45 protein-coding genes (2 of these 45 running past the window's edge) are annotated in these 57671 nt (G+C 43.7%); 37 read left to right on the forward strand and 8 right to left on the reverse strand.

What is annotated here, in order from left to right; genetic code table 11:
* Positions 1–1545, reverse strand: the 5' portion of a protein-coding gene (locus DWW90_RS03190) for a RagB/SusD family nutrient uptake outer membrane protein (RefSeq protein WP_122343958.1). 444 nt of this gene lie to the left of the window's left edge; only the first 1545 of its 1989 coding nucleotides appear in the window; its start codon is at positions 1543–1545; the stop codon falls past the left edge of the window.
* A gap of 13 nt (positions 1546–1558) precedes the next feature.
* Complete coding sequence (locus tag DWW90_RS03195; protein ID WP_122331568.1) at positions 1559–4795, reverse strand: TonB-dependent receptor; 3237 nt, start codon at positions 4793–4795, stop codon at positions 1559–1561.
* Between the two features lie 630 nt (positions 4796–5425).
* Between DWW90_RS03195 and DWW90_RS03200 the strand changes: the two genes are divergently transcribed.
* From DWW90_RS03200 to DWW90_RS03230, 7 genes are all read left to right on the forward strand, one after another.
* Positions 5426–8650: a TonB-dependent receptor gene (locus tag DWW90_RS03200; protein WP_115501018.1), complete on the forward strand. Its 3225-nt coding sequence runs from the start codon at positions 5426–5428 to the stop codon at positions 8648–8650.
* A 12-nt stretch (positions 8651–8662) separates the two neighbouring features.
* The gene (locus tag DWW90_RS03205; protein ID WP_122343959.1) at positions 8663–10684 is read left to right on the forward strand and encodes a RagB/SusD family nutrient uptake outer membrane protein; all 2022 of its coding nucleotides are present in this window, start codon (positions 8663–8665) and stop codon (positions 10682–10684) included.
* 317 nt (positions 10685–11001) lie between these two features.
* Positions 11002–14175 carry a SusC/RagA family TonB-linked outer membrane protein gene (locus DWW90_RS03210; RefSeq protein ID WP_122343960.1) on the forward strand — a complete coding sequence of 1058 codons (3174 nt, stop codon included), beginning with the start codon at positions 11002–11004 and terminating at the stop codon, positions 14173–14175.
* 119 nt (positions 14176–14294) lie between these two features.
* Positions 14295–16214 (forward strand): SusD/RagB family nutrient-binding outer membrane lipoprotein, encoded by a 1920-nt coding sequence (locus DWW90_RS03215; protein WP_122343961.1) that lies wholly within the window; start codon positions 14295–14297, stop codon positions 16212–16214.
* A gap of 126 nt (positions 16215–16340) precedes the next feature.
* The gene (locus tag DWW90_RS03220; RefSeq protein ID WP_122343962.1) at positions 16341–16616 is read left to right on the forward strand and encodes a hypothetical protein; all 276 of its coding nucleotides are present in this window, start codon (positions 16341–16343) and stop codon (positions 16614–16616) included.
* 11 nt (positions 16617–16627) lie between these two features.
* Positions 16628–17008 carry a type II toxin-antitoxin system RelE/ParE family toxin gene (locus tag DWW90_RS03225; RefSeq protein ID WP_122343963.1) on the forward strand — a complete coding sequence of 127 codons (381 nt, stop codon included), beginning with the start codon at positions 16628–16630 and terminating at the stop codon, positions 17006–17008.
* A 105-nt stretch (positions 17009–17113) separates the two neighbouring features.
* Positions 17114–18331, forward strand: coding sequence for a radical SAM protein (locus DWW90_RS03230; protein WP_122343964.1), 1218 nt, complete (start codon positions 17114–17116; stop codon positions 18329–18331).
* 108 nt (positions 18332–18439) lie between these two features.
* Here the strand turns inward: DWW90_RS03230 and fabD are convergent, their stop codons facing one another.
* The gene (gene fabD, locus DWW90_RS03235) at positions 18440–19321 is read right to left on the reverse strand and encodes an ACP S-malonyltransferase (RefSeq protein ID WP_115501011.1); all 882 of its coding nucleotides are present in this window, start codon (positions 19319–19321) and stop codon (positions 18440–18442) included.
* A 140-nt stretch (positions 19322–19461) separates the two neighbouring features.
* Here fabD and DWW90_RS03240 point away from each other — a divergent pair, with 140 nt between their 5' ends.
* The 4 genes from DWW90_RS03240 (at position 19462) to DWW90_RS03255 (ending at position 23877) form a co-directional block, all read left to right on the forward strand.
* Positions 19462–19656: a twin-arginine translocase TatA/TatE family subunit gene (locus tag DWW90_RS03240; RefSeq protein ID WP_075964325.1), complete on the forward strand. Its 195-nt coding sequence runs from the start codon at positions 19462–19464 to the stop codon at positions 19654–19656.
* Positions 19657–19659: 3 nt separating this feature from the next.
* The gene (gene tatC / locus DWW90_RS03245) at positions 19660–20538 is read left to right on the forward strand and encodes a twin-arginine translocase subunit TatC (RefSeq protein ID WP_122343965.1); all 879 of its coding nucleotides are present in this window, start codon (positions 19660–19662) and stop codon (positions 20536–20538) included.
* Between the two features lie 100 nt (positions 20539–20638).
* The gene (locus DWW90_RS03250; protein ID WP_122343966.1) at positions 20639–22855 is read left to right on the forward strand and encodes a GH92 family glycosyl hydrolase; all 2217 of its coding nucleotides are present in this window, start codon (positions 20639–20641) and stop codon (positions 22853–22855) included.
* A gap of 14 nt (positions 22856–22869) precedes the next feature.
* Positions 22870–23877 (forward strand): isoaspartyl peptidase/L-asparaginase family protein, encoded by a 1008-nt coding sequence (locus tag DWW90_RS03255; RefSeq protein ID WP_122331575.1) that lies wholly within the window; start codon positions 22870–22872, stop codon positions 23875–23877.
* A 15-nt stretch (positions 23878–23892) separates the two neighbouring features.
* On the opposite strand, the gene DWW90_RS03260 is transcribed toward DWW90_RS03255, so the two are convergent.
* The 3 genes from DWW90_RS03260 to DWW90_RS03275 all read right to left on the reverse strand — a co-directional run bounded on the left by DWW90_RS03260 (position 23893) and on the right by DWW90_RS03275 (position 27011).
* Entirely contained in the window at positions 23893–24708 is an 816-nt protein-coding gene (locus DWW90_RS03260; RefSeq protein WP_122343967.1) for an SDR family oxidoreductase, read from the reverse strand.
* Entirely contained in the window at positions 24701–26512 is a 1812-nt protein-coding gene (locus DWW90_RS03265; protein WP_122343968.1) for a helix-turn-helix domain-containing protein, read from the reverse strand. Before DWW90_RS03265 ends, DWW90_RS03260 begins: the two co-directional genes overlap by 8 nt.
* A gap of 274 nt (positions 26513–26786) precedes the next feature.
* The gene (locus DWW90_RS03275; protein ID WP_122331578.1) at positions 26787–27011 is read right to left on the reverse strand and encodes a hypothetical protein; all 225 of its coding nucleotides are present in this window, start codon (positions 27009–27011) and stop codon (positions 26787–26789) included.
* Between the two features lie 244 nt (positions 27012–27255).
* Between DWW90_RS03275 and DWW90_RS03280 the strand changes: the two genes are divergently transcribed.
* From DWW90_RS03280 to DWW90_RS03310, 7 genes are all read left to right on the forward strand, one after another.
* Positions 27256–27513: a hypothetical protein gene (locus DWW90_RS03280; RefSeq protein WP_115501003.1), complete on the forward strand. Its 258-nt coding sequence runs from the start codon at positions 27256–27258 to the stop codon at positions 27511–27513.
* Between the two features lie 147 nt (positions 27514–27660).
* Complete coding sequence (locus tag DWW90_RS03285) at positions 27661–28962, forward strand: phenylacetate--CoA ligase family protein (protein WP_122343969.1); 1302 nt, start codon at positions 27661–27663, stop codon at positions 28960–28962.
* A gap of 20 nt (positions 28963–28982) precedes the next feature.
* Positions 28983–29408 (forward strand): amino acid-binding protein, encoded by a 426-nt coding sequence (locus DWW90_RS03290; protein WP_115501001.1) that lies wholly within the window; start codon positions 28983–28985, stop codon positions 29406–29408.
* Positions 29409–29474: 66 nt separating this feature from the next.
* Positions 29475–30284: an outer membrane protein assembly factor BamD gene (locus DWW90_RS03295; protein ID WP_115501000.1), complete on the forward strand. Its 810-nt coding sequence runs from the start codon at positions 29475–29477 to the stop codon at positions 30282–30284.
* Between the two features lie 26 nt (positions 30285–30310).
* On the forward strand, positions 30311–30643 hold the full coding sequence (locus tag DWW90_RS03300) for a DNA-directed RNA polymerase subunit omega (protein WP_115500999.1): 333 nt from the start codon (positions 30311–30313) through the stop codon (positions 30641–30643).
* 166 nt (positions 30644–30809) lie between these two features.
* On the forward strand, positions 30810–31271 hold the full coding sequence (locus tag DWW90_RS03305; RefSeq protein WP_115500998.1) for a DUF4293 domain-containing protein: 462 nt from the start codon (positions 30810–30812) through the stop codon (positions 31269–31271).
* Between the two features lie 316 nt (positions 31272–31587).
* A complete protein-coding gene (locus DWW90_RS03310; protein ID WP_122343970.1) occupies positions 31588–34341 on the forward strand; it encodes a two-component regulator propeller domain-containing protein in 2754 nt (917 codons plus the stop codon).
* A gap of 7 nt (positions 34342–34348) precedes the next feature.
* On the opposite strand, the gene DWW90_RS03315 is transcribed toward DWW90_RS03310, so the two are convergent.
* Both DWW90_RS03315 and DWW90_RS03320 read right to left on the reverse strand, forming a co-directional pair.
* Positions 34349–35014, reverse strand: a complete 666-nt coding sequence (locus tag DWW90_RS03315; RefSeq protein WP_115501383.1) for a porin family protein — start codon at positions 35012–35014, stop codon at positions 34349–34351.
* Entirely contained in the window at positions 35011–36816 is a 1806-nt protein-coding gene (locus DWW90_RS03320) for a LysM peptidoglycan-binding domain-containing protein (RefSeq protein ID WP_122343971.1), read from the reverse strand. The genes DWW90_RS03315 and DWW90_RS03320 overlap by 4 nt, the downstream gene beginning before the upstream one ends.
* 712 nt (positions 36817–37528) lie before the next feature.
* Between DWW90_RS03320 and DWW90_RS03325 the strand changes: the two genes are divergently transcribed.
* From DWW90_RS03325 to DWW90_RS03420, 19 genes are all read left to right on the forward strand, one after another.
* Positions 37529–39415 (forward strand): lipopolysaccharide assembly protein LapB, encoded by a 1887-nt coding sequence (locus tag DWW90_RS03325; protein ID WP_122343972.1) that lies wholly within the window; start codon positions 37529–37531, stop codon positions 39413–39415.
* Between the two features lie 141 nt (positions 39416–39556).
* Positions 39557–39955 (forward strand): DUF3244 domain-containing protein, encoded by a 399-nt coding sequence (locus DWW90_RS03330; protein WP_122343973.1) that lies wholly within the window; start codon positions 39557–39559, stop codon positions 39953–39955.
* Positions 39956–40160: 205 nt separating this feature from the next.
* Complete coding sequence (locus DWW90_RS03340) at positions 40161–40511, forward strand: LytTR family DNA-binding domain-containing protein (protein ID WP_122343975.1); 351 nt, start codon at positions 40161–40163, stop codon at positions 40509–40511.
* Between the two features lie 140 nt (positions 40512–40651).
* Positions 40652–40825: a TIGR04149 family rSAM-modified RiPP gene (locus DWW90_RS03345; protein WP_122343976.1), complete on the forward strand. Its 174-nt coding sequence runs from the start codon at positions 40652–40654 to the stop codon at positions 40823–40825.
* A gap of 85 nt (positions 40826–40910) precedes the next feature.
* Complete coding sequence (locus tag DWW90_RS03350) at positions 40911–42356, forward strand: radical SAM peptide maturase (protein ID WP_122343977.1); 1446 nt, start codon at positions 40911–40913, stop codon at positions 42354–42356.
* Positions 42357–42367: 11 nt separating this feature from the next.
* Positions 42368–43516, forward strand: a complete 1149-nt coding sequence (locus tag DWW90_RS03355; RefSeq protein ID WP_233547637.1) for a TIGR04150 pseudo-rSAM protein — start codon at positions 42368–42370, stop codon at positions 43514–43516.
* Positions 43517–43525: 9 nt separating this feature from the next.
* Positions 43526–44686 carry a 6-bladed beta-propeller gene (locus DWW90_RS03360; RefSeq protein ID WP_122343979.1) on the forward strand — a complete coding sequence of 387 codons (1161 nt, stop codon included), beginning with the start codon at positions 43526–43528 and terminating at the stop codon, positions 44684–44686.
* 17 nt (positions 44687–44703) lie between these two features.
* Positions 44704–45576 (forward strand): hypothetical protein, encoded by an 873-nt coding sequence (locus DWW90_RS03365; protein ID WP_122343980.1) that lies wholly within the window; start codon positions 44704–44706, stop codon positions 45574–45576.
* Positions 45577–45588: 12 nt separating this feature from the next.
* A complete protein-coding gene (locus DWW90_RS03370; protein ID WP_122344027.1) occupies positions 45589–46818 on the forward strand; it encodes a TIGR04157 family glycosyltransferase in 1230 nt (409 codons plus the stop codon).
* A 1-nt stretch (position 46819) separates the two neighbouring features.
* Entirely contained in the window at positions 46820–48892 is a 2073-nt protein-coding gene (locus DWW90_RS03375; protein ID WP_158582808.1) for a TIGR04157 family glycosyltransferase, read from the forward strand.
* An 11-nt stretch (positions 48893–48903) separates the two neighbouring features.
* A complete protein-coding gene (locus DWW90_RS03380) occupies positions 48904–50331 on the forward strand; it encodes a Gfo/Idh/MocA family protein (RefSeq protein ID WP_122343982.1) in 1428 nt (475 codons plus the stop codon).
* A 26-nt stretch (positions 50332–50357) separates the two neighbouring features.
* Positions 50358–51614, forward strand: a complete 1257-nt coding sequence (locus tag DWW90_RS03385; RefSeq protein ID WP_122343983.1) for a glycosyltransferase — start codon at positions 50358–50360, stop codon at positions 51612–51614.
* Entirely contained in the window at positions 51601–52893 is a 1293-nt protein-coding gene (locus DWW90_RS03390) for a glycosyltransferase family 2 protein (protein ID WP_122343984.1), read from the forward strand. Before DWW90_RS03385 ends, DWW90_RS03390 begins: the two co-directional genes overlap by 14 nt.
* A 24-nt stretch (positions 52894–52917) precedes the next feature.
* Positions 52918–55113 (forward strand): peptidase domain-containing ABC transporter, encoded by a 2196-nt coding sequence (locus DWW90_RS03395; RefSeq protein ID WP_122344028.1) that lies wholly within the window; start codon positions 52918–52920, stop codon positions 55111–55113.
* A gap of 37 nt (positions 55114–55150) precedes the next feature.
* Positions 55151–56095 (forward strand): HlyD family secretion protein, encoded by a 945-nt coding sequence (locus tag DWW90_RS03400; RefSeq protein WP_122333614.1) that lies wholly within the window; start codon positions 55151–55153, stop codon positions 56093–56095.
* Positions 56096–56175: 80 nt separating this feature from the next.
* Complete coding sequence (locus DWW90_RS03405; protein ID WP_122343985.1) at positions 56176–56640, forward strand: hypothetical protein; 465 nt, start codon at positions 56176–56178, stop codon at positions 56638–56640.
* Positions 56641–56906: 266 nt separating this feature from the next.
* A complete protein-coding gene (locus DWW90_RS03410) occupies positions 56907–57353 on the forward strand; it encodes an HU family DNA-binding protein (RefSeq protein ID WP_122343986.1) in 447 nt (148 codons plus the stop codon).
* A 63-nt stretch (positions 57354–57416) separates the two neighbouring features.
* Positions 57417–57614: a hypothetical protein gene (locus DWW90_RS03415; protein ID WP_122333617.1), complete on the forward strand. Its 198-nt coding sequence runs from the start codon at positions 57417–57419 to the stop codon at positions 57612–57614.
* A gap of 27 nt (positions 57615–57641) precedes the next feature.
* On the forward strand, positions 57642–57671 hold the start of the coding sequence (locus DWW90_RS03420) for a D-Ala-D-Ala carboxypeptidase family metallohydrolase (protein WP_122343987.1). It continues 807 nt past the right edge of the window; the window shows 30 of its 837 coding nt (coding positions 1–30); it begins with the start codon at positions 57642–57644; its stop codon lies beyond the right edge, outside the window.

Genomic DNA, 57671 nt, shown 5'->3' on the forward strand with positions numbered 1-57671 from the left:
GTGTGAATACGCGCCCCAGTCGCCTTTTGCCTCTTCCGACATGATTGTGGCTGCAATTGTTTTGTTGAAGTCTTCGTCCACTTTGGCACGGCGGCGTAAGGCTTTCCAATAACTGCTGGCTGTTGCGTCGACCACATGGTTCTTTTCGTAGCTTGCTTCCATGTAGATCAGCATGGCTTCCGTGCCGCGGAAGACGATACCGCCTGATGTAGACGCATTATGGTCGTTTGCCATATGGCTGGAATAATGCTTTCCTTTTTTGATGATGAAACCTGTTGTTGCCAAGCTTCCGGCATCCCCGTAGATAAAGCTGATCTGACAAAGTGCAGGTGTTCCATCCGGCTGATAGAAGTTTACATCACCTGGTTTCTTTGTAAAGATCACGATACGGGAGTCACGGTTTTGAAGAGTCGCGTTTACGCCTTCTTTTTCCCATTCTTTATCATAACCGGAACCGTTTGCATAAATAGGCAGACCGTTGCGCATCAGGAATGAATTGACCATTCCGCGTGTCCATCCCGAACCACCGCCGTTACGTTCCAATTCCATCTGCAAGTTGGCTGTGACGCCTAATGATTCGTCAAACTTCTTCCACATCAGGATTTCATCGTATCCTTCCATGTTTTCGTCGCAGAACATGGTGTAATAAGGATTCAAGGAATTCAGGTTTGCATCCATGCCTTCTGCTGCATCCGTGTTATTAGCCAGATTGCCAACAAGCTGGTCTCCGATAACTTTAGAAGCTGCGATTGCTTCGTCCAGGAAATAATTGATTTCGGCATCAGCGTTATAGCCTTGTGCGTCTTTACCCGGCCAGCCTTTTCCTCCCGGGACGAAAGCTGTTCCTTGATGATATTTTTCCCAAGTCGCTTCAAAAAGGGCAACACGTGCGTGCAACAGGTAAGCAACGTTTTTGCTGATACGGTTTTTTCCGCCGGGAGCCGTTGTCAACAGCATGTCTTCCGCCTTTTTCAAATCTTCGATGATAAAGCGTGCCACTTTATTACGCGGTTGGCGTTCGGATGCTTTCATCAGCTCATCTTCGATATCGGGGAGGGCTGTTGTGACAATGGGTAAATCTCCGTATTTCACCAACATCTGGTAATAAGAATAAGCACGGTTTACATACATTTCACCGACATAATGTTTCACATTCTCCTGATTCCCGCTGATTTCTCCGGCTTCATACTTGGGAAGTACGTTGTCGAAGAAATAGTTGCAGGAACGTATGTTTTCCCACTTGTATCCGTCGTCACCAACAGAAGATGCCACTTGTTTCAATCCGGGAAGCCAGAATTTCGGATCGCCGGTTCCGGCCTGGTTGTCGGTATCGTTGTCTTTACCGAACAGGTTGATGCCGTAGCTGTCGGTGACTGTCTCAAACTTATAGTTGTTGATGGCATAAGCCGCCAAATCACTCTCTGCATTAAAGAACTTTTCAGGGATTACTTTGTCCAACGGTTCCCTGTCAAGAAAATCGTTGCAACTGCTAAAGCCGCCCATTATTAATGCACTTATTGTTAATACTTTAATATATGTCTTCATAATCTTCTGTTAATTAAAATGTTGCACTTAAACCAAATGAGAAGGTTTTAGACAGAGGATAAGTACATCCGTCCCAGTCACCTACACCAATTGTTTCAGGATCAAACGTATCACGCAAGCTGGTGATTGTGAATAAGTTTTCTGCAGAGACAAACAAACGCAAATTATTCACGAAGAATTTGTTTGTCAATTGCATCGGCAATGTATAACCCAATGTAACGTTCTTCAGGCGGCAATATGCTGCATTTTGCATATACCGGCTTTGTGCTTTACGGTTTTTGTTATCCTGTACCGGGCGTGGGAAGTAACCGTTGACATTGGCTCCTAACGGGCTGTCGGTTCCTTCCGGACGGAAATAATCCAGGTGGCTTTCGAAGAAGTTTGTCTGCCAGTAGCCAACGGAACCCCAGAACATCATAGCGCCGTCAGACGGCATGTAGTCGCGTTTCAGTGTACCTTGGAAGAATACTTTCAGGTCGAAACCTTTCCATGCAGCATCCAGATTCAAACCGAAGTTATAGCGTGGAGTGCTGTTTCCCAATAAAACTTTATCACCATGGTCATTCAGAGTATTATCTCCATCATTGATAACGCCATCGTTGTTGATATCGGCATACATGACATCGCCTGCTCCCCAGTTACTTCCTTGAGTGGACTGGTTTACTTTGCTCAGATGATCCTGCATTTCCTGATCCGTTTTGGCAATTCCGACAGTCTGGTATCCCCAGATATCCCCTAAATGAGAACCATCGTAATACTTTTGGCCTAAGTCTTTTGACGGGTTCGGGAATTTATCGACGACAACTTGGTTGTCTGATAATGACAATGTCGCTCCATATCTGAAGTCTTGAATCTGGTCACGCCATGTAACCATCAATTCCCAACCTTTGGAGGTCATATCCAGATTGTTTACATTCGGAACTTTTATACCTAATATATTAGGCAATTCCGGTGCCGGACCAACTATGTCTTTGGATTTGCGCTGGAAATAGTCCAGGTTTACATTCAAACGGTTGTTAAGCATGGCTACGTCCAAACCGATATCCAGTGTCTGTGTCTTTTCCCATCCCAATAAAGCGGAAACCAGTTTGGATTCTGCTGCGGTATTGGGTTTAACCCCATTAACCAACCATTTACCGTCATTCTGTTTGAAATCGATTATGCGATAGAACGGATACCAGTTTTCTGTGTTCTGGTTACCTAATTCACCCCATGAACCACGAAGTTTCAATGTGCTGATCAGGTCTGTCATGTTCTCGAAAAATGCTTCACGTGCAATGTTCCATCCCAAAGAGAAAGAGGGGAACCAGTTCCAACGCTGGTCGGCCAGGAAGCGTGAAGTACCGTCGTAGCGCATATTTACTTCAGCCAGGTAGCGTCCTTTGTAGTCATAATTGATACGGCCGAAGAAACCGGCTGTTGCCCATTCTGCATAACCACCGCTATTGCGCGCATTGGTCGATGTCGTATTCAATGTCGGGATACCTGCCATGATACCGTCCTGGCTGGCCGTGATGTCCCGTTGTTTGAAGAGTTCACTCTGGAAACCGATCATTACTTTATAGTTGTGTCCGCTTTCAAGCTGCTGGCTGTATTCTGTAAAGATATTCGGGTTAAAGAAGTTGCTCTTATAACCATATTCCTTTACTCCGGAAGTCGTATTGGCGATGGCATACGGGTTTTTGTTTACATCATAAGCATAAACGGTCTGGTAATCCGTATGATCGAAGTTATAATTCGAACGATAGTTCAGTTCGACAGTCGTTTTCCAGTTTTTAATCGGTTCGATCAGGAATTGGAGCTGCTGTGCCAGAACGTCGCTTTGGGTTTTATAACGTCCACCGGTTTCCAACTGATAGATTTTTGATTCTGCTGTGTAATAACCGTTCGGGTCGACAAGCGGAATTACCGGCCAATAACGGCAAACGTCAAAATAGAATACATTTGAATGTACATCACCTACACCATTGTTGGCAAATGAGGGCGAGTCGAAATCAGAACGATTGAAACGGATGCTGTAGCCCACTTTTAACCATTTAGCCAAATCGGCATTAATCTTTGCTGTTAATGAATAGCGCTTTTTACCGTCGTCTCCGTATTTCAGCAAACCACCCTGATCCAAATAGTTGGCCGACAGGTAGTATTGCATCGCTTCGGAACCGCCATTCACGCTGAGCGAATGTTCGTGTGTGAAACTGCTTCCGAACAGTTCGTGCAACCAGTCCGTATTGGCTGCAGGCATAATATCCATACGGTTCGGGTCGTCGAATGAATTCCAGCGTCCGTTAAGTTCCCACATGTATTGGCCGCCTTTGCCTTGTTGATAGTCTAAAATCTGTTGCAGCTTTTTTGCGCTATACATCGGCGCTCCAGCATTTGCGGTATTTGCAATCTGATCATTGATGGCAAGAGCAAAGCTGTAAGAGTCAGCCATATGCGGCATATTCAACGGTGAGTTGAAACGGAAGTTGTTGTTGTAGTTGATGTTCGGCTTACCGGCTTTACCTCTTTTTGTTGTTACCAAAATAACACCGCCCGGAGCACGTGAACCGTAAATGGATGAAGCGGCAGCATCTTTCAGTACAGAGATGTTTTCGATATCCTGCGGGTTGATTGCGTTGATGTCTCCTTCCATGCCGTCGATCAAAACAAGAGGAGTTAAAGCGGAACCATAATCCCCGATTTTACCTGTACCACGAATGTTGAACGATTTATCGGCATTCAGAGAACCACCGGCGTTGCTTGTCGAGATATTCATACCCGGCACAACACCCTGTAAGGCGTCGATAGTAGAGTTTACCGGACGGGCTGAGAGTTCTTTCGCCCCAACAGATGAAACGGCTCCGGTTACATTCACTTTCTTTTGCGTACCGAAAGCAACAACAACGACTTCATCGAGCTTCTGAGTATCTTCGGAAAGTTTTACTTGAAGAGAAGGTTGGCCGTTATACGTTATTTCCTGAGTTGTGTAACCGATGAAGGAAATCTGGATGATGTCCCCCTTATTTACACCTTCCAATACGAAATTACCGTCCATGTCGGTCATAATCCCATTGGTTGTCCCTTTCACTACGACAGATGCACCGGCTACAGGACCGAGGTCATCTTCAACAGTACCTGTGACTTTCCCGCTCTGCTGGGAAATACTCACGCTTTGCTTGGAGGGCATTGTTTCTGCAAAAATGCTTGCGGGGAAACAAGTGGCTCCTGCCAGCAAGATTAAGCTGATAGGTTTAAAATTTTTCAACATAATTTGTGTCTTAATATTTAATTGAAAGAATGTTCTTTTAATTAAAATGGCGGCGCTTACAATCGCTATTCTACTTTCATGTACAAAATGTTGGAGTTTTTTTAGTTTTTGCGTTTAGTCTTTATCTTCTTTTGTCATTAGTTCTAAAAGAACTCTGGTGTTTTAGTAATCGATTTTACTTTCATAGCTCTCTTTATCTATCTGATTATCTATGTATTATAAATAATGAGGATTTTTTATGTCATAATTATTTAAGAAATTTAGTTTACTGATGTTTGCTCATCTTAACGGATTTGCCACAAGCAGTTAATACGATACTTAATATCCTTATTCAATAAAGTATCCTATTTTCAAAGCATACATTATTTTGATCCACAATTATTTATGCAAAATCGTAAAAAAGTACAATGTGTTAAAAAAGGAGTCTCTACGTATTTTTTTTAGAAAAATAACACTACAATGCAGAAATTTCATATCTTTGACACCGATATGAAATGTGCAGAGTTCTTTTAGAACTAATATCATGTTAATCACAAAAACGCGAAAACGTGCAGAACCTGCCTGTTTTATTTCGTTAAAAGGTTATTACAGATATCAGAAGGATTTTTTCAATTTAATAAAACACAAATTATGTTTAAAAGAATCAGACCTATCAGCTTAATCTTACTGGCTGGAGCGTTTTCTTTCCCAAAAGACGCTTGCGCTGAACCGACTACAGTCGGTGAGAGTCTGAACATTTCCCAACAAAGTGGAAAATGTTCAGGTGTTGTAGAAGATGAATTTGGCCCAGTTGCCGGAGCATCAGTAATCGTAAAAGGAACCACTAACGGTATTATGACCGATATGGATGGTAACTTTACTTTGGAAGGGGTGAAAAAGGGTGATATTATCGTGATCTCTTTTATTGGTTACACCACTCAGGAAATTCCATATACCGGGCAGACATCCCTTCAAATCAAATTGGCGGAAGATACCCAGAAATTGGACGAAGTTGTTGTTGTCGGTTTCGGTACGCAGAAGAAAGTGAACTTGACAGGTTCTGTCGGTACTGTTAATTCGGAGGCGCTGGAATCACGTCCTGTGGTGAGCGCAACGCAGGCTTTGCAAGGTATGGTGCCGGGTTTGCAGATTTCGTCGTCCAGTGGTAGTTTGGATAAAACAGCAGATATCCAGGTTCGTGGTACGGCAACTATCGGCGAGGGATCAAAAGGTAGCCCGCTGGTATTGATCGATGGCATGGAAGGAGATATTAACTCTATCAACCCGCAGGATATCGAAAACATTTCCGTACTGAAAGATGCCGCCGCTTCTTCTATCTACGGTTCACGTGCTCCTTTCGGGGTAATCCTTATTACGACAAAAAGCGGTAGAACAGGTAAGCCGGTTGTAAACTATAACAATAGCTTCCGTTGGAACGATCCGGTAAAGACTCCGAATCAGATGGATTCTTACACTTTTGCAACGTTCTATAATGATGCTGCTATCAACGCCGGCCAGACTCCGCATTTTACAACTGAGCATTTGCAGCGAATCAAAGATTTCCAGAATGGGACATTGACGGATCCTATCACAGCGAATGGCCAATATTGGGCGGATGGCTATGCTGCCGGTAATGCAAACACAAACTGGTATGATGCTTTGTATCGTAATTGGGCATTTTCTCAGGAACATAACTTGAGCGTTAATGGCGGTACTGAAAAAATCAATTATTATCTGTCAATGAACTTCCTGGATCAAAATGGTTTGATGGTGTTCAATCAGGATAAGTACAAACGTTATACTACGACTGCCAAAATAAACGTGACCTTGACGGAGTGGGCTAAGTTTAATTACAGCAACCGTTTTACTCGTGAAGATTACGGACGTCCTTCGGATTTGACGGATGACTTGTATTACAACCTTGCCCGCCAGGGATGGCCTACTTTGCCATTGTACGACAGTAACGGATATTTATATTCTTCTCCTTCTCCGGCTCTGGGCCTGAGAGATGGTGGTCGCGACAAAACGCAGACTGACAACTTATATCAGCAGGCTTCCTTGATCCTGGAACCGATTAAGAACTGGGTTACACATGTCGATTTCAACTATCGCATCAAATCAGCTAACCGTCATTGGGACAAGCAGCTGACTTATAACCATGATGTGGATGGCAATCCTTATGTTTATAACCAGAGTACGAATGTACATGAAGATTATCTGAAAGAAAACTATATGAATATTAATGCTTATACAGAGTATTCACATAGTTTGGAATCAGGCCATAATTTCAAAGCGATGGTCGGTTTCCAGTGCGAAAGATTAAGCCAGACTAAGTTCGGTTTGCAGAGAAACGGTATTATTGTACCGGGATTGCCGGAAATCGATATTACGACGGGTTTGGACTATCAGGGCAATCCGGTAACTCCTTCCACTAACGGTTCACGCGCACGTTGGAGCACAGCCGGTTTCTTCGGCCGTCTGAATTATGATTATCAGGGTAAATATCTGGCAGAAATAAACTTGCGTTATGATGGTACTTCCCGTTTCCGTGAAGACCAGCGCTGGAACTGGTTCCCTTCTTTCTCTGTCGGTTGGAATGTGGCTCGAGAAGAGTTCTGGGGTGATCTGGCGGACTATGTCGGAACATTCAAATTCCGTGGTTCTTATGGTGAATTGGGTAACCAGAATACAACAGAATGGTATCCGACTTATCAATCATTGTCTGTTAAGGCAAGTGATGGTAAATGGTTACAGGGCGGTATTTTGCCGAATGCGGCTTATGTTCCGGCGTTGATCAGTTCTTCTTTAGGCTGGGAACGGGTTCGTAACTGGAATGTCGGCTTGGACTTTGGCGCTCTGAACAACCGTTTGACAGGTTCGTTTGATTACTACCAGCGTAAAACATTGGATATGATCGGCCCGGCTCCTGAACTTCCTGCTATTTTAGGTCTGGACGTTCCGAAGACAAACAATACCGACTTGAAAACTTATGGTTTTGATTTGAATATCAGCTGGCAAGACCGCTTGAAAAACGGATTGGGCTATGGAGTGACATTTATCCTTTCTGATGCGCAGACTGAAATCACTCGTTATCCGAACCCGACCGGAACATTGGATAAATACAATGCCGGACGCAAGATGGGTGAAATCTGGGGATATGAAACGATCGGCATTGCAAAGTCACAGAGTGAAATGGACGAACATTTGGCTTCTTTGCCTAATGGCGGACAGAATGCGCTGGGAACGAATTGGGCTGCCGGCGATATCATGTATGCCGACCTGAATGGTGACGGAAAGATTGATAACGGCGGTAATAAACTGGATGATCATGGCGACTTGAAGGTTGTCGGTAACGATACTCCTCGCTTCCAGTTCGGTTTGGATCTGAATGCTGACTGGAAAGGCTTCGACTTCCGTGCATTCTTCCAAGGCGTAATGAAACGTGATTACTGGCAGGGCAGTGCTTATTTCTGGGGTGTTGGTAACAGTGGAATCTGGCACTCGACCGGTTTTGTGGAACATGCCGATTATTTCCGTGCAGAACAATCCAACGACCTGGCTGCAAACCTGAACGCTTATTATCCTCGTCCGATCTTTGACTCTGACAAGAACAACAAGAAACAGACGCGCTATTTGCAGAATGCCGCTTATATCCGTTTGAAAAACATTCAGTTGGGTTATACATTGCCGTCTGCTATGACAAATAAGTTCTTTATAAACAAACTGCGTGTGTTCGTTTCAGGTGAAAACTTGTGGACCGGTACATCTTTGGCTAATATGTTTGACCCGGAAACAGTTAGTGGTGGTAAAGATAACAATGGTAATGCTTATCCGTTGTCAAAAACTATTTCTTTTGGTGTAAGTGTAACTTTATAATAACAGGAAACAATGAAACAAATCAATATATTAAAACATGTTGCAGGAGTAGCCCTGCTGGGACTGTTGTGTTCCTGCAATGACTTTTTGGATGAAACTCCCATGTCGACTATCTCTCCCGAAAACTATTTGACGGAAGAATCTCAGTTGGCTTCTTATGCAAATGGCTTGTATGCCGATATTCTGCCTTCTCATGGAAACTGGAATTATGGTACGTTCGGTACGGATCAGCACACGGACAACCAGGCTTATATGAATTATGATAATAAGTATATTCCCGGTCAGTGGAAGACTATACAGTCACAAAAGGCTGACGACGATCCATATCGTTTCAAATTCATTTATAGCTGTAACTATTTCCTTGAAAATGTGATGCCGCGTTATAGCCAAAAGCAGATAAGCGGTTCGGATGCCAACATCCGCCATTATATCGGCGAAATATATTTCCTGCGTGCTTACGAGTATTTCAAACGCTATCAGATGTTTGGAGATTTCCCGATTGTCCGGAATACATTGCCGGACCAGATGGAACCGCTGACGGCGGCCAGCAAGCGTTCGCCGCGTAACGAAGTGGCTCGTTTCATCATCTCGGATCTGGACTCTGCGATTGTATTGATGGAATCGAATCCGGATAAGGCTAAAACACGTATTAATAAGGAATCTGCTTTGCTGTTGAAGTCTCGCGTTGCTTTGTTTGAAGGAACCTGGTTGAAGTATTTCAAGAATACGGCATTCGTTCCGAATGGTCCGGGATGGCCGGGAAAAGAAAAAGATTACAATGCCAATTACCAGTACCCGACTGGAGATATTGACAGTGAAATCAATTATTTCCTCACGCTGGCAATGGAGGCTTCTCAGCCTGTGGCAGATGCAACCGTACTGGTCGAAAATACCGGGTTGGTACAACAGGCCGCTACAGAACCGGCCAATCCGTACATGGATATGTTCTCGGCTGTAGATATGTCATCTTATAGTGAAGTGTTGATGTGGCGTCCGTATAGTAAAGGTCTCGGACAGGTGCACTGCGTGGTTGTTGGAGCACAGTTTGGAGACTACGGTGTCGGCGTGACTCGTGGTATGGTCGATGGCTTCCTGATGGCTAACGGTTTGCCTATCTATGCGGCCGGTAGTGGTTATAAAGGTGATGAAACAATTGCCGATGTCCGCAAGGAACGCGACTCCCGTCTGACAATCTTCTTGAAAGAACCGGGGCAGAAGAATATCCTGATCGAAGCAGTGGAAGGTGACCATGCTGTTCCGGTGGAACCTGTTCCCAATATCCTGACGGGTGATGCTGCAAAAGGTTATGCAACAGGTTATGCTTTGCGTAAAGGCGGTAGCTTCGACCAGGCACAATGTGTGAATGGTGAAAACTATACAGGTTCGATCACGTTCCGTGCATCTGAAGCTTTGCTGAATTATATGGAAGCATGTTATGAAAAGAACGGTAATCTGGATGCTAAGGCACAGGGTTATTGGAGAGCTTTGCGTGAGCGTGCTCATGTAGATCCGGATTACAATAAGACAATTGCCGCCACTGTCATGAGCGAAGAGGCTAAAAACGATTGGGGTGCCTATTCTGCCGGTCAATTGATCGATCCGACATTATACAATATCCGTCGTGAACGTCGTTGCGAATTGATGGCCGAGGCTTTGCGTTATATGGACTTGTGCCGTTGGAGATCTATGGATCAGATGATCGCTACTCCGTATCATATCGAGGGTATCAAAATCTGGGGCGAAATGCAGAATTGGTATAAAGATGAAACAACAGGTGCAAGTCTGTTGGTTTACGGCATGGACAATCCTAAAGCGAACATTTCATCTCCGGATCTCAGTAAATACTATCGTCCGTATGAAAAGACATCGAACTCGATTGCTAAAGATGGTTACAGATGGGCAATGGCACATTATCTGAAACCGCTGAATATCCAGCATTTCGATATCACAACTTCTGGCGGGGACGTTTCGGCTTCTCCTATTTACCAGAATCCGTACTGGCCGACGGTAGCTAACCAGGGAGCTTTACAATAAGTATTTATTAATAGTTATAAGTCTTTAAGGGCCGCCAACTGTCTCCGTCAAGGAGCCGGTTGGCGGCTATTTAATTTTTTGTAGCCAAATCAAAAAAAAGCTTTTTCGCTTTTTTAGCCTGCTTTTTCGCTTTGTTTGTTCTGACCCTTATAAAACAAATCCGGTCATTGTCCCGGTATTCCTTTCCCGGCATAGCGATCCTTCCTCTGTAAAGTTAAAGACAAAACAACTTCTCTTTTTTTGTGTTAGATATATCAAAAAAGACGTTGGTTTCAGCCAAGACATGTATCAAATAAATTAAACAAAAAACATTAGTTATGTTGAAAAGAATGAAGCCTGTCAGCATGGTTTTGCTTGCGAGTACGTTGTGTTTCTCCGGAAACATATATGCAGCCTCGGGTACAGGCAATCCGATCACTGGCATTTCCCAGCAAAATGGAAAAGTAACGGGAGTCGTTGAGGATGCTTTAGGGCCGGTCGCCGGTGCGTCTGTGATTATAAGAGGAACTACTCACGGGACGATGACCGATATGGATGGTAATTTCACACTGGACGGATTGAAGAACGGAGATGTAATCCAGATATCTTTTATCGGTTACATCACGCAGGATATTCCTTATACCGGACAAGCCTCCCTGACTGTACATCTGGAAGAAGACACGCAGAAATTGGACGAAGTGGTAGTGACCGCTTTAGGTATGAAGCGTGATAAGAAAGCATTGGGCTACGCGATGCAGGAGTTGAAAGGAGACGACCTGTTGGCTTCCCGCGAACCGAACCTTGCCAATTCACTCTCCGGTAAAGTCTCCGGTTTGCAGATCGTCCGTTCCAGTAATGGAGTGGGAGGATCGTCGAAGATCGTGCTCCGCGGTAACAGTTCGTTGACCGGTAGCAATCAGCCGCTGATCGTGGTGGACGGTACGCCGATGGATAACTTCACCGGCGGTGTGGATGATGTCTGGGGTAACTCCGGTGCCGATATGGGTAACGGACTTTCCGATATCAACCCTGAAGACATCGAGTCGATGACTGTCCTGAAAGGTGCTTCGGCTGCCGCTCTCTACGGGTCGAGAGCCGGAAACGGCGTGATCTTGATCACGACTAAATCGGGACGGAAGAATGAGGGGTTAGGCATTACGGTGAACGCCGGAATCACGGCCGAATCTATTTTCCTGAAGCCGGACATGCAGAACAGTTTCGGACAGGGTTCAGTCGGCGTCTACGACAACCAATCCCGTATGAGTTGGGGACCGAAAGCCGAAGGGCAGACGGTGACAGACTGGCGCGGGCTTCAGGTGCCTCTCCGCACGTATGACAATATTGATGCTTTCTTCCGCACCGGAACATCTTTTAATGAAGGCGTCAGCTTCCAGCAGAATATCAACGGGACATCCGTTTTCACGTCTATCAACCGCTCGGACGATGCCGGGATCACACCGGAATCCAAGCTGAACAAGACGAATATCACTTTGCGTGCAACCACTTTCCTCGACAAAGCCGAAAAATGGAAGGTCGACGCCAAAGTGAACTATATCAATATGAATGCCCATAACCGCCCGATCCAGGGTGTGAACCCGTCGAATGCGTTCAGCACGATTTACAACCTGCCGCGCTCCTTGAATGTGGCCGAGTTTAAAGATTGTGTGGACGAAGCGGGTAATATGATTTGGTGGGACGCCTCCCGCAACCCGCAGGAAAACCCGTACTGGGTCACTAAATACCGCCAGAACAACGATACCCGTAACCGCCTGCTGGGCAATGTCTCGTTGAAGTATGCACCGACCAATTGGTTTGATATCGAGCTGCGTGGCGGTACGGATTATTATACGACAACCAAGAACGAGAAAGTCTATGCCGGTGGCAATACGACGCCCCGCGGACTGTATAACGAAGGTTCCGAAACATTTTATGAAAACAATTATAGTTTCCTGGCAACCGCCCGCAAGGATAACCTGCTCAGTCGCTTGGGCGGCTTCGTGACATTCGGTGGCAACCTGATGATGCAGGAGAGGACCAAGATGAATGCGTCGGCAGGCGAATTGCTGGTCCCGAACCTTTTCTCCCTGAACAACGGTATCAATAAACCGACTGTGACATCCGAACTGATCCGCCGGAAGATGAACTCCCTGTACGGCTCGTTGCAGCTGAACTGGGACGGCTATCTGTTCCTCGACGTGACGGCGCGCAACGACTGGTCGTCTACGATGTCGAAGGCCAACCGTTCTTATTTCTATCCTTCGGTCAGCCTGTCGGGCGTGATCTCGGATATGTTGCCGAAGATCGGCGGAAGTATGCCGGAGTGGTTCACCTTTGCCAAGGTGAGAGCCTCTTATGCGGAGGTCGGTAACGATTTGGACCCTTATCAACTGTACAATAATTACACGGTCGGAAAAGACGACAATGGCAATACGACGGCTTCTCCCGGTCAGGTCCTGTTCAACTCCGACGTGCGAAGCGAGCTGATCAAGTCGTGGGAAGCCGGTTTCGATGTCCGGTTTTTCCAGAATCGGTTGGGGTTGGACTTCGCCTGGTATAAGACGAATGCGACCCGCCAGTTACTGAACCTGCCGCTCGACCCGTTCGCCGGCTACAGTTCCCGCAAGGTCAACGCCGGTAACATCCAGAACGAAGGGTTGGAAATATCCCTGAATGGAGACATCTTCCGGAGCGTCAATCCGCAAGGTTTCAGCTGGAGCGCTACGGCGCAGTTCTCGCTGAACCGCAACAAGATCATCGACCTCTATCCGGGCGTGACGCTCTATGACATTAAGACGCTGGATGCGATCCAGATTGTAGCTGTGCAGGGTGGTTATTACGGTGATATTTATGGCCAGACATTCATGCGTGTGACGGACAAGAACGATCCGCACTACGGACAGGTGATCGTCGGGGAAGACGGCTTGCCCCTGATCTCGACAGAGAAGAGCAAAGTCGGTAACCAGAATCCGGACTGGATGCTCGGCTTGACGAACAATTTCTCTTATAAAGGATTCAATCTGAGCTTCCTGGTCGACTTCCGTATCGGCGGCGATCTGTATTCGGCAACCGCTTCCAACCTTTATCTCCGCGGTAATGCGGCCGGCACGGTGGTGAACGGTGACCGGCAGAACTTCATCGTGCCCAACACGGTTGTTCAGAAAGACGGCAAATATGTGGAAAACACCGTCCCAGTGACTCACCAGAATTATTGGGAACGCATCGGGTCGACCGGTAATTACGGTTTGCCGGAAGTCTTTACTTACGACGCGACTAACATCCGCCTGCGTAACGTCACGCTCGGCTACGATTTCAACCGCGCCATGCTGAAGAAGACTCCGTTCCAACGTCTGCGCCTGTCCGCCACCTGTAACAATGTGTGGATGATCCATTACAAACTGCCGGGCATCGATCCCGAATCCGTTTCGGCAACCAATACGAATGCAACTGGGTTCGAGAATGGGGCGGCCCCGACAAGCCGTTCGTTCACGTTCAACGTGACAGTCGGCTTTTAAACTAACTTTAGAGGTCGTCGGAAACTCCGGAAACTTTCCCGCAACGTGTTTGGAGCTTTCCGGAACTCCGGACGGTTGTTTTTGATAGATTTAGTAAATGATAAAAGAAAAAATAGAATATGAATATGAAAAATAAAATATTGGCAGGCATGTTCTCGATGGCGGCCTTGTTTTCTTCCTGTAGCGATTTCCAGGAAATAAATGAAGACCCGAACCAGGTGGGAGAGGAAAAGGTGAAGCCTGAATGGTTCCTGAACGCCTCGATCATCGGCGACCAGATGAATCCGGAGATCGCCGAGCGTATTTTTATCCTGACCTGGAACCGGGCGGCCCGTTTCAACCGGGGAAGCGGTTTCACGATCGGTACGGATAATAATGACTATATCACGCTTTACCTGAGTAATGACTACGCCGTGAAGTGGCTGAACCAGGCGACCAAAGCGATCCAGTTAGGCGAGAAGAAAGTGGCCGACGGTGAGGCGGATCTCTATCCCTATTATAAGAATGTGATCCAGATGGCGCGCATCTGGCGGGCTTATCTGAACTCGGAAGTGGCGGATGGTTTCGGTCCGATTCCGGCACTGGATGCCTTCTCCGGCGTTCCGGCCGAATACGACAGTGTGGAAACCATTTACGGCTTTATCCTGAAGGAACTGAAAGAGGCCGAAGCGGCGCTCGATCCTTCGATCAATATGTCTCCGATGGCAGCCGAAGATGCCTTCTATGCCGGAGATGTGACGATGTGGAAGAAATATGCCAACTCCCTGCGTATGCGTCTGGCCATGCGTATCGTTAATGCCGATCCGCAGCTGGCCCGGAGTGAGTTTGAAGATGCCGCTTCGAAGGGTTATATCTCTTCCGTCGCAGAACTGGCCGGTGTGCAGGAGAAGGATGGTTGGAGCGATCTGACGAGTGTCATGTCGCGCACGTGGAATGCACAGGCCATGTCCGTCACCTTTAAAAACCTGGTTGTCGGTCTGGGAGACATCGAATTTCCGCTGCCCGATTCGTTGAAGGCGCATCTGAAAGACCCGCACAGTTATTTGGGCTTGTATTTAGATAAACATTTCCCGTTGACAACGAACGACCCGTGTGCCGGATTCTATTTCGACGGCATTCCGCAGTATGTCGACCCGCGTGCGCCGAAACTGTTCAGTGTTGTCGGCTGGAACGACGGCGTGGTCTATTCCGACTATATAGGAGCAGCCAGCGAGGTGAAGCCAGTCTCCCTCTTTGACCCGAACGACAACACGAAACCGATGCTGACGATCGACCCGCGATACACCTGGGGCACTTGGGTGGCCGGCGAGTGGGATGTGAAAGGCGGTTTGTCTACCGAACTGACCGGAAAGAACTACAACTATCCGTCCTTGTCCAAACAATACCGCATGAGCACCAAGAAACGCGTCTATTTCGGACCTTGGGAGAGTTATTTCCTGTTGGCCGAAGCTGCCGTGCGCGGTTGGAATGTTCCGGGTTCCGCCAAATCGAACTACGAGAACGGCGTGACTTCCAGTTTCGAATACCAGGGCTTGCAGAGTGAAGCCGGGGCTTATTTAGCTTCGACCGCCTATAACCGGATCGGGACTTCCGTCAGCTTCGACCATACGACGGAAGCCGTTCCGTACACCGTCAATTATGTCGATCCTTATACAAAGGAAAACAAGACGATGACTTACCGCTATCCGAAGAATTCCATCTATCGCGGCGGCGCCTACAACAACGACGCGATGACAAAGATCTTCACCCAGAAATACATTGCACAGATGCCCTGGCTGCCGGAAGAGGTCTGGAGCGACCACCGTCGTATCGGATTGCCATTCTTCGAGAACCAGGCTGTCGAAAAGGATTACAATCCGCTGAACCAGGTTCCGCTCACTGTCGCAACCTCAAAAGAATGCCGTCTGGAATTTTATCCGAAGCGCTATCGCTACCCGGCCAATATCCAGACAAACAATTTGGCGGGCTATAACAAGGCGCTTGAACTGCTGGGCGGCCCCGATGTCGTCGGAACTGCTTTGTGGTGGAGCCAGAAGTAAGAAGCACACACGCTCCATATATATATAATGTTGTCAGCGTCACACGTTTTCGGATGTGTGGCGCTGTTTTTCTTATTATAATTGTCTATATTTGCCTCATCATCAAAAAACGAAAGGAATAAAACAATGTCCGAACAATCATTAAACCGCCGCCGAGAAGATCTGATCAAGCGAATCCGTGAGATCGACGATGAGGATCTGTTGATATCTTTGGAAGATAAAATCTATGATTATCAGGAAGGAAACTCTGCCATGTCGATTCCTGACATCCTTCGTGAGCCCGACACGGTGGAAGGACTTCGCAGCCTGATCGACCAGGTTTTGGAAGAAGACCGGAAAGGTGGAATGCAAGATACTGAAGAGATGTTTGCAGAGTTGGATAAGGAATTTGGATTAGTCTAATCAATCAAGGCATGAGATCAAGAACATCACCACTTGCTAAATCCCAGATAAGGGATTTGCGTAACTATTATCAAATAACATTTGGTACTCAACGTGGTCTTCAGATATATGCCGAAGTAAAAAGTACAATTCGGTTAATAGCTGATTTCCCCGGCTTAGGCCATGTCGAACCTTCCTTAACCGACTATCCCCAATGTTTCCGAACCTTTGTCCAGCATGCCAACCTTAAAATCCTTTATTGGGTAGAAGACCACATTGTTAAAATCGCCTTGATTTTCGATACCCGCCAGTCTCCGGACAAGTTACGATATATTATAGAACATCACTCCAGTTGGGTTTGTGAAGATGTAGCGGTACCTTACGAGAAGAAGAAAACCTCTTCCCGGAAATAGTAATAATAGAGTATTTTATCTTAAAGATAGAACTTGTTTCATCTGTTATAATGACAGACCTTTGCGTAGTCACTGTAAATACAATTACATCATATACATAAAGAAATGACTACAAAACGAACAAAAAGTTCTTTCCGGACGATGAGTTCCAAAAGGAAGCTCGAATCCATATTCCTGTTTGTGACAGGGCGGTGCAATGCTAAATGTGCCATGTGTTTTTATGCAGAGGAAATGGATAAAAAGGAGCCGGACTTGACTTTTGATGAGATTAAAAAAATCTCGGAGACAGCTGGCGAGATTAACCGCTTGTGGATTTCCGGCGGTGAGCCGACCTTGCGTGAAGACCTGCCGGAGATAATCGAGATGTTTTACAAGAACAACCAGGTGAAAGACGTCAACATTCCGACCAACGGACTGAAACCGGAACGGATCGTCGAGTGGGTGACCCGCCTGCGCAAGAGCTGCCCCGAAACCAATTTCAACGTCAGCCTTTCGCTCGACGGCTTTGGAAAGACGCATGATATCCAGCGTGGCGTTCCGGGCAATTTCTATAAAGCGCTCTACACCTTGAAGCTGGTGGATGAACATTTCCGCGATGACGGCAAAGTGCTGAAGAATATTGCGACTGTGATCACCAAGTACAACATCGAGGAGATACAAGACTTCATGCTCTGGGTCTTTGCCCGCTTCCACACTTCGACGCATACGATCGAAGCCGCTCGCGGTATGACGCGTGACGACGGGGTGAAGATCCTGACCGAATCATCCCTGAGAAAGATTCAGGACGACGTTGCACACATCTATTCCGGCTATGCCGACCGTATGGTGCAGGAGACAAGTGGTTTCAGAAAGCCGATTACCCGTTTCTTCTATCTCGGTTTTATCCGTACGTTATATAATGTCCGTGCCAGCAACATCGATGAACCGACGCCTTGGGGAATGGACTGTACGGCCGGCGAGACAACTTTGGTGATCGACTACGACGGCCGTTTCCGTGCCTGCGAGTTGCGCGAGCCGCTCGGGAATCTAAAAGATTATGGCTGCGACGTCAGCAAAGTGATGCAAAGCGATGCCATGAAACAAGAGATAGAGGCGATCGGACATGGGGCAAAGGCGAATTGCTGGTGTACGCACGGTTGCTGGATCACTTCATCTATCGTTTTCAATCCGAGTAAGATGTTGGGAATGGTCTACAAAGGCTACCGCGAAATGAAGAAACTGAACCGCCCGATTGTCTTTGATGAGGAAATGCTTCGCGGTATGGAAGATAAATATGGCCTTGACCGCGAAAAGCTGGATGAACTGCATATTGGCAAGAGTTAAGTGAAAAAGTTTCACTTGTTTTGTTAGGGTGAAACAAAAGTTTCATGCCGATGAAACTTTATTTTCATGGGCAAGAAACTTTAGTTTCCTCGGCATGGAACTAATTGCTTATTGCATGCCTTCTGTTGTCATTTCCTTGTTGATCTTCTTGACCAATCCCTGCAATACTGCGCCCGGACCCAGTTCGATGAAATGGTCGGCACCGTCGGCAATCATGTTCTGCACACTCTGTGTCCAGCGAACCGGAGCGGTCAGCTGTGCGATCAGGTTTGCCTTGATTGTTTCAGGGTTAGTTTCGCCTTTTGTACTTACATTCTGGTAAACAGGGCATGACGGTTCGTGAATCGGAGTCGCTTCGATAGCGGCAGCCAGTTCGGCACGGGCCGGTTCCATCAGCGGAGAGTGGAAAGCACCGCCCACTTTCAGTTTCAGTGCGCGCTTTGCACCGGCAGCCAGCATCTTTTCACAAGCAGCTTCGATTCCGGGTATTGAACCGGAGATAACAAGCTGGCCCGGACAGTTGTAGTTTGCACATACAACCACTTCGCCTTCAATGCTTGCACAAATTTCTTCTACTTTTTCATCCGGCAATGCCAGTACGGCTGCCATTGTCGAGGGAGTGGCTTCGCAGGCTTTCTGCATTGCCATAGCACGTTTGGACACCAGCACGAGGCCGTCTTCGAAAGACAGGGCACCGGCTGCAACAAGTGCAGAGAACTCTCCTAAGGAGTGTCCGGCCGTCATATCCGGTTTGAACTGGTCACCTAATGTTTTAGCAAGAATGACTGAGTGTAAGAAAATGGCAGGTTGTGTCACTTTTGTCTGACGCAGATCTTCGTCTGTTCCGGCGAACATCAGGTCAGTGATACGGAAACCAAGGATTTCATTAGCTTTCTCAAACATCTCTTTTGCAAGAGGATTGTTATCGTAAAGGTCTTTTCCCATTCCGACAAACTGTGCACCCTGACCGGGAAATACATACGCTTTCATTTTTTCTAATCTTTTTCTAATTTCAGTTTTTTAAGATGGCGCAAAGGTAATAAATTTAGAATAATTGGGGTACTATTCATTACAAATTGTATCTTTGCCCATCGATAAGAAGAATATTAACGACTAATTTATATAATATCATGGATCAATTATTATTTCTTGGAAATTTAGGAACAGGCGAAATTGTTATCATCGCCATTGTTGTGTTGTTGCTTTTCGGTGGAAAGAAAATACCTGAACTGATGAAAGGTATCGGTAAAGGTGTGAAGAACTTTAAAGACGGTGTAAAAGGATTAGAAGACGACATTAAGCTGGACGATACAGATAAGAAGTAAAAGATGGCAGAATTAGAACAAGAAGAAATGTCCTTCTGGGACCACCTGGAGGCACTTCGTTGGACTTTGTTCCGTTCTTTTTTAGCGCTCTTTGTTTTTGCCATAGTAACCTTTGCCTTTATGCGCGGTCCGGATGGAATATTCCACCGTGTAATAGAAGCTCCTTGCTATTCCGACTTTATCTTTTACAGATGGTTGTGCGACTTGAACCAGTGGTTGGTTAATGTAAGTCCCTGGTTTGACGTATTGCCCGATTTCTGTAACGATAGTTTTCATGTGGATATTTTTAATATCAAGCTGGCTTCTCAGTTTTTCACTCACATGACAACCTCGTTCTGGCTGGCGCTTGTGCTTACTTTCCCTTATCTGATGTGGGAGATATGGAAGTTCATCAGCCCGGCATTGTATGAGAATGAGAAAAAGAATGTCAGATGGGTATTTCTCTTGGGAACGATCATGTTCTTTGTCGGATGTGCGGTCGGATATTTTATGGTATTCCCGATGACATTGCGCTTTTTGGCAACCTACGAGTTGAGTGCAAATATAAAAGAACAGGTATCGCTGGATTCGTATATGGATAATTTCCTGATGCTTATCTTTGTGATGGGAATTGTTTTTGAAATGCCGTTGGTTTCGTGGCTGTTGTCGAAGATCGGTTTGCTGAAGCGGTCGTTCTTCCATAAGTATAGACGGCATGCTATTGTTGGCTTGCTTGTTGCAGCTGCCTTTATTACGCCGAGTAGCGATCCGTTCACGTTGAGCATCGTATTCTTCCCGTTGTATGGGCTGTTCGAACTGAGTGCCCTCTTTGTGAAGAAAGATCCTCCTGAGGAGGAAGATGACGACGAGGATGAAGAATGTACGGAAATTGCACCGGCTTAAAAAACTACAGACATTGTAAAATAGTTATAGAAGAGACGCACCGTTTAAAGGTTGCGTCTCTTTTTTTGTATCTTTGTGAAGACTAAAACAAGAATTAAACATGAGGCACATATCCTTATTGGCGGTCTCCTTGCTGGCTCTGGCAGCCTGCACGCCGGAAAAACAACAGGAGGCGGAAGATTATACGCAATATGTAAACCCTTTGATCGGGACGGATTTTACCGGTAATACTTATCCTGGGGCGCAAGTCCCTTTCGGGATGGTCCAGCTAAGTCCGGACAATGGTTTGCCCGGCTGGGATCGTATTTCGGGGTATTTCTATCCCGATACGACAATTGCCGGTTTCAGCCATACACATCTCTCCGGAACGGGTGCAGGCGACTTGTATGATATCTCTTTCATGCCGGTGACACGTCCGTATAAAGAAGCTCCCGCACCGTTAGGAATCTATTCGACCTTTTCCCATAATGACGAAGCCGCTTCGGCCGGCTATTACCGTGTCTTGCTGAAAGACTATAATATCAATGTCGAACTGACGGCTACCGAACGTTGCGGTATCCAGCGTTACACATTCCCGAAAGCGGAGGCTTCCGTCTTTCTGAACCTGAAAAAGGCGATGAACTGGGACTTTACGCTGGATTCGCGTATCGAGGTGGTCGACTCGATGACGGTTCGCGGCTATCGCTTCTCGCAAGGCTGGTCTCCGCTACAGCATGTTTATTTCGAGACTCGCTTCTCCAAACCTTTCACGGCCTGCCATATCGATACAACTTCCATTGCGACGAAAGACCGGGGTTGGATCGGCACAGCTTATATCGCCCGCTTCGACTTTAATACGGAGAAAGATGAAGAAATCCTCGTTACGACAGGAATATCCGGCGTCAGCATGGAAGGAGCAGGCAAGAACCTGCGTGCAGAAGCTTCGAAAGACGATTTCGACTACTATCAGGCAAAGGCGGCCGGTGAATGGAACAAGCAACTGGCCAAAATAGAGGTAAAGAGTTCTAATACGGACGATATGGTGAAGTTCTACACCGCACTCTATCATTCCATGATCGCCCCGACAATCTATAGCGACGTGGACGGTTCCTACTATGGCCCGGATCAGCAGATCCACAAGGCGGACGGATGGACGAACTATTCGACCTTCTCGCTGTGGGACACTTATCGCGCCGCTCATCCGCTCTTCACCTACACCGAACCCGAACGGGCAAACGATATGGTCAAAGGTTTCCTGAAATTCTATGAACAGGGCGGAGCGTTGCCGCTGTGGAACCTGTATGGCTGGGAGACTAATATGATGATTGGTTATCACGCCGTTCCCGTCATAGTGGATGCTTACCTGAAAGGCATCGGAAACTTTGACCCCGAAAAGGCGCTCGAAGCCTGTATCGCGACGGCTAACCGGGACGATTACCGGGGAATCGGCGAGTATAAGAAGTTGGGATATGTCCCGGCTTACAGCGATCCGAAGAAATGGGAAAGTTGGTCCCTGTCCAAGACGCTGGAATACGCCTATGATGATTATTGTATCGCCATGATGGCCGAGAAGATGGGTAAGACGGAGATTGCCGACGAGTTTTATAAACGTGCCCAGAACTACCGGAATGTCTATAATCCGGCAACTTCCTTTATGCAGCCGCGTGACGAGAAAGGCAATTTCGCTGCCAACTTCAATCCCGACGATTATACGGAAGATATCTGTGAAAGCAACGGCTGGCAATATTTCTGGTCTGTTCCCCAAGACCTGGACGGCCTGATCGGCCTTGTCGGAAGCAAGGAACGCTTTGCGGAAAAGCTGGACAGTATGTTCACCTATGTCCCTAAATCAAACGAAGACCTGCCGATCTTCAGTACCGGCATGATCGGGCAATATGCGCACGGCAACGAACCGAGCCATCATGTGATTTATTTATACAATAAGGTCGGACAGCCCTGGAAGACCCAGAAATATGTGGCGGAAGTACTGCACGATCTGTATCGGAATGCTCCCGACGGCATCTGCGGTAACGAAGATTGCGGGCAGATGTCGGCCTGGTTCGTGTTCAGCGCCATGGGTTTCTATCCGGTCGATCCGATAAGCGGCAAATATGAGATCGGAACTCCGTTGTTCCCGGAAGTGAAGATGCATCTGGCAAACGGAAAAGCCTTTACGATCCTGGCACCGGCAGTAAGTCCCGAGAATATTTATATCCAATCTGTTAAACTGAACGGCCAGCCGTACGACAAGAGCTACATCACCCATGAACAGATCATGAACGGCGACACGTTAGAGTTTGAGATGGGTAATCAGCCGGGACCGGTTTGGTACAAGTAATATCCGTAATTGCCATGAAAAAGAAACTAATCTTATTTTGTCTTGTATGCTCCTGTGTCGCACTCTCTGCTTTTGCACAGGAGCGCGAATATGTGATTGTCGTACATGGAGGCGCCGGGAATATGGGTGACCTTCAGGACGATCCTGAAAGGTCTGTTCAGTATTACGCCGCTTTGGATTCGGCCCTGATGATCGGCGACCGTATTTTAGCCTCCGGTGGCGAAGGCCCGCAGGCGGTGATGGCTGTGATTAACTATTTTGAAGGCAATCCCTTGTTCAATGCAGGAAAAGGGGCGACGTGTACCGCCGACGGGACGTTCGAACTGGATGCATCCATTATGGAAGGCAAAGATCTTTCCGCCGGTGCTGTCGCCGGTGTGAAAACAGTCAAGCACCCCATTAATGCAGCCTACGCCGTAAAGACAAAGACTGACCATGTGATGCTGAGCGGGAGCGGGGCTGACGCTTTCGCTAAAGAGCAAGGGCTGGAACTGGTTGACAATATGTATTTCGCCACTCCCAAGACATTGGGCTGGATTGAAAAGCTGAAACAGGAAAGCAAAAAGAACGGCACTGTCGGTTGCGTCGTCCTGGATAAGAACGGTAATCTGACAGCCGGAACCAGTACAGGCGGCATGTTTAAGAAGAAATGGGGACGTATCGGCGATTCTCCGGTGATCGGCGCCGGCACGTATGCGGACAACAATAGCTGTGCTGTTTCCTGCACCGGGCATGGCGAGTACTTTATCCGGCATGCAGTCGCGTTTAATGTCTGTGCCCGTTATAAGTATTTGCAGGAACCGGTGGAAAAGGCTGCCGGCTATATTATCAATACCGAACTGAATACGAATGAAGGCAACGGCGGTCTGATCGCAGTCGATAAGGATGGCAATATAGCCATGCCGTTCAACAGTACGGGAATGTTTCGCGGCTATTTATACAAACTGAAAGGGACGGATAAAGTCGAAAAGGAAGTCGGAATAGGAGATAAGATGGTTCGCTATGGCCCAGTAAAGCCATAGCGATCAGTCGCTTTCTCACTTGATCTTATAAAAGAACCGGATAACGGCATGCACCAGCTTATCCGGTAAAAATCCTTTCACTCTGGCAAATAACACCTGATCGAACGGACCGACCTTTGTCCGGAATGCCGGACGTTTGGCCTTTACCAACTTGCAAATGACATGTCCCAGCTTTTCCGGATGGGAGCCGTTGTTCTCCGCATCCTCTATGATCCCTGTCGAACGGGCAAATGTCTCTTTATAATCCGGATGTTCCTGCGTGGCCGAAGATATATTCCGGTTGGCAGTGAAATTGGTATTGAAATCACCCGGTTCGACGAGGCATACCTGAATGCCGAACGGATGGACTTCTACGGCTAATGCTTCGCTATATCCTTCGACTGCGAATTTCGAGGCGGAATAAAATCCCTGGAAAGGAACAGCGATAACGCCTCCAATGGAACTGATGTTGATGATTTTCCCTTTTCCCGCTTTGCGCATATAAGGCAATACGGCACTGCAAACCCGTGTTACTCCGGTAAAGTTCGTATTCATCTGCCAGGCTATTTCTTCGTCCGTCGCCAGTTCTATGGCTCCGCTTATCCCGACTCCGGCATTGTTGACCACCACGTCGATGCGTCCTTGTTCGGAAATGATCCGTGCGATTGCTTCATGTATGGAAGCAGTGTCGATAACATCCATTTTGATCATCCGGACTCCTTCAGGTGTGCCGGTCGTTTCTTTCCGGCTTGTCCCGTACACGATATGCCCTTGTTGCGCCAATAGGGAAGCCGTTATTTTACCAAAACCGGAGGATGCGCCGGTAACTAATATGATTTGTTTGTCAGTCATTCGTTTCCGTATTATCCAATACAATCTGGCGGTATTCAGTCGGTGTCATTCCGTATCTTTCGCGGAAAAGACGGTAGAATGTCCGGACATTGTTGAAGCCCGAGTCGGCTGCTACTGCCGGAATTGTATAGTTCGTATAATCCTTAAGCAATAGGATGGAGTATTCCAGTCGCATATTGTTGATATAACCGTTGAAGTTCGCTCCCGTAAACGTCTGGATCAGAGATGCGATCCTGTTCTTGTTAATGTGCGTACGTTTGATAAGCGAATCCCTTGACAATTCCGGGTCCAGGAATAGACGCTCTTTTGTCAGGATACGATCCAGCTCTTCAAACATTGCTTTATCTTCTGCAGTATAGGTCACCGGCACATTGTTTTCCGGGATATCTCCGGAAGTTTCAGCTTCTTCTTTTGGGGATTCCGTCTCGATGGGCTGTGTGAGCTTGCGTATTTCTTCTTTTGCAAGATTTAATTCGTCTTTGTAGGAGAGAAGCGAGTCTATCTGCGTGACCATAAGGCGGTTTTTGCGGCGAGCCATTTTCAGGTTCCGCCAGATCAGCCAGAGGATGACTCCCAATAACAAGATCGTTCCTCCTGCTGTAGCCGAAAGTATCCGGTGAGCATGAAGTTTTGCATCCTGTTTCTGTATCTCTTTTTCTTTTTCCTGCGTGTCGTAGATGGTAGCCATTTCAAGCGCATTGCTTCTTTGCTTCCGCAGGTTCAGGCTGTCGGTTTGCTCCAACGCCTTTTCTGTATAGAAAAGCGCCTTTTCCGGTTGCTTTAATTGCTTATAGGCTTCTGCCAGGTTCAGGAAAGCCGATAGCCGGACCGAATTGATGCTGTCGCCATCCTTTAGAAAGCTGGCATAAGGGGTCGCCTGCTCGATCACCTTCTGATAATTCTTTTTGATTTGGTAATACCTGATCTTTAACCCCTGGGCAATAAAAGCATCGTGTGCCGGGTTGTCCAATAGTTTGTCAAACCATTGCTGCCCGTTGGCCGTATCACCGGACTCCGCATAGAGGCAGGCAATATTACCGTATGCCATGCAATACTCTCTATTCAGCGCATTTAAAGGAATCTTCCAGGGATATGGCCCGTCTTTTATGGGTTCCAGCTTTGTTATGGTCTCATATTGCTTCAATGCCGACCGGATAGCGGCGTCAAGATTGCCGTCTTCAGCCTGCCAGTGGGAAAGATCGCTGTAATATTTGGCTTGCGTCTGAAAACTGATCGCTGTAACTTGTTTCTCAGTTTGCAGCGAATCGATTCTTTGCTGGATCAGTTCGATTGCCTTGTTTAATAAGGTGTAGGCTTCCCCTTTGTCACCCGTAGCCCTGTATATTCTTGCCATAACCCAAAAAGGCTGATGCTTATTGCTGCTACTGGCTCCTTTTTTCTCGATTTGCTGTACCATCTCCTCTGCGTAATGCATCGCCTGTTCATAATCCTCCAAATAGATCATGCTTTCGATCATGTTTACACACATATTGAAGTAGAACTGCGGGTTGTTGCGGACAGAGTCGTTTGCCAATGTCCGTTTAGCCATCTCGATGGCCATCCGGTCCTGTCCTTTTTTCCCATAAATCTGAGTGATAACCCAATCGATCTGGTATTCCGGCGCTTTCTTCTGTTGCCGGACGAGTTCGACGATCCTCAATGCTTTGTCGGGATCGGTTTCTGCGGTATAGCGAGCTAGTTTGATATCGATAAGGCTGTCAGGAATTGATTCTTGTGCCGATAAACCGGAGAAACTCCGGATAATTCCAAACAGTATACAGGTTATAATCTTTAAATACTTCATGATAGAACTTTATACTGCTTACAAATATATGGCAAAATTATTATATAGTAGGGTCCGTGTCTTCCTTTTTTATTGCCTTATCGATATATTCAACTAGTTTTCTGTTTTTAAATCCGATTGTATATTTATATTTCATCACCAATAAAAATATGATATCGATCAATATAAGGATAATGATAACGGTGAAAAGTATCACGCCGGGACTGACGCCGATTACTTTCATGCCATTTATATCCGTATATATATGCAAAAAAGATATCATATTGTTTATTTCTTAATTCGTATTGTGCTTTATATTGCTTGGACGAGGAAATTGTATAATCTTCACATCCTTCTTTCCTTTGTATGAAACTGACTTTTTTAAATCCGGTGATTGCTGGTATTGTTTCTGCATATTTTCCATTAAAATTATTTCGCATGCATCCAATACTTTTTTAATGGTCTCTGTTTCCAAAAATGTTTTGTCAGCAATAGCCTGGATCATCTGTTTTTTATTCATGTTGTAAATTCTTAGAGGTTTCAAACGATATGCAAAGAAATAGAGGTTCCTGTTGAGATGCAAGTGTTTTTGGCCACTACTTGTCTCATTTTGTCACGAAGTTGTGACAAATTGTCCCGGCAGGTCTGTTTGATTGTTTTTTTATGCATTTCGGGACTATTTGTCATAGGTGAAAAACTTTTTGTCACACTATTTTGTTCTAAAAACGTTTCATTTGTATTGCATATAAAAAAATGAGAATTTTATGAATACACATTATTCGTCATCGGGACAGATACTGATGTCACCCGAATCATATTTGACTGTTCCTGCGAAAACAGGAGTCGATGTTGAAATTTGGGTGTATAGCCAAACCGGGCGTTTGATTTCTCATGTAATGGGAAAAAGCTTGTCAGAAAAGTATGTCTGCCTGTGTAAAAATAAAAGCAGGACGGATGTAGCATCGATTGCTGTCGTCAACATAGAAGATGTAAGCTATGTTTATAAAATTAAAAGAGCCTGAGTTATTCAGGCTCTTTTTCGTTGAAAAGGCAGTCCCACGGATAAGATGTGCATAAAAGGAAGGGCAAAACGAGGTTTCTTTCCAAAAAAGTTATTACTTTGCAACTGATTTAGACTACTAACAATTAAAAGATAACAAACTAATACCATGATTTGGAACGAAACGATCGAGTGTATGGACCGCGAAGAAATGCGGAAACTACAAAGTATCCGCTTGCGGCGGGTTGTTGAACATGCATACCACAATTCCCCTTTTTATCGTAAGAAAATGCAAGAAATGGGGATTACTCCGGATGATATCCATTCTATAGATGATATAGTGAAGCTTCCGTTTACTGTTAAACAGGACTTGCGGGACAACTATCCTTTCGGACTGATGGCCGTGCCGATGTCCGAGATCGTACGTTTACACGCCTCTTCCGGCACGACCGGCAAACCGATCGTTGTGGGATATACCCGGAAAGACTTGTCTATCTGGTCCGAGGCCGTAGCACGTTGTCTGACCGCGTACGGTCTGACAAAGAATGATTCCGTTCAGGTTTCGTACGGTTACGGCTTGTTTACCGGAGGTTTAGGTGCGCATGCCGGTGTGGAAAATATCGGAGGAACTGTGATTCCGATGAGTAGCGGTAATACACAGAAACAGATTCAACTGATGCACGACTTCGGGGCGAAAGGATTGGCTTGTACGCCTTCTTACGCCTTGTATCTGGCTGAAACGATCCATTCATCGGGTATTCCGTTGGAAGAATTTAAATTGCGCGTCGGAGCTTTCGGAGCCGAACCCTGGACGGAAAATATGCGGAAGGAATTGGAAGAAAAGCTGAATATTAAAGCCTATGATATTTATGGCTTGACCGAAATCTGTGGCCCGGGCGTAGGAGGTGAGTGCGAATGCCAGAACGGTACGCACCTGTGGGAAGACCATTTCTTCCCGGAAATCGTAGATCCGGTCACGCTGCAACCTGTTGAACCGGGAGAGCAGGGGGAATTGGTGTTCACGACGTTGACAAAAGAAGGTATGCCGATGATCCGCTATCGTACGCGTGACCTGACGCATCTGATCTATGAAAAGTGCGAATGCGGCCGTACGGCAGTGCGTATGGGACGTATCCTCGGACGTAGCGATGATATGCTGATTATCCGTGGTGTGAACGTATTCCCGTCGCAGGTCGAATCCGTGATCCTTGAAATGCCGGAGTTCGAACCGCATTACCTGATCGTGGTGGACCGCGTGAACAATACGGATACATTCCAGATACAGGTGGAAGTACGCCAGGAATATTATTCGGACGAGATGAACAAGATGATCGCCTTGAAGAAGAAAATCGCGAACCGCATGCAAAGTGTGATCGGTTTGCAACCCGATATAAAAATTGTCGAGCCGCGCAGTATCGAGCGTAGCATGGGCAAAGCCAAACACGTGGTCGATAATCGTAAATTAGTATAAACCTATAAAGATTAAATGCTATGTTAATTAAACAGTTATCTATCTTTTTGGAGAATAAGAAAGGCCGTTTTACGGAAGTGGCAAAGATATTAGGCGAAGCCGGTGTGAACATGTCAGCCTTCACGGTTGCCGAAAATTCGGATTTCGGCATTCTGCGTTTGATCGTGTCGGATACGGATACGGCTATCAAGGTTTTGCGTGAACGTTTGTATGCGGTAAGCATAGCGGATGTTGTCTGCCTGCATTGCCCCAACCAGCCGGGCGCATTGGCTAAAGCAATGGATATCATTACTTCAGCCGGTATTTTCATCGAATATATGTATGCTTTTTCACAAGGGGAAGCGGCCAATGTGATCATTCGTCCGGACAATGTGGAGAAGTGCGCAGAGATTCTGAAAGCCAATAAACTGGAGCTGATTGCAGCCAGTGACTTATATAAGTTGTAAATATTAACGTTAAGCGCTTCGTTTATTTGTCAGAAAACTTTAACTTTGCGCGCTAAAAGTATGTGAATGAAAAAGGTTGTATTTTTATTGATGATGATTACAGTATTCTTATCTTCCTGCGGGGAGTATAATAAGATACTGAAAAGTACAGACTACGAACTGAAATATTCGTATGCAAAGAAGTACTTCAATGCAAAACAATATTCGAAGTCTGCCACTTTACTGGATGAATTGGTCCCCATATTCAAGGGTACAGCTAATGCCGAAGAATCGTTGTATTTGCTGGCACAAAGCTATTACGGCCAAAAGGACTATCAGACCGCTTCGCAGTACTTTAATACCTATTATACGACTTATCCGAAAGGCGAGTACACAGAGCTGTCGCGCTACTACTCCGGATATGGATTGTATCTGGATTCGCCGGACCCTCGTCTGGACCAGACACAGACGTATGAAGCTATTAATCAGTTGCAGTTGTATTTGGAGTATTATCCGCAAAGCGAACGGGCCAAGGAAGCCCAGAACATTATGTTCGAATTGCAGGAAAAACTCGCATACAAGGAATTATTGGCAGTCCGGTTGTATTTCAACCTGGGAACCTACATGGGAAACAACTATCTTTCATGTGTGATCACTGCGCAGAACGCACTAAAGAACTATCCCTATTCAAAATACAGGGAAGAGTTCATGTTCTATACCATTCGTTCCAAATACGAATTGGCCATAGTGAGTGTGGAAGAAAAGTTGCAGGGCCGTTACCGTGAAGTTGTGGATGAATACTACAACTACATGAACGAATATCCCGAAGGCAAGTACGTAAAACAGGTTCAGAAGTTCTACGACTATGCCAGCAAACGAATAACAGAAACGTATTAACGAAACAACTAATCAATAAAGTAAGTATGGATTACAGAAAGACTAACGCTCCGTCGAATACAGTTACCCGCGACATGATGAAGCTGTCGGCAGACACGGGCAATGTGTATGAAACCGTTGCAATCATTGGTAAACGTGCTAATCAGATTGCTGTTGAAATGAAACAGGATCTGGAAAAGAAACTTCAGGAGTTTGCATCTTATAATGATAACCTCGAAGAAGTTTTTGAAAACAGAGAGCAGATTGAGATTTCACGTTACTATGAAAAGCTCCCGAAACCAAATCTGATCGCAGCTAAGGAGTATGAAGACGGGAAAGTGTATTACAAGAACCCGGCGAAAGAAAAGAACAACCTTTAATAATTGAAAATTGAAAATTGAGAATTGACAATTAGATGTTTTGGTTTTCTTTTTTCAGGTATAAGGAGCAATTGTGTATAACAAACGGGGTTTAGCCGGTTTGGTTTTTGCAATTGCTCTTTTTAATTCTCAGTTTTCAGTTTGCAATTCTCAATTTATATAAATTATGCTACAGCGAATACAAACCGTATATTTACTCATAATAGTGGCACTGACGGTTGCCATTTTGTTTTTGCCTCTTGCTGTCCTGCAAGCGGGCGACCAGTTTTTTACTTTTGATGCGACAGGTATCAGTACGATGGCTGCCCAGCCGGAACTCGTGTATCCGACATGGGGCTTGTTTGCGCTGGTTGTCGTGATCTCTTTGCTGGCGCTTTTGACAATCTTCCTGTTTAAGAAAAGACTCCTTCAGATACGTCTTTGCATATTTAATGCGATTTTGATGTTGGGCTTTTATGGTCTGTTTGCATTCTTTTGTTGGAATCTGAAAGGCCAGACTGAGATTTTCTCATTGAGCTTGAAGATTGCACTCTCTTTCCCGCTGATCAGCCTGATTCTGGATTATTTAGCTATCCGCAATATCGGGGCGGACGAAGCTCTGGTTCGTTCCCTGGATCGTTTGAGATAATAAATATCTGATATTATATAGGAAGAAGAGGATGTTTCATCACTGAGACATCCTCTTTTTTTGGCCTAAATCTGATAGCCTAAAGACTATATTTACCTCTATTAGCATTTTGATAAATCTTAGCATACCTGTCGTCAAGTCCTTTGCAGGACAGGATTCCGGGTTTTATGGGAGAAAGGCGGCGTTCTTGTTTTGGGAGGAGCCTGCTACCCATTATTAGCTTGTCTTCAATGCAAAGATACTCGGACACCTTGATTTTTATGTTTGATATCGTCTAAGATTGTTCAAAAATCATATTTTTTATTATATTTGCTACATGAAAAAGCTGCTTGCCATATTATTAGGTCTCATCTTATGTATATTTTCTACACAAGCAGTTTCTCCAAGCTATTATTTTAAACAGATATCCTTGAAAGACGGTCTCTCGCAATCGACGGTCAATTGCGTCTTGACAGACCATCAGGGAGTGATCTGGATCGGGACGAATTTCGGGTTGAACCGTTTCGACCGGGAGCGGATCGTGTCTTATTTCTATGATAAAGATAATCCCTGCTCTATTCCCGGTAATGATATTCTTTTTCTGACGGAAGACCGCCATTCCAATATCTGGATTGGTACGGATAAAGGGTTGGTCCGGTATGACCGCCGTGAAGACAAGTTTATCCGCATCGTTTTTGCCGGCTTGCCTTTGCATGTGTTCAGTTCTGTCGTGACTGACGATGAAGTGTTGTTCTTCGGCGCAGGAACGGCTTTCCGGTATGCCTATGCCGGTAACCGGATCACTGTTTTGCCGGTGGATATTCCCGGGCGGATGACTTCGGCCTTTACCCATGCCTGCATGTATGACGAGAAAAAGCAAATCGTACTGCTTGCCTGCCGCCGTAACGGGATGTGGTGGTATTACCCTGCAAGCGGCAAACTGGAGCAGGTCTCCTTTATGCCCGGAAAAGAGATAACGAGTGTCTGCCTCGCCTCTTCGGGAGATATATGGCTGTCGGTATATGCGGATGGCGTATATTGCTATACGCGCGAAGGGAGGGAGCGTTGCCACCTGCATGCGGGAAACCTGCTGAATAACGATGTCGTTTTGGATATTAAGGAGAAAGACGGCGAACTGTGGTTTGCCACGGATGGCGGCGGCATTTATATTTATAATGCGGAAAAACATAGCATCCGGTCGATCGTGCATATGCCGGGTGATGACAATTCTTTGCCGGTCAATTCTTTTGGTTGCCTGTACAGTGACCAGGAGAATAATATGTGGGCCGGAAGTATCCGGGGAGGACTGATCGGCATGAAGGAAACCTATCTGCATACATATGGCGACGTGCCGCTAAACTCGACCGGCGGACTGAGCTATAAGACCGTGACCGGCATGTATGAAGACCGCGACCATATTCTGTGGTTTGGAACTGACGGAGACGGCATTAACCGTTTTGATCCGCAAACCGGCGTATTCCGCCATTATCCGGAGACATTTGACAGAAAGGTAGTCTCCGTGATTGATTATGGAGAAAAAGAGCTCCTTCTTTCCGTCTTCAGCCAGGGAATCTATCGTTTCGACAAATCTTCCGGCCGCTTGCGTGAATATACTGTTGCAGATTCCGAAAGATCCCGCCGGATCTTCCGTGCCGGTTTGTCCGTCCATTTAAGCCGCCAGGATAAAGACCGTTTTTTCTTGTATTCCGATAGCGTTTATTTGTATGACCAACCGGCGGGGCGTCTCAAAGCGATAAGGTGCGAAGAGGAAGGCCTTGTGTGCTCATCCCTCCAGAAAGTTTCCGGAAACGACTCTGTCACCTATCTGCGCAGTTTGCTCCAATTGCTGGAACTGGATCACCGGACCCATTCCCTGCGTGCGTTTTTTAATCCGCCTGATTCTCTCGGCCAGATGGGGGCTGTTTGCCCCGATAAGACAGGTTGTTTTTGGATCGGGACAACCACCGGATTGTTCCGGTATGATCCGGCAACACGCCGGATTGTTTCCATCGAGGAAAACCGTTTTGCCGGGACCAGCTCGTTAGGGTTCGATTTACAGGGAAGGCTCTGGATCGGGACGCATAACGGGCTATACGCCTATATCCCGGGAAAGAAGAAAACGGTCGTTTTCGGGGAATCCGACGGTGTCTATGCCAATGAATATTTGTTTAAGCCGCCTTTGCTGACCACTTCGGGCGATCTGTATATGGCCGGTGTGAACGGGTTGGTGTATATCCGGGACAACGTGCCCTTCCCCGAGGATGCGGACCCCTCCATCAGCCTGCTCGACGTCGGACTGGATGGCATATCGGTCGGTGCCGCCGTGATAGGGAATAATAACCGGCTCTCTATCCCCTGGAACTATACCTCCCTCAATGCCCACATCATTGTCAGGGAAAACGACCTGATGCGGAAGAAGCTGTTCCGTTATTATGTGAGAGGCGACCAGGAAGAGATGATCGAACGTTCCAGCCGTGCCATTTCCTTCCATGCCCTCTCTGTGGGCGAGTATCATATCTGGGTGTCATGCAGCAAGCGAAACGGCGACTGGAGTACCCCCGTCGAGCTGCTCTCGATCACGGTGACGCCTCCTTGGTGGAAGACGACCGGTTTCTTCGCCCTGCTGCTTCTGGTCATACTGGGAGGTTCGGTGTGGACCGCATGGTCAGTAGTGAAGAAAAAAGAGCTTAAAATGGCTTTGACGATCCAAGAACATGAACGTAAGACGTATGAAGACAAACTGCATTTTCTGATTAACCTCAGTCCGGCCGACGAACTGTTCATGCAGAAACTGAATGACCTGATCAGCCGCAACCTGACGAATCCGGATCTGGATGTACAGTTTGTTGCCACACAAATGGCGATGAGCCGCGCTTCGCTCTATAATAAGCTGAAACAGCTTGCAGATATCAGCATCGGCGATTATATCAATAAGTTCAAGATGGAGGAAGCGGTCCGGCTCCTTGCCGACAAAGGCTTGAGCATACAGGAAGTCTCCGAGAAGGCCGGCTTCTCGCATCAACGCTATTTCAGCACCGTGTTCAAACAGATGTACGGTGTGACACCTTCCCAGTACAGGCAGGATTTGTAATCCGTTTTTATTTGAATATCGGTATCATATAGGTCAGCTTGGCAGAGATCACCTGTGAGGACGATTTGGAGAAATAATCCTCCTTGCGGCTGTTGAAGATATCCCCGAGAGCGTAGTAGTAGCGGCCTTCAAGCAAGAAAGAACCGATTCCCGTACGCAGTTCGAACCCCGGTCCGCCGCATAATCCCCAGTCGAATTTCTTTTCGAGCGGCATGCCGTGTTGCGTGTTTTCCGTGTTCGGCGTGGCGCCGTTCAGGTTCTCGTCCGTCTTCTCGCCGAAAGCATAGCCCACTTTCGGCCCCAGGTTGACAAATACCCTGAAACGCTTGCTGCCGAAGTAGATATGTGTCAGGATCGGAAGCTCTATATAATTGATCGTACGGCTATATTTGTACTGCGGTTGCTCCTCGAACTTCTCTTCCCAACCCTGTTGGACAAAATTCACTTCCGCCTGCAACCCGAGGTTTTTCTCCGTGATCCAGCGAATGGTAAGCCCGCCCGTGTAGCCCATCTTCATGCCCTGCTGCACTTTGGTCTGTGCGAAACTCACCTTGGAGAAGGTCGTGCCGAAAGAGGCGCCGAGCGACAGTTCCTGTCTGAACTTGTCCTGTGCATGGATGCCGCCTAAGGCAAGCACGCAAACGAGAGCTGTAGTAATAACTTTTCTGATCATCTTACTTCGTTCCGGGTTACATTAAAATCACTCTGGTAATGAACAATGAAGATGTTCGTATTGATGAAACCTCCCCAGTTGTTTACACGGTGGAAGTCGAATCCCGTCTGTACGCCCTGATAGTTGATCTTATCCAGATTGTCTTCGAAGTTAGAACCGTATTTGTTGATCGCCCCGAGGAAGAACATGCCCGTGTCGAATCCTAAGATGCCGTATTTCGGGAATATATTGATCAACGTCTTACTGTACCAGTTTTTATATTTGGTATAGAAGTCGGCAACCTCTTTCGACAGGTTGTCGGCATAGAAGTTGCTGTATATGTAAGTGTTCAACGCATAGAAATCTTCCAGGCAATCGCGCGTATAAGTCTGCCACTCGGGATATCCGAACAGTGTCAGCCCGAATTCCGGCTTTGTCTCCGCCAGCATGCGCAGGGGCGACTTGATCTTGTTCAAGGCATCCATCGTGCCCGATGTCGGTACGATCACATTCCGTTTGTTCGCATCGAGTAGGGCCTCGATATCGGCTGTCAGCGTCTCGCCGTTGTAGTTGACTTCCTTGAACGGGATGTTCCGTTGCTTCATTTCGGTCTTGAACGTTTTGATAAAGTCAGTCTTGTCTTTGCCGTCGTTCATATTCAGCAGGATCACGTTGTCCGCCGCAAAGAGGTCGCAACCGGCTTGTGCAGCCTTGGCGTAGAGATAGGAGTGAGGCGTATTGACCTGATAGATATGCGCATTCGACAGGACATCGTCGTTTTTCGAGGTGAACGGAATCACATACTTGATGTTGTTCTTCTGTGCGAACTCGGCAACCGGGCCGATCTGGTCGTTCTGGACAGCCCCGATGATAAGGTTGGCGTTCAGCAGAGCGTCGTCTTTCAGTATCTCTTTGAGCTTCTTCGTCCCGTTGCCCGTATCGAATACGGACAGGTCGACGGAGCACCCCGTATTGCGGAGGCTGTCTACTGCCAACAGGAAGCCCTCGTAATATTCGATGAAACGTTGCGTCTCGGCCGAAGGCTTAGTCTCGGAAGTCATGAACGGCAGTAGCAGGGCTACTTTGATCATATTGACGCGTTCGATGCTTTTCGGTTCCGAAAGCAGGGCGTTCGCATCCCGTTCGGAAAGGACAGCCGTAGCCGGTTTTGTCGTCACGCTTTCTTCCGTCTGCACCGGTATTTTAATGACCATGCCTGCTTTTACGCCCTCTTTCAGTTGGGGGTTGCGCTTGATCAGCTCGTAGCTTGAAATATTGAATTTCCGGCAGATCCGGTACATGGTCTCTTTCTTCGGTATTGTGTATTCAATCTCTTTGGTGACGGTCTTTACCTCCGTTGTCGGCAGATCTTCTACCTGCGTGGCCGGGATACGGATCGTCTTGCCGATGGTAAACGTGGAGGTCGACAAGCCAGGGTTCGCTTTTACGATGGCGGTTGCCGGTACCGAGTAGCGGATAGACAAAGAATACAGTGTCTCTTTCGGCTGGATCGTATGGAAGATATAGTTGCCGTCCTGTTTTTTCGACGAGTCCCCTGCCAGGTCCCGTTGCGGGATTTTAAGGGTGGCGCCTGCCTTGATACCGTCTTTGCTGCCCGGATTCAACCGGTAGATGTCGTCGGTCGTCACTCCGTACATGGTAGCGATCGCGTAAACGGTTTGCCCTCTTTCTATTGTGTGATAGAATACATTGTTGTCTTGTCCGTTCGAAATAACCACTTGCGACCTGTTGTTTTGCGCATAAGCAGTCGCGCCGGTCAGACTCAGAAAGAACGTCAATACATATATGCTAATCTTATTCATTTGCCGATACTGGATTATTTAGCGGCAAAGATAGCAACAAAAAATGAGAGTGAAATACATAAATGGGTTATTGAGATAAGTTGACCCTTAAATATACCCTACTTATTGTAAAAAACGTCTTGAAAACCTCCTTTAGAGACTTCGAGAAGTGTCTCCCCGACGATTGTTTTCCGGTCGAAAAAGCACTTTCGGACCGGTTATTTTAGTGAAATATGCGATTTTTCCAAAAGACGACCGTCCTAATCGCCACCGCGACCGGGCTAATAGGTAGTGCACTCGGCACCTCGCGAAGATTAGGACGGTCGTAATGGCGATTAGGACGGTCGTAATGGAAAAGAGCTGCCAGTTTACCGAAAAATAGCCTCCGAATCCTTGCCATATTCCTGTCCCTTCCCCTTCATGCTTTCAGATATTCGATTCTCCGGGAGTTAAGCTTTATCGGAATGTCGGGAAGTCTCTGTTCCGGTTTGACAAATGTCATTCTTTTTGAATGGGCTGCGCAGGCCACCGGTCCGTTTGTCACGAAATGTGCTGTTTCGGTAGCGAAAAGTCAAATTGAAATCGTTCATTTTTTGAGGTGAAATAGAAAAATAGGGGGTTATTGTAAATCTCTGTTTTAGTGCGGAATATTCAAGTGTCAACAAATTGTCAACAAAATAATATAGAAATAAGGAAAGGTATTTGTATCATTGCATCTACAAACGCTACAAAGATGAAAAGATACATTTACTTGATACTATTCTTGTTTATCGTTGGCCTGACCGCTTGCCAAAAACAATCTCATATCCTCCCTTTATTGCAGGAAGCCGAAACCCTTATGGACAGCCGGCCGGACAGTTCGCTGTGCCTGCTGGAATCCGTGCAGTCTCCGGAAAACCTTTCGGCGGCAGAATATGCCACTTGGTGTTTACTGGTCACGCAGGCGCGAGATAAGAATTATGTGGAGCATACGTCGGACTCGCTGATTGGGGTGGCGGTAAGGTATTTTGAGAAACAGAAAGATCCGTTACGTTATGCGAAAGCTTTGTATTATGAGGGACGTATCTACCAAGATTTAGGAGATATAGAGAAAGCAATGTTCCTTTTTGTTAAGTCATTGGATATAGGGAAGCAAACTTCTGATTATTTACAATTGTTTTTGACGTCATCCCGGCTGGGAACGTTATACGCTCGTCTTAATGTACAGGATAAAGCAATGAACGCTTACCATGATGCATTGCAATATGCCTTTGCAAGTTGCGATAGTTCTTCCATCTCTTATGGCTATTCTTATATCGGAAGAGCTTATAGCTTGTCAGAAGAATGGGAACAGAGTTTGGTGTATTATGAAAAGGCATTGCTTGTAGCCACTCAAATAAAAGATTTCCAAGCTATGGAGTTAGCTATGAACGAATATGTTGCTGTTTGCGTAAATGCTGATAGATATGACAAGATTTCAGATTATGTGAATCGATTGTTGAAGGCAAAACAAGAGGGAAATGACAAAGTTGGTAATTTGGAACAATTTTATTTTACAATAGGGGATTTATATCGTCATGTAGGAAAAGCAGATGAAGCTATCTTATATTTGGAGAAGGCGCTCCAATCTGACAATCTGCATACGTTGTCCGGGAGCAGCCAATGTTTATATTTCTTATATGAAGAACAGAAGCAATATGAAAAGGCTGTCCAATATAATAATAAATATTGGATGTATATAGATTCTATTCAAAAAATAGAGAATAAGAATATGGTTTTGGAGATAGAAGCTAAATACAATTATGAAAAAATGCAGAAAGAAAATTTGCAGTTGCAGTTGCAGAATGTTCGGATAGTTTGTGAAGGAATTTTAGGACTGTTAGTTCTTTTAGGAATTGTTTTTGCAATGATAAAAATATACCGGCGGCGATTGAAAGATAAAATACAACTTGTATCAGAGTTAAGAGAACAGTTGGAAGTGCTACAAAATGAATCATCAGCCAATCTACAAAATTTAGAAGAAAATCAAGCTGAAGCATTAGTTTTATCCAGACAGATAGAGACATTACAGCAAGAGTTTAAAAAATTAGAAGAAGAATTACGATATTCGGATGAACATAATCAAATAGAGGTGGATAAATTATCAAGACAACTAAAGGAAAAAGCTGTCCATATCGATCAAATAGAAGGTGCTCGATCTATGTTGATCAATAAGAATAAAAAACTGGAAGAGAAAAATTTGGATTTGAAGGAAATGATTCATGCATTGCAAGAAAAGTTTTCTATTCAGATTTCAAATAAAAATTCAGATACTCCAAATATGTATTCATTTTCCTTAATTGTAAAAATGCGAGCAGAGGAGGCGTCACTTCAAGATGAAGAATGGGAAGAGCTTTTGATAATTGTTAATCTACTGCATAAAAATTTTGTAGATAGGCTATCTGTTTGTTTCCCTAAATTGAATTCTGACGATATAAAACTGTGTTGCTTGACTAAACTAATGTTTACAAATGAAGAAATCTCTTCTTTCTTAGATATACAAAAAGATGCCGTGATCAAACGGAAACAACGCCTTAAGCCTAAGTTTGGTAAAGAAAGTTGGGGAAAAGGAGGTTTTGATTCGTTTATTGACGATTTTTAACACGCGGTGTCCTTTCCAAACAAGTATTACTGTATCGTATGGGTGATTTTATATCTTGTATTTTAGTGTTTTATGGTATTTGTGTGTTGTCCTTAAGGTTTATGAATTCTCTTTTATTTTTGTATTCATAATCAGATAGCCATGAAACATATTTATTTAAACAACAAGTGGATTACATTATTAATGGGATGTTTATTCATCCTTAGTGTACAAACTCTATTAGCTTCTTCTGGATCGGGGGAAGATGAAAAAAAGAAAGTCCCGTTACAAGGAAAATGGTTTGAAGATAAACGCTCAGCCGAAATTGATTGTCCTGTTTCCGTTTCTTGGGATGGTATCTATCTTTATGTAGAGTCTCTCTCTTCCCGTTCAGAAATCCATGTTAGATTGTCTAATGGAGCAGAAAAGGTCTGTGACGAAACGATCCAGGTTGGCTTTAGCTCTGCGACTATTTATGTGGGTGTGTTGGAATCTGGCAAGACGTACCAGTTGGTTCTAACGAACCAGTTTGGAGATCGATTGGAAGGGACTATTTATTGATCTAAATGGGAGAACGACATTTTGCCGGTTTTAAATATCGGGGATTGAACAATTTGGGTGATAATATCCAATCGGTAGCGGTAGAACAGCTATTGCCAACATTAGAACAACGGTTCGATAGAGATACATTGACTTATGCCAATTCTGTCGTTCTCATGTTAATTATGACAAATGGGAAATATCGATTAATTGAAGAGGAAAGCTTATGGATACACTAATCGTAAAGGGTGATCAACTGGGATATTCTTACAACGGAGGATTGAAAACATCCTCTTGTAACGATTTGGTTGCTATTGTGTGTGATAAACCCAATATTTGGCTGAAATTTAAGGATAAAGAGTGCTTGCTTCGTGTAAGCCTGCTTAAAATAGAAATTCAGTTGCAAGAATACTTTATGAAAATCAATCGGCAAGTCATAGTCAATATGAATCATGTTTCTGAATTAGTATTCAAAGGTGGGGCGTATTGGGTTTATTTAAAGAATGGGATGGAGTTTAAAGTTAGCGAACGAAGAGAAAAAAAAGTTCGTGAATCCTTTCTTAAGTATGCGATTTAAGAGAGGAATTTTAGTTTTTGTTCACGAAATCATGCGTTCGGGATGAAAAATTGCGCGTTTGAGGATGAAGTACTGAATTTGTTTGGTGAATAAAATACTAAAGGTTACTATTGCAATGTAAATCATAAAAATGTAGCATTATGCGTCAGATTGGTAAAATTAAATTGAATCGCTTGAATAAAGCGGAATTAGAGCAAAGAGAGATGAATGCTCTAAAGGGCGGATGTTCTTGTCCTTGTCCTTGTGCATGTGGTTATGAAGATGTTGCTAATAGTGGCAATTCAAAACAAAGCTCTCAAAGATATGCATATTAATGTGCATTCTTTAATTTAGTAGGTATTATTATTGACAACCGACAATTTTATTGTCGGTTGTCAATCTTAAAAAACAAATTTTACCATGATTAAATCGCTTGTATTTAAAACGGAAAATAATAATTCATATATATATGATGACCAATTTCGATTAACATTATTAATTCATCATGAATTTGCAAAAGTTTATGAAAATAATGCAATAGAGAATGTTGATCCTTACTATAAAAAGAAGTATGCTTATTTGAAGCAGCATGGACTTTTTTTAGAACCCAAAGTTGCTGAATTTGGAGTGTTAGATGAGAAAATGGTGAAAAACTCGCTTGTCCATACACAACAAATTGTGTTTGAAGTAACAGATTTCTGTAATTTGGATTGTACATATTGTGCTTATGGGGAAATGTATAAAGGATTTGATAAGAGAAATTTTAAGAATATTAATGAAGAATATGCGATCAATCTATTGAAATACATTTTTAATAATAAACCTAAATGTGAAAAAAGAAAACTATATATTGGATTTTACGGAGGTGAACCTCTTTATAATGGATCTTTTATAAGGAAAATTGTAGATGTGTCCAATTCCTTGAATCAAGAGAAAGGAATGGATATCGAATATTCCATGACAACAAATGCTACACTTATACATAAATATATAGATTTATTAGTTGATAATAAATTTCGCTTATTAGTAAGTTTAGATGGAGGCGAAAGAAATCACGGATATCGTGTTTTTAAAGGGAATAAAAAGAACTCTCACTCAATAGTAATTGAGAATTTGGATCTGCTTCAGAAAAAATATCCAGAATATTTTATTAAATCAGTGGATTTTAATGCTGTCTTGCATGATAAAAATTCAGTGCAAGAAATTTATGAATTTATTTATTCTCGTTATAATAAAATTCCACGAATCGCAGAATTGTCTTTTGATGATTTAAATCCAGAGAAGAGGAATATGTATGAAAAAATGTATCAAAGTAAGAGAGAAAGTGAATCAAAATGCTTGGACTATTATTCTGAAGTTTCTTACAATGCGCACACCGAGTCAATTCCTTTTAAAGATTTGACGAATTTTTTGAAATTCTACACAGTTAATTTTTATGTGTCCAATATCAAATCATTATTTCAAGAAAATGAAAAAAATTTACCGACTTGTACTTGTCTGCCTGGACAAAAGAAAATAATGATGACTACACGAAATAAATTACTACCATGTGAAAAGATCAATTACAAATTCAGTATCGGAAATGTGGATGACAACGTGAATATCAATATTACTGAAATAACAAAAAGATATAAATTTTACTTTGATCATATGGTGAATGTTTGTCAACAATGTTATATGTATAGATTTTGTGGTACTTGTTTGTTTCAACTTGAACAAATAAACGAAATAGGGAAGGAGGGATTTGTCTGTGAATTTTTTTCGGATTCTGATGATTTTCGGAATAAACTTTCTTATACATTTTCGTTCCTTGAAAAAAATCCCGAAGATTATTTTGGTATAATTGAAAATTTGATATTAGAGTAATAGGTATGAAAATGGATAAGAATTATTGGTTTGTTATCGAACCGTATGTATATATTAGCGTGACAAAAAAGGAAGTTTTATTATATAATACTCTTGATGGTGTTACTTTGGAGTCAGAGAAAGTAGAAGTAGTAAAGTTGATGCATGAAGTTATTGAAAAAGAAAATTTCGGGGTCGTTTTTTTGATAAGTGATAGACTTTATCAATCTGATATTCATGATTTCGTAATGATGTTACGCGAAAATTTCATGGGGGATATTATTGATGCTGAACTTTCAAGTGGTAAACCGGTACAAATATCTCCTTATACGAATTTTTATGTGGGGAATGATTTGTATATTAAACATAATTTTTCATCTTTAAAAAATGTGTTGAATAATTTATTGGAAGTAAATGCTCATGTAGATAACACAATTAAAATAGATTTGTTTATTTCTTTTTTACAATCACTTCCGGAAAATATTACAATTAATATAATAGGAAATTTGAAGAGTTTAAACAGATGTAATGATTTGTTTTGCTTCTTAGATAAACGCTCTAATTTGAAGAATTTTACTTGTTCATATAGGGATATAATGATATTAGAATCTAATTGTATGAATAATTTTTCATATCGTATATTGGTGCAATTCCCTGTTGATAAATCACTGTTAATAGATTCGATAAATTTATTGAAATCTCAAACTGCTCCATATGAATATCTATTTAGTTTGACAAGTTTGGATGATTATCAACAAGCAGAGCATTTTGTAGAGCAATATCAATTAAAAAAATACTATTTTAAACCTGTTTATACGGGTTGTAATATAGACTTTTTGAAAGAACATGTCTTTTTGACAAAAGAAGATATTTTATCTACACCCATGTCATTGAAGAATTTTTTTACGAATCAAGCAGTCAATAGTAATGATTTTGGAAAGATTCATATTAAACCCAATGGGGATGTTTATGCAAATTTGAGTTTTTCCTCTTTAGGTAATATATACCAACAAAATATTTATGAATTGTTGCAAAAGGAAATTGATGAGGGACAATCTTGGTTTCGTATACGTAATCATGAACCATGTAATACCTGTGTGTATCAATGGCTTTGTCCTCCTCCATCTGATTTGGAGATAGCAATTGGACAACTGAATCTTTGTCATGTAAAATCTATATAAATAATTCTTATGAAGAGGCTAATTTCAACTTCATTATATCTCATTATTTTACTTGTGTGCGTAGGTTGTCAGTGGAGCAACGAAAGTGGAAATGATCTCATCATTGTAGATGTTACAATAAACTATCCGAAGAAAGAATTGATTCTTCAAGACTTCATGGATGTAGAATATATCCCATTGGAAACGAATGATAAATTTGTTTGTGGAGGATTAGTAATGGCTTGTGGAAGTAAATATTTAGTTGTGAGGAATCGAAATTCAGATGGAAATATTTATATATTTGATCGATCAGGAAAGGGAATAAGTAAGATAAATTGCAAGGGAAATAGTGGTGAAGAATATGTATACATACATAATATATTATTAGATGAGGAGAGAGAAGAAATCTTTGTTAATGATATGTCTAAAAAAAAGATATTGGTTTATGATTTAGCTGGAAATTTTCAACGTGATATAATGTATCGAGATGATGTAAAGTATAGTAATATTGTGAATCTTGATACAGATAATTTTATTTGTTGGAATTCATCTTTTGAAGGGAATCTGTATGCTATTGAAGCCTCTTCTTTCTATGTCGTATCGAAATCAGATGGAACCATTTTAAAAGAAATTGACATTTCGAAAGAAAAGCGAACGAGGACTGCTCTTTTATCGTATGACGAAAAAACAAAACTGACGAGTGGCATTTTTAATACACCAAATACGATACATTGTTTTCGTAATCGTGTACTTCTGAATGAACCCTCTTCCGATACTATTTACTGGTATTCATTGAAAGAAGGATTGAAACCTTATATAGTCAGGATTCCCTCCATACATACCATGAATCCGGAAGTTTTTCTTTATTCAGAAATTCTTACGGATAAATATGAGTTTATGCGTACTTATGAAAAGACTCTTAATGGAGGTGAAACCGATTTAGTTTATGATAAACAACAAAAAGCTGTTTTTAGATACGTTTTATATAATGACAATTATACCAATAAAAAGCGAATGGGAATGAGGGGTACAAATGTTAATGATGAAATCGCTTTTTATGAGTCACTCGAATCTTTTGATTTGATCAAAGCGTATGAAAAGAATATTTTGAAAGGAGAACTAAAAAAAATTGCTTCCAAATTGAATGAAGAAGATAATCCAGTCATCATGTTGATAAAGCATAAGAAGTAACTTGATAATATAAAATTATGCAAGAAAATAATTTCGTTCAAATAGAGGGTGATTTGCGACAAATCGCCGATATGCTTTTGCTTAATGGAACATTAACTGAATGTCCAGGATTAATACATGGAAAAATAGGAATTGCTATTTTCTTTTTTCATTATGCAAAGTTTACAGGAAATGATTTGTTTGCTGATTATGCAATGGATGTGATCAGTGAAGTGTTGAATCAAATACATATTGCTAGTCCGGCGGATTACGAAAGAGGGTTGGCGGGGATCGGAGTTGGATTTGATTATATGATCCAAAATAACTTCTTGAGCGTAGAAGACGATATTTGCGAAGACTTTGATCAACGGATGGTACGTGCTGTGATGTACGATCCTTGGTTGAACTTTAGTCAATACTGTGGATTAATCGGATATGGTCAATATTGGATTACCCGATTGCGTTATCAAGCTCCAGCCGTGTTGGCACAGAAATGTTTATCTTATATAATATTGCAGATTGATGAAAAAAAACAGGAGATCCCAATCGCCGAACAAGCGGATGTATTTTGTTTTTTATCTAATTTGCAAAGAATATCTGGTTTTAATAATTGTTCTGGACTTTTGGAACAATGCAGAAGGATATGGGATTTGCAATCACCGGTTTTTATCAGGGGTATTCCCCGATTAAAGGATTCAGTAGTTGGCAATGTTGTGCGAGTTTATCAACATCATTGTTATTTTCATGAACCGATACAAGATAAAATCGATATCGCTTTGAAACAAATTCCGGATTTGGATATGGAAAAAGCCCCCGTTGGTACAGGACTTCTTAACGGATATACAGGTGAAGGCATGATGCGGTTGACTGTATTGGATCGAACAAATATATCATGGATGAATCTACTGTAACTCGTATTTAATATGAATTTATATATTTTCAATCAAACCCGTCGTGGGTCGGTATTTGGCGTCGGCACTTATATTCATGAATTGGTTGCTGCGTTGAAAGATCATGATATAAATGTTTGTGTAGTAAATCTGATATCAGAAAAGCCTCAAATACAAACAGTACGAATAGAAGGAATCGAATATCGATATTTTCCATTAGCCATATCGGACCAACGAACGATAAATGATCAAGAACAATGGGATTTGTACTATCGGAATATAGTCTATTTGCTTCGACTACATATTAAAGATAAAAGAAACTTGATTTTTCATTTGAATTTCTTTGAAAGCGGAAAATTGGCTGAAGAATTGAAAAACATGTTTGATTGCCAAGTTGTTGCAGTTTCTCACTTTTTCGACTGGGGCTTTACTATTTATGACAATCCCGAACGGTTACGTCGAATTTTGAAACAGAAACATCCGGATGAGTTAGAGAAGAAGCTACAAACGATGTTTAAGGTAGAAAAATCCTATTATTCAAAGGTCGATCATATTATTTGCATGACTCGCTATATGAAAGATGTTTTGTGTGAGGATTATGGTATTGATATGGCTAAAATATCTGTCATCCCAAATGGTTTATGTGATGTGTATGATATGCCGGCCGATGTCATGTCTCTTCGGAAGAAATGGAATATGTCGGTAAAAGAAAAAATAATCTTTTTTGCTGGTCGTATAGATGAGATCAAGGGGGTAGTTTATTTGATCAGGGCATTTCGCAAAGTATTGAATACAAATAAAGATTGTCGTCTGATAATTGCTGGTAGTGGGGATTATGATAAGTGCTTTCTGGAATGTGAGGATATTTATTCGAAAATAACGTTCACAGGGTTGCTGGGAAAGCAAGATTTGCACGAACTCTACCAAATGGCAGATATTGGCGTTGTTCCTTCTTTATTTGAGCCGTTCGGTTATGTGGCAGTTGAAATGATGATGCATAGATTGCCGATTGTGACTACTGTTACATCAGGATTGAATGAAGTTGTGGATGATACTTGCGGAATAAAAATCCCTCTCGTTGTTTTACCTGATAGTGTAGAAATCGATACATTTTTATTATCAGAAAAAATATTGTGGCTATTAGAACATCCGGTAGAGGCTGGACAGATGGGAGAAAATGCAAGGAAAAGATATCTTTGTTACTATTCATCTAAATTATTTTGTGATAATATGTTATGTATGTATAAATCGATGTGGGTATAATATGAATTTATATATAATTAACGAATTTTGCCGTGGAGCAGTATATGGAATTGGAACTTATGTTCGGGAATTAACTGCTATTTTAAAAAATAGCAGTATTAATATATACGTAGTAAATTTAAATACTGATAAGCCTCAAATAGAATGTGAGAAAATAGAAGGTATCTTTTATTTATATTTTCCTGCGCCTTTGCAATGGTCAATGAATAATCAGGAACAATGGGATTTGTATCATCGTAATATTATATATTGGTTAAAGCTACACGTTAAAGATAAAAAGGAGTTGATTTTCCATTTAAATTATACTCGGAGAAGCAAACTTGCAGAAGAATTGAAAAAAACATTCGATTGTAAAATTATATTGACTGTACATTATCTTGATTGGTGTTTTAATTTATTCGGGAATTTTATGTGTTTTAGAAAAATATTGGAAACACGACGTATAAATCAAGGAGATGAGTATGAACAAATAAAGGATATATTCCAAAGAGAAAAAGAAACGTTTCAGATTGTAGATCGGATTATCTGCCTTTCGAAAAGAATACAGCAACACTTGCAGTGCGATTATGGGATAAATTCAAATAAGATTACAACGATATACAATGGCTTGACCGATATTGTTCCTGTTGTTGGGAAGTCTGTATTACGACAAAAATATTATATACCACTTGATATCCCTGTTTTCCTTTTTGTAGGAAGAATAGATGATATTAAGGGATTGAAGTATGCTTTGCGAGCTTTTCGAATAATATTAGAAAATTATCCTGATTGCCGGTTTCTCATAGCAGGAAGTGGAGATTTTGATAAGTATTTGCTAGAATGTAAAGATATTTGGATGAATATTATTTGGACGGGATTGGTGGAGATGGAAAAGCTTTATGAATTGTATACAATAGCTGACATAGGAGTAATGCCATCGTTCCATGAGCAATGCAGTTATGTCGCTATTGAAATGATGATGCATGGGTTACCGATTATTGCATCAACCTCTACTGGGCTGGGTGAAATGATAGAAAATAATGTTACAGGTTTACATATTCCGGTAATTGAATATACTGATAGAGCTGAAATAGATAGCTCTTTATTGGCGAAAAAAATGTTGTACTTACTGAAACATCCTTTAGTAACTATACGAATGGGGCAAAATGGGCGTAAAAGGTATTTTGAGAATTATTCTTTGGAAATATTCCGTGAGAATATGTTGAAGCTATATAAATCATGTTGGTATCATGATGATGGTAAGATCAAAGTATTGATAGTAACAGGACAGAATAATCATAACTGGGAGGTTAGTCACATCGCAATCAAGCAGATTCTCGAGAACTCCGGACTTTTTGCTATTGACGTCGCCATATCTCCGAAAGAAGGCAAAATCATGTCGAACTTCAAACCGATTTTTGCATCTTATCAGTTGGTGATACTTGATTATAACGGCGACAGATGGCCGGAAGAGACAGAAAAATCTTTTTTGGAGTTTGTTGAAAATGGAGGCGGTGTGGTGGTTTATCATGCTGCGAACAATGCATTTAGAGATTGGAAGGAATATAATCGAATAATTGGTTTTGGTGGATGGGAAAATCGTGATGAGACAGCTGGTCCATACATATATATGAAAGAGGGCTGTCTGGTGTATGATAAAGAAACTTCCGGATGTGCCGGTTCGCATGGTTTTCAGCATGAGTTTGTGCTTCATTGTGGTAATTTGGAGCATCCGGTAACGAAAGGCCTGCCTACTGCATGGTGTCATGCACAGGATGAATTGTACGATCGGATGCGTGGACCGGGTATTGTCAAAGATGTTTTGTTTTGGGGATATTCCGATCCGGCGACGAAGGGTTCCGGACGCGATGAGTTGGCTATGTTTACGGTCAATTACGGAAAAGCGCGTATTTTCCATACGACTTTGGGGCATGCTGGAAACTCGCTTAACGACAATGTGGCCATGCAATGTGCCGGTTTCCAGGTTACATTGCTTCGTGGTGCTGAATGGGCGGCTACCGGTGAAGTGACATTGCCGGTCCCTGACGATTTTCCGACAGAGACAACCATTTCTTTGCGTAAGAATTATAAGTAAAAAAGTATAACATGCAGATCGCACCAAATTCTATTTTAGGCAAAAGCTACGGATATACAGCTCCATCGGACAAACTGAATATAGCTGTCGTTGGTATTGGTGGTATGGGAATCACCAATATCCAGCATGTTTTTGAGACGGAAAATATCGTTGCTCTTTGTGATGTGGACTGGAAATATGCAAAGCCGGTCTTGAATTGTTTCTCGCGAGCTGGAAAATATAAGGATTTTCGCCGGATGTTTGATGAGATGGACAGGGATATCGATGCTGTTATAGTGGCGACTCCTGATCATACGCATGCCATTATCGCTGCAACCGCTATGACATTAGGTAAACATGTGTATGTTCAGAAACCATTAACCCACTCGATTTACGAATCAAGATTACTTACTCAGTTGGCTGTAGAATATGATGTCGCTACACAAATGGGAAATCAGGGGGCTTCCGACGAAGGTGTTGATTTGGTGTGTGAATGGATTTGGAATGGCGAAATCGGAGATGTAAAGAAAGTTGAAGCTGCGACTAATCGTCCTATGTGGCCGCAAGGATTGGAGACCCCGTCCAGAATACACAAAGTTCCTTCTACGTTGGATTGGGATTTGTTTATTGGCCCTGCAAAAGTGAGACCTTTCAATTCTATTTACCATCCATGGAACTGGCGTGGCTGGTGGGATTTTGGGACCGGTACGCTGGGGGATATGGGGTGTCATGTTTTGCATCCTGTTTTTAAAGCTCTTAAGTTAGGCTATCCCATATCAGTGGAAGCTGCATCTTCACCCTCATATATTGATTGCGCTCCGCAGTCAGAGTATGTGAAATTCGTTTATCCAGCTCGGAAAAGCATGCCGAAAGTGAGTTTCCCAGAGGTGGAAGTTCATTGGTATGATGGTGGTTTTATGCCCGAACGTCCGGCTGGATTTCCGCAGGGACGCCCGTTGATGGGAATAAGTGGTGGTTTGACCATTTTTCATGGGACGAAAGATACGTTGCTTTGTGGTTCTTATGGGCTCAAGCCTTGGCTGCTTTCCGGGCGTGTGCCCAATATCCCCAAAACGATTCGTCGTGTAAACAGGGCGATGGAGGGAGGCCACGAACAGGATTGGGTACGTGCGTGCAAGGAAAGTCCGGAAAATCGTGTAAAGACCAAGTCTGATTTCTCGGAGGCTGGTCCATTCAATGAGATGATCATGATGGGAATCTTGGCGGTTCGCTTGCAATCGTTGAATAAAATATTGGAATGGGATGGAATAAATATGCAATTTACGAATATTGGTGATGATGAAAAAATCCGGCAAATGATTTCAAATGGTTTTATTATCAAAGCTGGACATCCTTCATTCAATGCTAAAATGTCGGATCCGGTTCATGCGAAAGAATTTGCAGCTAAACTGATTAAACATAATTATCGTGCGGGTTGGAGTCTCCCAGTAATGCCATAATTTAATTTAATAAAGGATCTGAATCTATGCCAGTACAAGTTTCTGTAATAATGCCGGTGTATAATATGGTAGAGTTTGTAGGACAGGCAATTGATAGTATATTGCAACAATCATTTTCTGATTTTGAATTGATTGTTATTGATGATGCATCGGAAGATGAGACAGATATGGTAGTACAGAGTTATAAGGATCAACTGATTATATTTGAGCGTAATAACTGTAACATTGGTAATTATGCTTCCCGAAACAGAGGAATGCAACTGGCGCAAGGAAAATATATTGCTGTTATGGATGCCGATGATATTGCTATGCCGGATCGGTTGGAAAAACAAGTGTCTTATTTGGAAAAACATTCGGATGTTTTAGCGGTGGGATCAGGATGTATATCGTTGCCTGGTGGGATTTTGAGGGAAGGTCTATCTTCTTATCGGAAAATTCAGTTGGCTCTATTGAGTAATAATTGTTTTGTGCACTCTTCCTTGATGATCCGAAAAGATATCTTGTTGAAATTAAACGGTTATAATGAACGATATTATTATTCGGCTGATTATGATTTGGTTTGTCGTCTGGTTGCGGCAGGGAAGGTTGAAAATTTAATAGAACCTTTAGTCGGATATCGTTATCACCCTTTTCAAATATCGGTTTTACATAAAGAAAAACAACAGTTTTTTGCTGACGAAATACGACTGAAATATCAAATGAATTTTATTAATCGTTATAAAAAAGAGGATCAGTCTTTAGTGGGAAGGGCAGAAGTTTCAGTTTCTTCCATTGGTCAGGCGATTGCTTATTATACATATGCTTTATACTCTGGTGATGTACGGTATAAACAAGAGGCTGATGAGTTGTTGGATCAGGTCTTTTCTGTTTTGTCGGCTGCAATTCCGGCTCGATTGGATTGTGGTTTGTTAGGGATTACCTGTGGTATGATTTATATGTTGCGGAACAACTTTATAAAAGGAGATGAAGATGAAATTTTTGATGAGATAGATAGTCTGTTGTTCGGTGAACTTGGCGTTTTAGTCGATAGGGAAGATTTTGATTGGTATGGATGGTTATACTATTTTCGACTCCGTATATCCCGTAGATGTTTGTTTGGGAAAGGAGCTCAAAAGGGAATTTTTAGCAAAAATCTGGAGTTCTTATTTGATTGTCTGATTGGTAAAATAGAAAAAGATTGGTTGCCGGATAATGAAGTTCTTTTTGAAATAGAGCAGTTTCATATTCTAAATATTAGTAAAGAAAAGACAGCTTATATATTAGGTGTAAATGGAAAAGAATAAAGTGGAAGAGTATGCATTGGACGCTGTTACAGTGATTCTTACCGTTTGGAAACGCAATCATTTGGAAGAACAGTTGCTGGCTTTATTCCAGCAAACGGTTGTTCCTTCACATATATGGATTCAGCAGAGCCTGCATCATGTTGATGTTAGTGTGATTATAGATAAATATAGGGATAGGGTTCGTTACTCTTGTTGGGAAAAGAATCCTGGTGTATTTGGACGTTTTGAGTCTGTTACACGGGTTGAAACTCCTTATGTCTATATCCTGGATGATGATATTATACCGGGAAAAATGTTTATAGAGCATGCACTAAGTACCTGTAAACGTTTAAATGCGATTGTTTGTCCTCATGGCAGACTGTTGTCGCCGGATACGTGCCGAACGGAAATGTTTGTAGGAGACGGGTACGAGTTTCAGCATAGTTTTTGTTTGGAAGATACAGAAGTCGATTTTGGAAATAATGCTTGGTTTTTCAGGAAAGAATGGATTTCTTATTTTTTGTCGCAAACTCCGTTGTACCGTAATAATGGTGAGGATATTCATTTTTCTGCGCTGTGCAAACTGTTAGGCAATATTCCGACTTATGTTCCCCGGCAAATTGTGCCTGTTGAATCCGGGAATGTGAAACGATATTATTCGGCAGATGAACATGCTTTGCATCGGAAACCCTTGTTTAACAAAGAAAGGGTTGAAGTTATCGAGCGATTCAGAAATATTGGATGGCATTTGCGGTTGGAGAAGAAAGGTATAGAACTGCAGCAAGATCGTTCATGTGCTATTTCGGTAGTCATGGCTGTGGTAGAAAAAGATGCAGGTATGGCCATACAAAGTATATTACAACAGACTTGGGAAGATTTTGAATTGATCCTTGTTTGTGCGGATAAGAGTGCTATATCAGTGAATGGGGAAGATAAAAGAATTCGTTGGATTGAAATAGGGGAAGAACTTTCAAAATATGTTTTGTTGAATATCGGTTGCGGTATGGCTAAGGGGAAATATATTTGTATGATGGAGTCCGGATACGTTTCGTTTCCTGATCGATTGCAATTACAGTGTGAATTAATGGAGGAAGAAAAAACTGTTGTGGCAGCAGGAGAAACATTGGATGACAAGAATTTGTTTTTGCCATCTGTTATTGTTAAACGGGATGTTTTGCATAAAGTAAAATATTATAATGAATTATTAGGTGATTTGGCAGAGAATGATTTACTTTATCGCTTGTTACAAGAGGGTTCCGTATTGCTTTTTGAGAATGTATTTGTAAGTAAGTCGGAATAATATGTAAAACGTTAATACTTGAGTATGATAAAATCATTTCCCTTCTACCATCAACTTGAATCCGTAGACTGTGGCCCTGCCTGCCTTCGTATGATCGCAATGTATTACGGGCGGAACTATTCCGTCCAGCACTTACGTGAGCAAGCTTTTATCACGCGCGAAGGTGTATCGATGTTAGGTATCAGCGATGCCGCCGAGCGGATCGGTTTCCGGACGATGGGGGTGAAGATAACATTGGAGCAGCTTCGAACAGAAGTACCGTTGCCGTGTGTCTTGCACTGGAACCAGAATCATTTTGTCGTATTATATAAGGTAAAGAACGGAAAATACCATATCGCCGACCCGGCTACCAAGAAATTAGTCTATGAAGAATCTGAACTGGCGCGTTGCTGGTGCAGTACCGTTGTGGAAGGGAAAGACACCGGAGCTGCCTTGCTCTTCGAACCTGGACCGGATTTTTACGATCGCGAGGAGGAAGAGACGCGGAAAGAACGGAAATTTTCTTTCTTCTTCCGCTATCTGACCCCTTACCGGCGTGAACTCTTCCAGTTGGTATTAGGTATGTTGACGGCCAGTATCTTGCAACTGATCATGCCGTTCCTGACACAGAGTTTGGTAGATACGGGTATCCGGGATAGTAACCTTAGCTTTATTACCTTAATATTAATCGCGCAGTTGGTGATCTTCGTGGCTAAACTGTCGGTCGATTTTATCCGTAGCTGGATTCTGCTTCATGTCAATACCCGGATCAATATAGCACTGATCTCCGATTTTCTTGCCAAGCTGATGCGGCTGCCTTTGCACTTTTTCGATACGAAGATGGTCGGGGATATCATGCAGCGCATCGGCGACCACAACCGTATCGAGACGTTTATGACGGGCTCGTCCATCTCGACGCTTTTCTCGTTTGTCAATTTTATCGTGTTCGGGTTTGTACTGGCGTATTATGACCTCACGATATTGGGATTGTTCTTAGTGGGCAATGGATTGTATGTGGCCTGGATACTGGCTTTTATGAAGTACCGGCGCGAACTGGATATAAAACGGTTCGCACAGGCTGCCGGGGAGCAGAGTAACCTTTTCCAGTTGGTGACGGGTATGCAGGAGATCAAGCTGAACAACTGCGAGACGGAAAAGCGGTGGGAATGGGAACGTATCCAGGTGAAATTATTTAAAATCAGTATTAAGGGATTAGCGCTACAACAATATCAACAGCTCGGGTCGGTTTTTTTTAACCAAACCACTAACATCCTCATTTCCTTTTTGGCCGCCCGGGCTGTTGTTTCCGGTGAGATGACGTTGGGTATGATGATGTCGTTGACGTATATCGTGGGTCAACTGACGGCTCCGATCGAGCAGTTTATCGGTTTTGCGCGGTCGTTCCAGGATGCGAAGATCAGCTTGGAACGCCTCGGTGAAATTCATCAGAAGGAGGATGAGGAACAGACATTAGCCTTGAAAACAAATAAGATCCCGGAAGACCGGACGCTGCGGATAGAGGATGTGTGCTTCAGCTATGACGGGGCGGACCGCGACTATGTGTTGGAGCATGTGAGCCTGACGATTCCCGAACATAAGGTGACGGCTGTTGTGGGTGCGAGCGGTAGCGGAAAGACGACGTTAGTCAAGCTGCTGCTTGGTTTTTATGAGCCGAATAAAGGGGGTATCCGGGTGGGAAACGTCTTGCTGAAAGATATGAATCCGCATGTGTGGCGTGCACATACGGGTTGCGTGATGCAGGACGGTTTTATCTTTTCGGATACGATCGCGCGGAATATAGCGATCGGTGCGGAATCGATCGATAAGGAACGGCTGCTCCATGCGGTGACGGTGGCGAATATCCGGGAATTTATCGATTCGTTGCCTTTGGGCTATAATACGAAGATCGGCATGGAAGGAAACGGTGTGAGCCAGGGACAGCGGCAACGTATCCTGATCGCCCGTGCGGTGTATAAGGACCCGGAATTTATCTTCCTTGACGAGGCAACGAATGCGCTGGATGCGAATAATGAGAAAGAGATCATGGAGCATCTGCACCAGTTCTACCGGGGACGTACGGTGGTCGTGGTGGCACACCGGTTGAGCACGGTCCGGGATGCAGACAATATCGTCGTGTTGGACAAAGGCCGCGTTGCCGAAGAGGGGACGCATGAGGAGTTGACGGCACGACGGGGCATATATTACAAATTAGTGAAGAACCAATTGGAGTTGGGTTCGTAGGGGCGGTTCGCGAACCGCCCTTACAGGAGGCAGCCGTATGGAAGAAGGAAAAGACATAGAATTACGCAGTGAGGCCGTCCAGGAAGTGATGGGGCATGTACCGTCCTGGATTGTGAGGTGGGGGATTACGGTGTTGTTCGCCGTGGTGCTCACACTTGTCGTGGGGAGTTGCTTCTTCCGGTATCCGGATGTGATCGAGGCTGAGATGACGTTGACGAGCCGTAACCCGGTGACGGAGGTGGTTGCACGGACGTCGGGAAGGGTAAGCCGGCTGTATGTCTCTAATGGCCAGGAAGTGAAAGAGGGGCTGCCGCTTGCCGTGATCGAGAATACGGCAGTTACGGAGGATGTGTTGCGGCTGAAGAAGCTGTTGGCGCGTTATGCGGAGGAGCCGGAGCGTTTCAGTTATTATCTGTTGCAGGACGTGTGGCAGTTGGGGGATATCCAGTCTTCTTATACGGCGTTGGCGGGCAAAGACCCGGCTTCGAAGGATTACCGGGCTGCAGTGGGGCAGCTTTTGGCGGCTGTAAGGCGTTGGGAGATGGACTATTGTATCGAGGCGTCTGCATCGGGCCGGGTGCAGATGCTCCGGCAGGGTTATCCGAACCTGTATGTGTCGGCTGGTGACCTGTTTGCCCGGATCGTGCCGGAGGAGCCGGGTGAATGGATCGGGCGTGCCTTGATGCCGATAGCCAGTTCGGGTAAGGTCCGTAAAGGGCAGCGTGTGATCGTGCGTTTCAGTAATTTCCCGGACCAGGAGTTCGGGATCGTGGAGGGGCAGGTCTTGTCTGTCTCGATGGTTCCGCTGGAAGACAATTACATGGTGGAGATTGTCTTCCCCGGCGGACTGACCACCAACTACGGAATCTGTCTTCCTGCGACGCAGGAAATGAAAGCTACGGCCGGAATCGTAACTGAAGAACTGCGTTTGATAGAGCGTTTCTTTCAACCACTGCGAAAGATGCTGAAGGAAGGGCTTTAAAGGCTTTTTGTGTTGTAACCGGTCTGTCCGGTGGCTTTTCGGGCGTGAGGGATCAATTTTCCCCCTCCCGGAAGTTATTTATGAAAGAACAATTGATTGCGCTGTTTGGGGGCGCAAAACCTACCGTTCGCCAGTATCATGAGTTATTAAAGTGTATGCCTCTTGAAGAAAGGGGCATTTTTTGTAAACGGACGTTTGGAATCGCTTTGTCCGAATGGGACGGGTTGACACCTGTCTATCGCCTGTTCCTGGTTCGTCTGATAAAGGCAAGTCGCCAGGCGTTTCTGGATTATGTCCGGAAAGAGACGGTATTAGGGGAATTCCTGTATGGGATGGAAGAGTTAAATCTCTTTCTGAAGGTGCTTAATTTGTGGATGCAACCGTATAAAAATCATAAATCTTCATATACGGAAATTTCTTTTTCTCTTTTGCTCGCTTTCGACATGGATGTGTCTGTCAAGTATTTGGCAGACAAAATCCGCTATTCGCAGATGGATTCGTTCGATTTTGCAGACCTTTTGGAGAAAAGCAGTGAGATGGGGTGATAAATGAAGATTTATCGGTAAGACGCTACGTTTGTATTACCGGACGCAGATTTCGCAGATAACGCAGATCATTTATTGTTTTAAATAAAAATAAGTCTGCGTTCCTCTGCGTAATCTGCGCCCGTCTGCGTCCGGTAAATACGAGCAAACACACCGATAAATCATCATTTATACATCTCTCTCATCGCTTTTTTAACAGTTTGCAGCGACTCTATCTTTGCATTGTGATCAAAAACAAATTATTAATCATTTAAATTTTAAAAGTTATGGCTATTAAGTACAAATTGGTTCAGAAGAGAAATTTGGGTAGAGATCAGGAAGATATTCCTGAAAAGATGTATGCACAGATGATCTGTGGTGACCTGGTTACATTTGAAGACTTTATCGATGAGGTGGGTGACAGTACGGTTGCCGGTAGCGCCGGTGTGAAAGCTGTGCTGGATCGTGTAAACGTCGTGTTGGTTCGTCATTTACGTAACGGACGTCGTGTATGTGTGGGTGAATTGGGCACTTTCCGTCTGAATTTCGGATCAACGGGAGTCGTGGGTGTCGAAGATTTCAGTACGGGCCTGATCCGCGAACCTCGCGTCCGTTTCTATCCAGGAAAAGCGTTGCGTACGATGAAAGGTCTTACAAGTTTCGAACGGGTTACACCGGAAACGGATGATTCCGGTACGGTGAATAAGCCGGAAGACAGACCGGGAATCCTTTAAAAGGTGAAAGTTGAAAATTGAAAGGTGAAAGTTTGAAGATTCATAATTCAAAATTCAAAATTCATGAAGAGGTTGACGGTTCAGTTGACAATGGCAATCCTGCTCACTATGAGCGGGATTGTTTTGCTCTTTTGCGGGTTCTGGATTGAGCCGCAGGGGGAGGTAGACAACAGTGTGCTGGTGGCTTTCGGGGAGATCAGTACGTTTGCGGGGGCGCTGTTTGGGGTGGACTACTCTTATAAATTGAGAATTAAAAATTAAAAATTGAAAATAAAAAAAAGAGAGGATATGGAGGAGCATTTTACGTTGGAGGAGATG

The organism is Parabacteroides sp. AF17-28, from assembly GCF_003479205.1.
GTDB classification, from domain to species: Bacteria; Bacteroidota; Bacteroidia; order Bacteroidales; family Tannerellaceae; genus Parabacteroides; species Parabacteroides acidifaciens.

Excerpts from the sequence above, each read along its gene's own strand:
- DWW90_RS03195 (WP_122331568.1), bottom strand. The coding sequence starts at position 4,795 with ATGTTGAAAAATTTTAAACCTATCAGCTTAATCTTGCTGGCAGGAGCC.
- DWW90_RS03200 (WP_115501018.1), top strand. The coding sequence starts at position 5,426 with ATGTTTAAAAGAATCAGACCTATCAGCTTAATCTTACTGGCTGGAGCG.
- DWW90_RS03205 (WP_122343959.1), top strand. The coding sequence starts at position 8,663 with ATGAAACAAATCAATATATTAAAACATGTTGCAGGAGTAGCCCTGCTG.
- DWW90_RS03210 (WP_122343960.1), top strand. The coding sequence starts at position 11,002 with ATGTTGAAAAGAATGAAGCCTGTCAGCATGGTTTTGCTTGCGAGTACG.
- DWW90_RS03215 (WP_122343961.1), top strand. The coding sequence starts at position 14,295 with ATGAATATGAAAAATAAAATATTGGCAGGCATGTTCTCGATGGCGGCC.
- DWW90_RS03220 (WP_122343962.1), top strand. The coding sequence starts at position 16,341 with ATGTCCGAACAATCATTAAACCGCCGCCGAGAAGATCTGATCAAGCGA.
- DWW90_RS03225 (WP_122343963.1), top strand. The coding sequence starts at position 16,628 with ATGAGATCAAGAACATCACCACTTGCTAAATCCCAGATAAGGGATTTG.
- DWW90_RS03230 (WP_122343964.1), top strand. The coding sequence starts at position 17,114 with ATGACTACAAAACGAACAAAAAGTTCTTTCCGGACGATGAGTTCCAAA.
- fabD (WP_115501011.1), bottom strand. The coding sequence starts at position 19,321 with ATGAAAGCGTATGTATTTCCCGGTCAGGGTGCACAGTTTGTCGGAATG.
- DWW90_RS03240 (WP_075964325.1), top strand. The coding sequence starts at position 19,462 with ATGGATCAATTATTATTTCTTGGAAATTTAGGAACAGGCGAAATTGTT.
- tatC (WP_122343965.1), top strand. The coding sequence starts at position 19,660 with ATGGCAGAATTAGAACAAGAAGAAATGTCCTTCTGGGACCACCTGGAG.
- DWW90_RS03250 (WP_122343966.1), top strand. The coding sequence starts at position 20,639 with ATGAGGCACATATCCTTATTGGCGGTCTCCTTGCTGGCTCTGGCAGCC.
- DWW90_RS03255 (WP_122331575.1), top strand. The coding sequence starts at position 22,870 with ATGAAAAAGAAACTAATCTTATTTTGTCTTGTATGCTCCTGTGTCGCA.
- DWW90_RS03260 (WP_122343967.1), bottom strand. The coding sequence starts at position 24,708 with ATGACTGACAAACAAATCATATTAGTTACCGGCGCATCCTCCGGTTTT.
- DWW90_RS03265 (WP_122343968.1), bottom strand. The coding sequence starts at position 26,512 with ATGAAGTATTTAAAGATTATAACCTGTATACTGTTTGGAATTATCCGG.
- DWW90_RS03275 (WP_122331578.1), bottom strand. The coding sequence starts at position 27,011 with ATGAATAAAAAACAGATGATCCAGGCTATTGCTGACAAAACATTTTTG.
- DWW90_RS03280 (WP_115501003.1), top strand. The coding sequence starts at position 27,256 with ATGAATACACATTATTCGTCATCGGGACAGATACTGATGTCACCCGAA.
- DWW90_RS03285 (WP_122343969.1), top strand. The coding sequence starts at position 27,661 with ATGATTTGGAACGAAACGATCGAGTGTATGGACCGCGAAGAAATGCGG.
- DWW90_RS03290 (WP_115501001.1), top strand. The coding sequence starts at position 28,983 with ATGTTAATTAAACAGTTATCTATCTTTTTGGAGAATAAGAAAGGCCGT.
- DWW90_RS03295 (WP_115501000.1), top strand. The coding sequence starts at position 29,475 with ATGAAAAAGGTTGTATTTTTATTGATGATGATTACAGTATTCTTATCT.
- DWW90_RS03300 (WP_115500999.1), top strand. The coding sequence starts at position 30,311 with ATGGATTACAGAAAGACTAACGCTCCGTCGAATACAGTTACCCGCGAC.
- DWW90_RS03305 (WP_115500998.1), top strand. The coding sequence starts at position 30,810 with ATGCTACAGCGAATACAAACCGTATATTTACTCATAATAGTGGCACTG.
- DWW90_RS03310 (WP_122343970.1), top strand. The coding sequence starts at position 31,588 with ATGAAAAAGCTGCTTGCCATATTATTAGGTCTCATCTTATGTATATTT.
- DWW90_RS03315 (WP_115501383.1), bottom strand. The coding sequence starts at position 35,014 with ATGATCAGAAAAGTTATTACTACAGCTCTCGTTTGCGTGCTTGCCTTA.
- DWW90_RS03320 (WP_122343971.1), bottom strand. The coding sequence starts at position 36,816 with ATGAATAAGATTAGCATATATGTATTGACGTTCTTTCTGAGTCTGACC.
- DWW90_RS03325 (WP_122343972.1), top strand. The coding sequence starts at position 37,529 with ATGAAAAGATACATTTACTTGATACTATTCTTGTTTATCGTTGGCCTG.
- DWW90_RS03330 (WP_122343973.1), top strand. The coding sequence starts at position 39,557 with ATGAAACATATTTATTTAAACAACAAGTGGATTACATTATTAATGGGA.
- DWW90_RS03340 (WP_122343975.1), top strand. The coding sequence starts at position 40,161 with ATGGATACACTAATCGTAAAGGGTGATCAACTGGGATATTCTTACAAC.
- DWW90_RS03345 (WP_122343976.1), top strand. The coding sequence starts at position 40,652 with ATGCGTCAGATTGGTAAAATTAAATTGAATCGCTTGAATAAAGCGGAA.
- DWW90_RS03350 (WP_122343977.1), top strand. The coding sequence starts at position 40,911 with ATGATTAAATCGCTTGTATTTAAAACGGAAAATAATAATTCATATATA.
- DWW90_RS03355 (WP_233547637.1), top strand. The coding sequence starts at position 42,368 with ATGGATAAGAATTATTGGTTTGTTATCGAACCGTATGTATATATTAGC.
- DWW90_RS03360 (WP_122343979.1), top strand. The coding sequence starts at position 43,526 with ATGAAGAGGCTAATTTCAACTTCATTATATCTCATTATTTTACTTGTG.
- DWW90_RS03365 (WP_122343980.1), top strand. The coding sequence starts at position 44,704 with ATGCAAGAAAATAATTTCGTTCAAATAGAGGGTGATTTGCGACAAATC.
- DWW90_RS03370 (WP_122344027.1), top strand. The coding sequence starts at position 45,589 with ATGAATTTATATATTTTCAATCAAACCCGTCGTGGGTCGGTATTTGGC.
- DWW90_RS03375 (WP_158582808.1), top strand. The coding sequence starts at position 46,820 with ATGAATTTATATATAATTAACGAATTTTGCCGTGGAGCAGTATATGGA.
- DWW90_RS03380 (WP_122343982.1), top strand. The coding sequence starts at position 48,904 with ATGCAGATCGCACCAAATTCTATTTTAGGCAAAAGCTACGGATATACA.
- DWW90_RS03385 (WP_122343983.1), top strand. The coding sequence starts at position 50,358 with ATGCCAGTACAAGTTTCTGTAATAATGCCGGTGTATAATATGGTAGAG.
- DWW90_RS03390 (WP_122343984.1), top strand. The coding sequence starts at position 51,601 with ATGGAAAAGAATAAAGTGGAAGAGTATGCATTGGACGCTGTTACAGTG.
- DWW90_RS03395 (WP_122344028.1), top strand. The coding sequence starts at position 52,918 with ATGATAAAATCATTTCCCTTCTACCATCAACTTGAATCCGTAGACTGT.
- DWW90_RS03400 (WP_122333614.1), top strand. The coding sequence starts at position 55,151 with ATGGAAGAAGGAAAAGACATAGAATTACGCAGTGAGGCCGTCCAGGAA.
- DWW90_RS03405 (WP_122343985.1), top strand. The coding sequence starts at position 56,176 with ATGAAAGAACAATTGATTGCGCTGTTTGGGGGCGCAAAACCTACCGTT.
- DWW90_RS03410 (WP_122343986.1), top strand. The coding sequence starts at position 56,907 with ATGGCTATTAAGTACAAATTGGTTCAGAAGAGAAATTTGGGTAGAGAT.
- DWW90_RS03415 (WP_122333617.1), top strand. The coding sequence starts at position 57,417 with ATGAAGAGGTTGACGGTTCAGTTGACAATGGCAATCCTGCTCACTATG.